Genomic DNA, 57,500 nt, shown 5'->3' with positions numbered 1-57,500 from the left:
TGGCCGCGTCGGCGGCCATGGCGTTCGAGGTGGAGGAACGAAGCTGGATCGGCCCGCAGGATGGCCGGGTGCTGCGCGTCATATCCACGACCGACACCAACATCCTCGCGCCGCTGATCGAAAGCTTCCTGCGGAACCGGGACGGCGTGGCGGTCGAATATGTCGTGGCCAACAGCGCCGAAGTGATGAAGGCCGTTCTGGAGGGCGAGGAACGGTTCGATGTCGCCCTGTCCTCGGCCATGGACCTGCAGACCAAGTTGGCCAATGACGGGCACACGCAGCTCTACGATTCCGCCGCGACGGCGATGATTCCCGACTGGGGCCGCTGGCGGGACAGCGTGTTTTCCTTTTCGCTCGAACCGGCCTCGATCATCGTGTCCGCGACGGCGCTGACCGCTGACGAGGTGCCGCGCACCCGCCAGGATCTGATTGCGCTGCTGCGCGCCCAGCCCGAGCGGTTCCGCGGCCGGATCGGAACCTATGATGCCGCGCAAAGCGGGCTGGGCTATCTGTTCGCGACCCAGGATGCGCGCACGTCCGAAACCTTCTGGCGCCTGATGGAGGTGTTCGGCAGCCTCGACCCGAAGCTGTTCTGCTGTTCGGGCGAAATGATCGAGCGGGTTGCCGACGGCGACATCCTGGTGGCGTACAACGTCCTGGGCAGTTATGCGCGGGCGCGCACCGATCTGGCCGGGCGCATCGTCGTGATCGAGCCCGAGGACTATACCCACCTGATGATGCGCTCGGCGGTTCTTCTGAAGGATGCCGAACAGCCCGAGCTTGCCGGGGCCTTCATCGACCATCTGATCACCGCCGCATGGTCGCAAACGCCCCCCGCCGAATACCCGTTCCAACAGCCTGGAAAGGCGCATGGCGATTCCACCGGCCCCAAGCGGCCCATCCAGTTGGGTCCGGGCCTGCTGGTCTATCTGGATGCGGAAAAGCGCCGGCGGTTTCTGGACGAATGGCAAAGCGCGCTCAGGCAACGGTAGGCGGCGGTGCCTATCCGGCGGCCGCGGGCCCATCCTCGGCGACGAGCCGCTGCAACTCTTCCTTCACGAGGTTGGGCACGAAGATGAACCGCCCCGCCTTGAGGTATTTTTGCGACAACAGGTCATAGACCTCCCGCGACAGCAGAACCGGCAGGTATTCCGAGCGGCGTTTCGCCACGATCTGATGTTCCGTTTCCATGTCGGACAGATCGTATCCGACGGTCAGGCAGGCACTGTCGGTGGGTTCATAGCCCAACAAGGACAGCCGGTGGTAGAAGGCGGTGCTGTACTTGGCCGCGCCCTGGTCCGACGCGCGGAACAGGATGCGCCGTCCGTCCGCGAACTCGATGATCTTCCGCAGCGTGACATCGGTCGGATCGACCACGATCACGTCTTCATATTCCGCGGCAATGCTGCGCAGGCTCACATCGTCCTCCTGCGCTTCGATCCATCCGGTGTCCGAGGATGTCACGAATCTGCTCTTCTGCTCCTTGTCGCCGACGATGATGATCCGTTTTCTGTCCCACCCCCGGTCGGCTTCGTATTCGCGGATGCGCCGCACGGCGATTTCGACGCGGTGCGGCGGCAGGTCGTATTCATGCTCCGAAGGAAGAAAGAGCTGGTCGTCGACGACCGGAAACAACACGAACTCTCCTGCGTCCTCGGAGTTGTACTGCTCCAGCACGCGCTCGAACCCCGAGTCCCCCTCGCGGGTCGAGAACCGGCCCCAGAGGTTCGTGTAGGCGGGCTGAACCGAGGAAATGGTCGGACCGATCAGGGGGTCGTCGATGACCAGGCTCTTGGCCATCTGGTCGCCGTCCCCCACGAACAGCAGCGAGAATCCCGGCTTGAACCGGAACCGCCCGGTGCCCTTGGACACCATGTCCCGCAACTGGTCCTGCGCCCCGAGCACGAGGTCTTTCCAGTTGTTCTTGTAGACCTTCCGCCACAGCATCCGGATCCCCGCCACGCCGAAGGCGTAAACGATGATGTTCGGAAGATGATACATGAGATGCTGTTTCTTGACCGGACTGCCCACCAATCCCCAGAGATAGTCCAGGGCCTTGGCCAGACGCTCGGGCAGCAGGAAGAAGTCCGGCAGGATCTCGATCAGCTTTTCGCCCACCTCGGGAAAGATGACGAGGACCGAGGCAAAGAACAATGACAGCCACGCGGCGATCCGCAGCATGACCTTGCCCAAGGCCGAGGTCTCCTGAAACGCGTGCTCAAGAAACGGGTCCACCTGTTCGGCCTCGATCCGCGCACCGTCCTTGACGGAACGCGCCAGCCGGATCAGGAGATTTTTGGAAAGAGCCTGTTTCATTCAAACCGGAATTCGGACATGGGCCGGCACCGCGCCGCGCGAAAGGTGCGAGCATTAACGCAAAAAACCCCGATCTTGGCTACCTCGCCGAACCCACGGCCCGAATGCGGCCCTGGTGCGGTTCGGGCTCGGGCGCCGTATCGGGGAGATCTCCCTGGCAAATTCGGCCCGCGGCAGACTATCGGCGCAGCCGTTCGAGGTTGACCACGGTGGACAGCATCAGCCGGTCATGGCTCCAATCCTTCGGAGAATGCAGCGAGGCCGAGGCCAGCGCCATGACGACACCCACCAGACAGGCCAGCAGCACGGCCTGTTTCCGCCCGAACCTGATCTGCCGGTCCGCCGACTTGAGCGACAGCAGACGGCTTGCCAGTTCCTGCCGCGCGCTGGCGTGACCCGCCGCAACCAGCGCCACCTTCAGCTGCCGTGGCGACCGGGCGGTGATCGACCGTTCGCAGAAATTCAGCAGGCAGCGGGCATAGTCCAGGGGGTGGAAACGGTATCGGACGACCACGGACTGGTCGCAGGCCAATTCGCGCAGCTGGTCGAACTGACGCTTGAGCAGCAGGAAGGCCGGGTTCCAGAAGAGGAACGGGCGCATCACCTCGAGGAAGATTTCCCATTCGATGTCCGCGTGGCGAAAATGCTGCAACTCGTGCGCGATGGCCATACGGCGGCCCTCGCTGTTGGCAAGAAGGTGGCTCGGCAGCACGACGTGGCGGCGGGTGAGGCCGCGCGCGGCGAGCGGAACCGAGATGGTGTCGGACAAGCGGATATCGACCGGTCCGACCCGTTTCCAAAGAAAGCTGTCGTTCAGCATCCGGCGAACATGCAGCACCGCGCGCAACAGATGTGCCAACAGACAGACCATGGCCAGTGCCAGCGCCCCGGCCAGAACCATCACCGGTACCGACTCCATCGCCATGACCCGTTCGGTCCAGTTCGACCGCGCGCTCAGCATTTCTTCGAACCGGACCGCGTCCATCGCGATGTCGCCGCGCAGATAGGCGGCCACAACCAGATCGCTGAGCACCACGGTCCGACCGGGACTCACGGCGTCGATCGCCGCTGTTGCGAGCACCGCCAGCAGCGGGCTGACAAAGACGAGCGCGATCAGGGTCTTCAGGCCCGTGTACTGAAGCACGAAAGCGTGCCGAAGCGGAGTTTTGGCCAACACCGCCCGCAGCGTCAGCCAGAGGATGCAGGCGAAGACCAGGATGATGTTCAGGTTGATGAATACCTCGATGAACTGTTTAGCCGCCGTCATTCTGGAGCCTCCTCTCCACCAGCGCCCGAATTTCCTCAAGGTCGGCCTCGCTCAGGCCCGCGTCATCCACCAGGCGGGCCACCAGGGTGGCCGGCGTGTTGTCGAACAGGGTCTGAGACAGGTTCTTCAGCGAACGCGTCTGATAGGCGTCCTTGGACAGAAGCGGCGTGTAGATCAGCGACTTGTTCCGCTTGCGGCTGACGACGAATCCCTTCTCTTCGAGGATACGCAGCACCGTCGCGCCCGATGTATAGGCCAGCCCCCGTTCCGGCGGCAACTGTTCCAGCACGTCGCGAACGGTGCCTTCGCCCAGGGCCCAGAGCTCGTTCATGAACTCCAGTTCGACATCCGTCAGCAGATTTCCCGCTTTTCTTTTCCTCATGGCTCCACTGCTACCAGTTCGACCTTCCGCTTCCGCCCCAAGCAAACCAGTTCGGGGCCGTTCCGCAAAGCCTAAACTTTCCAGAACACGAAAATTCCCCACCCGATGGCGATGAAAAGCGGGGTCCAGATTGGCTGACCGACAAACCCGAGCCAGGCCAGAAAGATATAGACCGAGCCCAGCAGCGTGATGAACAGCCGGTCCCCCAGAGTCGTGGTCAGACCCAGGACGCCGCGCCGTTCCAGCCCGTCGCGGAACCGGAAGATCTCCAGCAGCCCGATCACGGCGATGGCGCTGAAGATGCCGATGAACACCGCAAGCGTCGCGGGTGTCCAGGCCATCCAGAAATCGGGCCAGAGCGGATCGGTCCAGGAAAACCCCTTGTCCTCCTGCTGGCCGACATTGCCCCAGCCGGCCTGGGCCTGGGCCTGCACCTGCATCGGCGCCAGTGCGGCAAGAAGCAGCGTCACACGTCCCGGCATCAGACCCTCCCCAGCGCGAAGCCGCGCGCGATGTAGTTGCGGACGAACCAGATGACGATGGCGCCCGGAATGATGGTCAGCGTCCCGGCCGCCGCCAGCAGGCCCAGCTCATAGCCGGCGCTGGATGCGGTGCGGGTCATCACGGCCGCGATCGGTTTCGCCTCGACCGCGGTCAGGGTCTTGGCCAGCAGCATTTCCACCCAAGAGAACATGAAGCAGAAGAACGCGGTCACGCCGACGCCCGCCTTGATGTTGGGCAGAAAGATCTTCAAGAAGAAGGCCGGGAAGGAATAGCCGTCCACATAGGCGGTCTCGTCCAGCTCCTTGGGCACGCCCCGCATGAACCCTTCCAGGATCCAGACCGCCAGCGGCACGTTGAACAGGGTGTGGGCCAGGGCCACCGCCAGGTAGGTGTCGAACAGGTGGATCGAGGAATAGAGCTGGAAGAAGGGCAGGGCAAAGACCGCCGCCGGCGCCATTCGGTTGGTCAAGAGCCAGAAGAACAGCTGCTTGTCGCCCAGAAACCGGTAGCGCGAGAACGCATAGGCCGCCGGCAGGGCGACCGCCACCGACAGGACCGTGTTCATCGTCACGTAGATGATCGAGTTGATGTAGCCCCAGTACCAGGTCGGATCGGTGAAGATCGCCGTATAGTTGGCGAGCGTGAAGGTCTGCGGGAACAGCGAAAAGCCCGACAGGATCTCGTTCGTCGTCTTGAAGCTCATCGCCACCAGCCAGTAGATCGGCAACAGCAGGAAGGCGATGTAGAGGATCGGGATGAGGGAGCGTTTTCTCATTTCTGATCATCCTTTGTCATCAGGACGTAGAAGACCCAGCTGACCAGCAGCGTGATCGCGAAATAGATCAGGCTCATCGCCGCGGCCGGTCCGAGGTCGAACTGCCCCAGGGCGATCTTGACCAGATCGATCGACAGCAGCGTGGTCGAGTTGCCGGGTCCGCCGCCGGTTAGGACGAAGGGTTCGGTGTAGATGTTGAAGCTGTCCATGAACCGCAGCAGGATCGCGATGGTCAGCACCGTCTTCATCTTGGGCAGCTGGATGTACCGGAACACCGACCAGGCGCTGGCGCCGTCGATCTTGGCGGCCTGGTAGTAGGCGTCGGGGATCGACACGAGGCCCGCATAGCACAGCAGCACCACCAGCGAGGTCCAGTGCCAGACATCCATCACGATCACCGTGATCCAGGCCGAAACCGGCTGTTGCGTCATGTCATAGTTGATGCCCAGAACGTCATTCAGGAAATAGCCCAGCAGTCCGATCTTGGGCAGGGTGAAGATGTTCCACATCGAGCCCACCACGTTCCACGGGATCAGCATGGGCAGGGCCATCAGGACCAGGCAGACCGGCACCCAGAACCCCTTCCGCGGCATCGAAAGCGCAACGATGATGCCCAGCGGCACCTCGATGGCCAGGATGACGATGGTAAAGAAGAACTGCCGCCCCAGGGCGGCCTGAAACCGGTCCGAGCGCAGGATCTGCTCGAACCAGCCCAGCCCCTCCCAGAAGAACTGGTTGTTGCCGAAGGTTTCCTGAACCGAATAGTTAACGACCGTCATCATCGGGATGAGGGCGTTGAACGCGACCAGCGCCAGAACCGGCAGCACAAAGAACCACGCCCTCTGGTTTTCCGTTCTCATGCCATGCGCTCCTCTGTCGCGATCCATCCGTCGCGGTAGACACGGGTCTTATTCGGGTCAAAGGCCAGATGCACCGTGCTGCCCTGTTGCGGCGCGTCATGCTCCAGCACCGCCTTGACCAGAGTTTCGCCCACCATCGCGTCCACGATGAAATGCCGCCCGACATCGGAAACCTTGGCGACATGCGCAGGCACGCCCTGCTCGGCAATCGCCACATGTTCGGGCCGTATGCCCAGCGTCAGGTTCCCGCCCTGTCCGGTGATCGGACCCTCCAGCGCCACCTCGTGGCCCTCGAACCTGGCCCTGTCGCCGGTTGCCTCGCAGGGCAGGACGTTCATGCCGGGCGAGCCGATGAAATGGCCCACGAAGGTGTGCTGCGGGCGTTCGAACAGATCGACCGGAGTGCCGATCTGCACTACTTCGCCGTCCTGCATGACCACCACCTCGTCGGCAAAGGTCAGCGCCTCGGTCTGGTCATGGGTCACATAGATCATCGTGGCCCGCACCCGCTGGTGCAGTTCCTTGAGCTTCGAGCGCAGCTTCCACTTCAGGTGCGGGTCGATCACGGTCAGCGGCTCGTCGAACATCACCACGTTCACGTCATCGCGCACCAGGCCGCGTCCCATCGAGATCTTCTGCTTGTTGTCGGGGCTCAGTCCCGAGGCGCGGGTGTCGAGCATCTCGACCACGTCCAGCATCTCGGCGATCTCCTGCACCCGCTGGGCGATCCGGGCCGGGTCGGCGCCGCGGTTCTTGAGCGGAAAGGCCAGGTTCTGGCGCACGGTCATGGTGTCGTAGATCACCGGAAACTGGAACACCTGCGCGATGTTGCGCTGGTCCGGCGGCAACCCGGTCATGTCGCGGTCGTCGAACAGGATCCGGCCTTCGGACGGGGTCAGCAGGCCCGAAATGATGTTCAGCAGGGTGGATTTCCCGCAGCCCGACGGCCCCAGAAGCGCATAGGCCCCGCCATCGCGCCAGGTCACGTCGATGTTCTTCAGCGCGTAGTCCTCGGGGCCTTTGGGATCGGGGAAATAGCTGTGCTTGAGGTTCGAAAGCGTGATCCGCGCCATGTCAGGCCACCAGTGCCCCGTCCTGCCCGAAATACCGGCAGTGACGCGGGTCCATGAAAAAGACGTGCTCTTCGCCCACCTGATAGGGATGCACCCCGGCCGAGAGCGACACCCAGGCCTCCGCGCCGAGCTGGAAATGCGCGCTGGAGTCCGATCCCGACAGTTCGGTGACGATGACGCGGCCCCTGAGTTCGACCTCGCTGGCGTTGCTGCGCATCGGCAGCACCCGGTGGGGGCGGACGGCAACGATGTAGTCCCCGTCCGGCAGGTCGGCGGCGGCCCCGGTCAGCGGCCACGAAGCGCCCCCGCCCAAACGCGCGACGGCCCCGGACTTGGTTACAGGGGCGGAATTGATCGGCGGATCGGAAAAGACCCGGGCAGCGGTCAGGTTGCGGGGGTGGCGGTAGATTTCCGAGGTCGGCCCGAACTGCGTGACCGAGCCGTTGTCCATCAGCGCGGTCTTGCCGCCCAGCAGCAACGCCTCTTCCGGTTCCGAGGTGGCATAGACCACGACCGCGCCGCGCCCGGCGAACAGGTCGGGGAGTTGCTCGCGCAACTCCTCGCGCAGCTTGTAGTCGAGATTCGCCAGGGGTTCGTCCAGAAACACGGCACGGCTGTCCTTGGCGATGGCGCGCGCCAGCGCCGTGCGCTGCTGCTGTCCCCCCGAAAGCTCCTGCGGGCGCCGGTCCAGCATCGGCCTGAGCTGCAGCAGATCGGCGGCTTCCTCGACGCGGCCCTGGATTTCGCTCTCGGCCATGCCCGCCACCCGCAGGGGCGAGGCGATGTTTTCGAACACGGACATGTGCGGGTAGTTGACGAAGAACTGATGCACCAGGCTGATGCGGCGCTTTTGCGGCGTCAGTCCGGTGACATCCTCGCCGTCCATCAGGATGCGGCCGCCAGCCAGGGGATCGAGTCCCGCCATCATCTTGATCAGGGAAGTCTTGCCCGAACCGGTGGCGCCCAGCAGCACGTTGAAATGTCCGGTTTCGAGCGTCAGCGTGGTCGGCTTGATATGTGTCACCTGACCTACACGCTTCGTCACGTCGTGAAGTTCGATCATTTTCCGAAGGTTCCAAGACAGGCCCAAAGGCAGGCCATGGGTTCCGTCCCCGACCGGGCCGCCGCGACAGGGCGGCGACCCGGATGTTCATCGGCCGTTACTGCTGCCAGCGGGCAACCAGCTCGTCATAGTTGACGGTTTCGCCCTGCGGCTTCTCGTTCTCCAGCTTGGCCTTGGGCGCGCCCGGCTTCTCCAGCCAGAAGGCCGGATCCTGCGGCTCGTTCAGGCGCGGACCGCAGCCGCCATAGACGCCGGCGCTTTCATCCGCGGCCTGCATCCGGGCCATGGTGATGTCCATCTCTTCGGCCAGACGGTCCATCGCCTCTTGCGGGGTGAAGGCGCCCGAGTTCACGTCGCCGATCTGCTGCCACCAGATCTGGGCCAGCTTGGGATAGTCGGGGACGTTGATGCCCGTGGGCGACCATGCCACGCGGTCGGGCGAGCGGTAGAACTCGACCAGGCCACCCAGCTTGGGTGCGCGTTCGGTGAAGGACTCGTGGTTGACCGAGCTGTCGCGGATGAAGGTCAGCCCCACATGCGACTTCTTCACGTCAACCGTCTTGGACGTCACGAACTGGGCATAGAGCCAGGCCGCCTGCGCGCGGTCGGGTGGCGTGGATTTCAGGAAGGTCCACGATCCCACGTCCTGATAGCCGACCTTCTGGCCTTCTTCCCAATAGGGGCCATGCGGGCTGGGCGCCATCCGCCACAGCGGGTTGCCCTCGTCGTCCACGGTATTGTTGCCTTCGGACTTGGGTTTGACCATGTCTGCCGTAAAGGCCGTGTACCAGAAGATCTGCTGGGCCACGTTGCCTTGGGACAGCGCCGGCAGCGACTGGTAGAAGTCATAGGACGCCGCACCGGGAGGCGCATAGTTGCGCAGCCATTCGTCCCACTTGCGGATCGCATAGACCGCGGCTGGGCCGTTTGCCGCGCCACCGCGCGACACCGATGCGCCAACCGGGTTGCAGGTGCCCGCTTCCATGCGGATGCCCCATTCGTCCACCGGTATGCCGTTCGGCTCGCCCTTGTCGCCGGCGCCGGCCATCGACAGCCAGGCGTCGGTCATGCGCCAGCCGAGATCGGGCGCGCGCTTGCCATAGTCCATGTGGCCATAGATGCGAACGCCGTCGATTTCCTTGACGTCGTTGGTGAAGAAATCGGCGATGTCCTCATAGGCCGACCAGTTGACCGGAACGCCCAGGTCGTAGCCGTATTTCTCCTTGAACGCGGCCTTGTACTCTTCGTTGTCGAACCAGTCCTTGCGGAACCAGTAGAGGTTCGCGAATTGCTGGTCCGGCAACTGGTACAGCTTGCCGTCCGGACCGGTGGTGAACTGGATGCCCATGAAGTCGTCCAGGTCGAGCGTCGGCGATGTCGTCGCCGCCCAGTCGCCCGCCATCATGTCCGACAGAGGATAGGCCAGCTGCAGACGCGAATGGGTGCCGATCAGGTCGCTGTCGTTGACATAGCCGTCATACAGGTTCCGGCCGGTCTGCATCTGGGTCTGAACCGCCTGCACCACCTCTCCTTCGCCCAGGATCTGGTGGTTGACCTTGATGCCGGTGATGTCCTCGAACGCCTTGGTCAGAACCTCGGATTCGTAGCTGTGGGTCGGAATGCCCTCGGACAGCACGTTGATCTCCATGCCGGCATAGGGCTTCGCGGCCTCGATGAACCACTTCATCTCTTCCAGCTGCTCTTCTTTGGTCAGGGTCGAGGGCTGGAATTCCTCGTCGATCCAGCGCTGTGCTGCGGCCTCGTCGGCCCAGGCGGCGCTTCCTCCGGCAATAACGGCAGACACCGCCACAGCGGATAGCAAATAGGTCCGCATATTTCTCCTCCCTAGAGATATTCTTGTCGGTTTTTCCCAACGCAATCAGCATTGGGAGGAGTTCGGCTTTTGTCAAACTAAAAAATTAGTAACGATGGGGAAATCTTGTAAGCCACTGATCGACAAACATGAATCGCCTATCGTCGCAACTTGTCGATTGTGCGCCTGGTGGTGCCCGACCGGCCGGATCGGCAGGGTCGGCGCTCTCCGCAGGGCAGGCCGGGAAACTCGCTCACGGACCGCCCCAATGGCTTTGCGCCAGGAGCGCGGCCTCGGTGCGGTTGCGGACCTGGAGCTTCTGCAGGATCGCGGTCATGTAGTGCTTGACGGTCTTTTCCTGAAGGTCGAGCGCCCGGCCGACCTCCTTGTTGCTCTTGCCCTGCGAAACCAGACGCAGGATGTCCTCCTCGCGTTTGGACAGGGTCTCGATCGGGTGGGTCTTGGCGGCCGCGGGGCGGGGGCTGTTCATCCGGGTCAGCACCTTGGCCGCCAGCGACGGCGCGACATAGCTGCGCCCGGCGACGAGATCGGACAGGATCCGGATCAGTTCCCGCGATCCCACGCCCTTGAGCACATAGCCCGCGGCGCCGGCCGAGAGCGCGTCGAGGATGCTGTCGTCATCCTCGGAGACGGTCAGCATCGCCACCAGCGGCTTGTGATCACCGGCCAGAATCTGCGTCAGCGCCCATTGCCCGCCATCCGGCATCGACAGATCCAGAAGCACCAGGTCGGGTTGCAGCCGAACCGTCAGGTCCACGGCCTCGCGCCCGGTGGTGCCTTGGCCGACCACGTCGAACCGGCCGCTTTCCGACAGCGTGCGGGCCACGCCTTCGCGGAACAGCGGATGGTCGTCGGCCAGAACGACGCGGGTCTTGGTCATCTTTGGTCTCCCGTTTCCAGCGCCATGACGATTTCGCCGCCGCCGCCCGCGCGGTTGCCGGCCAAGAACGTGCCGCCCAGGCTTTCGACGCGATCGCGCAGCCCGCTCAGGCCAAGGCCCAGCTGCGGCCCGTCGGGGCCGAACCCCTCGCCCCGGTCCCGAACGGCCAGGGACAGGGACTGGGCGTCGCAGGTCAAGTCCACCGTCAGACCGGCCCCGCCGCCATGGCGGGTGGCGTTGTTCAGCCCTTCCTGCACGAAGCGATAGATGCAGATGCGGGCGGCCGGCGAGGCGGCGAAGGCATCGCAGTCGCACTCCAGCGCAACCTCCCGATCGGACCGGTCCCGATGCGCTTCGACCGCCTTGCGCACGATGTCGCACAGCGGAATGTCGGCGATGTCGGGCAGGGACAGGCCCTGCGAGATGAAGCGCACCTCGTCCATCGCCTGTTTCAGCGCGTCGTTCACGCCGTCGAGTTCCGCCCGGGCCGCGTCGTCGGTCTGTTTTTCGCGCAGATCGTCAAGCCGCAGTGCCGCGAAGGCCAGGTATTGCGCCGGGCCGTCATGCAGGTCGGCGCCGATCCGGCGCAGCGCGTGTTCGGTGCTGGCCGCCGAGCGTGCGGCCGCCTCCTGCACCCGGCGTCGCAGATCGAGGTTGCGCGCCGAGAGCGCGCGCAGGTCGCGGAACTGGGTGTCGAGATCGGCGCGCTGGCGCTCGATGGTGCGGCTGCCCCGCCGCACGATCAGATAGAGCGCCGCGCCGATGAGCGTCATGACGCCCGCGACCGTGGCCCAGGCGGTGCGGCGCGCGGCGATCAGATCGTTGCGCAGCTGCGGATTGGCCTCGTAGAGCTCGGCCACCGCGATCACCTCGCCGGTCCAGACCTCCCGAATGGGCGAATAGATCTCCAACAGCGGCACCCCGAGGGCGCTCTCGCCCCTGGCTTCTTCGTCGCCGACCTCTTCGAACTCGGCGCTGACCTGTCCCTGCCAGGCGGCCTTGAGCGGCGCGCTGACCTCGAATACGCGGTTGATCAGGTTCGGGTCCGAGGCTTCGACGATGCGCCCGCCCTTCTTCCAGATCTTGTAGGACATGACCCGTTCGCCCAGGGGCGTATTGGTGAAGATCTCTGCGAGCGCTCGGCGGGCGGTATCGGAAAGCTGATCGCTCTTGGCCAGTTGCTGGGAGATGGGCGAAATGAAGCTCTCCATGTAAAGCGCGGTCGAATTGGCGGTGTTGCGCACCACGCTTTCCTCGATCCTTCGGGTGACGATGGCGCCGACGATCAGCGCGGCGATCACCAGCACGACGCCGCCGGCCAGGCCGAACTGGGTGGCCAGCGACATCCGGCTCCACCAGGTCGTGAGTCGTCCCAAGGAAGTCATGCTTCCATAATCGCCAGCAAGTCCCGGTTGGAAAGAGACTTTGGTCTGAATCGCCAGCCGCGACACCCGGTGCGGCGCGTGGCTGCCGCGGTTCCCCTTCAGACAGGCGTGGCGTGTTCGGCGGCCTCGCCGGCCTTGGCGGCGTCCTGAATCAGGTCTTCACCGGTCTCCGCCTCGGCGGCGGCGACGTAGCCCGCACAGTTGAGGCACAGCGCGTACCAGTCACGCACGTCCTCGCCCATGCGCTTGGCCGAGGCGAACTGCCAGTCGGCCAGCGACTGGCTGATATCCCCGGGTTGCCAGCGCCCGGACTGCTGCATCGCCTGGGCTGAGTCGAGCGCCGTCTGAACCGCGGTGTGGCGGCGGGTGTACCAGCCGGACCAGAAGGATTCCATTTCGGTCAGGAACCGGTCCTGCATGGCCCAGAAATGCACCATGGGCGCAAGGGCCGAATGCATTTGCGGCAGCGCGGGCGTAGGGTCGGCGCGGCGCGGCCGCGGCTTTGTCGATTGCGTCTTGCGTGGCATGGGGCATCTCCTTCGTGGCCGGTGAGTCGCCCGAGTCTCCATCTTCGGGCGCGCCCCGCGCAATGACCCGAATCAAATCGGCGGGAATTGGCCCGAAGGCATTGCGTCGCGGCGCGCGGAAAACCTTCCCTTTGCCTGCGCCAATGTGAACTGTGCTACAGTACGCGCATTGCTTTTCAGCCATAGTGCGTGCGGGACAGGATTTCCGAAGGTAACAGATTTCAGACAGGGACGCGGTGCATGCCAGATTGCAAAGATCATCACTATTCGCTCAGACCGCTGGAGCGGGACGACCTCGCCGTTGTCGCGCGCTGGTATCGCGATGTCGAAGACCTGGCGTTGTTCGACCGCGGCAACCGCCTTCCGCTGAGCCTTGCGGCCACGGAAAAGGAATGGGAGCCGGCCCTCGGCACCGTGGCCGAGACCGGCAAATGCTGGTTCGCCATCGAGGCCGCCGATGGCGAGGTGGTCGGGGTCGTCGGGCTTCAGGACGTGTCGCTGATCAACCGCGACGCCGTGATCGCCATGTTCATCGACAGGGCCGCGCGCCAGAAAGGTGTCGGCCTGCGGGCTGTCGCGATGGTCCTGGACCTTGCCTTCCGGCAACTGGGCCTGAACCGGGTCACGACTTTCTTCCGTTCCGACAACGAGCGAAGCCAGGCCCTGACCGCGCGGGCCGGTTTCCAGATCGAAGGCACCCTGCGACAGGCCTGGTACTCGGACGGCGGCTTCATCGACGTGATCGCGGTCGGCATTTTGCGCGGCGACTGGGACGCCCGGCGAAAAACCCTGCCCGGCGAGATGAAACCCGACACGACCATGGTTCTGGGCGGCACGCATTCGTCAAATTGGATGTGGCCGCCCCCGAGTCGTGATATAGAGTAGCGAGTTCAACGAGATGTTCGATCAGACCGCCGATATCCGACTGAAAACCCGTTGAGTTGAATGTCTGCGGCTTGTGGAGTGTAAAGGTTTGATTGCCCATCCAGATAACCCCACGATTCAGCACCGGCTGGGCGCCATCCTGTTTGCGGATGTGGTGGGTTACGCCCGGTTGATGAGCGAAAACGAAATCGATACCTACAGCGCGATGCGGGCGCTGCTGGAACAACTCGAAGACGCCTGCAATGCGTTCGAGGGTCAGGTGGTCGAAGTGCGCGGGGATGGGGTGCTGGCGCTGTTCGACACCGCCACCAACGCGGTACGCTTCGGGGTCGAGCTGCACCGGATCGCCGAGCGCGCCAATGCCGAGCGGCGCGAGGATCAGCATATCCGCTTCCGCGCCGGCATTCACATGGGCGAGGTTCTGTTGGACGAACGCGGCATTCACGGCGACAACGTCAACATCGCCGCGCGCCTGCAGGAGATCTCGGAACCGGGGCGGGTCTATATCAGCGCGTCTGTCTATGAACAGATCCGCAACCGGTTGCGGTTCGGCTACGAGTTCCTCGGGCAGAAGACGCTCAAGAACATCATGGACCCGGTCGGCACCTATTGCGTGCGCCGCGAGGTCGAAGGCGTGACGCTCGCGGCGACGGTCCGGCCGCCCTCGGACCGGTTCGACCGCGCGCGTCCCGACGTGCCATCGGTCGCGGTCCTGCCCTTTCTGAGCATCGGCGGCGACCAGACCGACAGCTGGTTCGCCGACGGTCTGACCGACGACATCATCCGCAACCTGTCGAAATTCAAGAACCTGTTCGTGATCGCCCGCAATTCGGCCTTCTTCTTCAAGGCCCAGGCGATGAGCCCGCAGACCGCCGCGCGCGAGCTCGGGGTGCAGTACATCGCCCGCGGCACCGTCCGCCGGGCCGGAACCCGGCTTCGCATCGCGGTCGAGCTGATCGACGCCGACAACGCGCAGACGATCTGGGGCGAGCAGTACGACCGCGATTTCGAGGACATCTTCGACATCCAGGACGAAGTGACCCAATCCATCGTCGCCGCCACCGCCGTTCTGATCGAGGCGCAGGAGCGGCAGCGCCTGATCCAGTCGGTGCCTTCGGACCTGGCGGCCTATGGCTATGTGCTGCGCGGTCAGCAGCACATCTTCAAATACACCCGCCGCGACAACCACCGGGCGCAGGTTCTCTATGAACAGGCGCTGGAACGCGACGGCCGCTATGCGCGGGCCTGCGCCGCGCTGTCGCGGACCCTGAACATCGACTGGCGCTATTCCTGGACGCCCGACACCGATCATGCGCTGGACAACGCCCTGTCCTTCGCCCAGCGGGCCGTGGAGCTCGACCCGACCGATGCGCGCGGTTTCGGCGAGCTGGGGTTCGTGCATCTCTACCGCAAAGAGCATGACGCGGCGCTCAACGCCTATCAGCGCGCCCTGACGCTCAACCCCAACGACGCCGATCTGATGTCGGACTATGCCGATGCGCTGCACCACTGCGGCGAGAACGAGGCGGCCATCGAGCATCTGCACAAGGCGATGCGCCTGAACCCCTATTTCCCGGACCAGTATCTCTGGCACCTCGGAGGGGCGTATTACAACCTCAAGCAATACGACAAGGTGATCGAGGCCGTCGCCAAGATGAACAACCCGACCGAGGGGCAAAGGATGCTGGCGGCGAGCTATGCGCAGCTGGGCCAGATGGATATGGCAAAGTCCATCGCCCAGAAGCACAAGCAGGCGCATCCGAACTTTTCGCTCGATCACTGGGCGCAGGTGGTGCCCGACCGATTCGCCGACGACACGCAGCACTTCTTCGAAGGGCTGCGCAAGGCCGGGTTCTGATCGGCGGCCTCAGTCGCCGGAGCCGCGTGCCTTGACCCCGCTGACCTTCACGCCACTGACCTTGACGCCGCTGACCCGCGATCCGCCAACCTTGACCCCGCTGACCTTGACGCCGCTGACGGCCGGATCCTGGGCGCCGAAGTAGATGTCGAGCAGAACCTGTTCGAACATCCCGGTCATCATGTCCATGCGGATCGTGTAATCGGCCTTGTCGTAGCTCCAGTACTGGACATCGTCGGCAAACTGATAGTCGGCCGCCGCGACGCCGGATTGCGACGGATCCAAAGGCGCCCGCGCCGCATGTTCGGGCTCGGTCGGCGCGTTGCCGTCCGTGGCGCTTTTCCCCTCGCCATGCACCAGAAAGATCGTGGGTTCGGGCAGTTCGAAATACGTGCCCTCGTAGGCGAATCCGTAGATCCGCGCCAGTTTTGGAAAGTCGGCTTTGAGCTGCTTTTCGAGTTGACCATTGTTGCCCAACGTACCCGAGCGATCAATTTTCTTTATCTCCAAATCTTTCACAACCCGGCCAAAAAGCAGAACTTCCGAAAAACTTAGCAATGACTCCGTCAAAACACTTTCTCCTTCCAATTTCGGCGGCACCGAAGGTGGCTCCGCCGGTTCCCCCTGCTCCGGACTCTTGCAGTAACGGGCCGGAAACAATGCACATAATTTGTTTCGCCAAAATGCCACAAATTGCCTGAAAGACAAAGACATTTGCAATCACCTCAATCCGGCACGCGCGTCCGGACCGAAACCGCATGGCTGGACTCGTCCGGATCGGCCAGGCGCGGGCCTGCGTTGACGACCCCGATATCGCGCATCCGAAAGTTGCCCTCGATGATCCGGCGAAAGGCGCCGCCGGTGATTTCCTGATCGACCATCAACAGGGCCTTTTCGACCCCGAAGTAACTCAGCATGTCCGCATCCAGCAGGCTCCAGGCGTCGGCCAGGTAGGTGCCCAGAAAATCGCGCGCTTCCAGCAGCGCCAGCCGGAACCCTTCGCGGTCCGCCGCGTAGCGGGCATCGAAGATCGCCTGCATCACGCCGCCATATTCCGGCGTGCCTTCCAGCCGGTCGGACAGGTCTTCGTCCTCGGGCGAAATCAGACCCCGGGCCAGCAGGCGTTCGTGAAAGATGTCCACCAGAATGTCGAACATGGCGCCGGTCAGCGGCTCCGACAGGGCGTGCTCGCTGGTCCAGCCCTGCGCGAATTCCGAAAGCACCCGGTCATTGGCCGCCATTCGGATCTGGGCATTGTCGGACAGTTCGGCGAACCGGTTCAGCCGGTTGAGCGTGTAGAGATTGCCGCGGGTGTTTTCCAGCAGCGCCTCGACCACCGAGCCGAAATGCAGCGACGCGATCAGCGCCACCAGATCCGCCGCGGACTCGTGAAACCCATAGTATTCGCCGGGCGCGTTGCCGTCCGAGGGCATTCCGATGGTGCTGTAGATGATGGCATGCCCGATTTCATGGGCCACGACATCGAAATTGAGGCTGTAGGGCCGGTATTCGCCGCCATGTTCCCGGCTGCCGCCGGTTTCCAGAAACCCCCAGCCGATATGCGCGTTGTCGAGGCTCGGCAGCAGCGACAGTTCCAGCCGGTCGAAGTCGCGGGCGAAATGCCAGGGGATGGGCTGGCCGAAATAGCCCTCCCAAACGTCCATGGTGAAATGCGCGGATCCGAACAGGTGCGCAGCCTCGAAAGCCGGGTCGGTCGGGTCGATATGGGTGAAGTTCCCGTCCGCGTCCGGAGTTGCGGGCGGCCGCTCGAACCCGTCCCAGGGCGGCAGATACATGCGCTGGCCTTGCGGGCCGGGAACCATGGCGCCATAGGGCGTCGTCTTGCCCACCGGATTGACGACATACATGCGCGGGTCGGACGGGCCGGGACCGACCGTTCCGGGCGGGGCCGAAATCTCGACCAGTTCCAGATGCGCCGGGCCGCCGAGAAACGGCGATTGCGGAAACAGCAGAAACCGGGTACCCGGGGCCTCTTCGGCGGATGCGTCAGGCATGGCCATGCGGTCCTCCGTTTCCGTCGTCATTCCGCTTTTGCGCACCGACCGGCGCGCTCCTGGTCGGATTGGCGAAAGCGGAACTCGCGTGCGATCATATCATGGAACTGCTGCCGGTCGCTGAGGTTGAGCGACTGCACGAAGGCATCCATGTCCTCGGGCACCGGTCGGTTCAGCACCGTTTCGAAATACCAAACCAGAAGGCCCAGCCGGGCCGGAGAGGCCGAGCTTTCCGCCGGCCGCGGCAGCGCCGCCTTGGCCTGCGCGCGCGCCTTGAGTTTCGCATAGTCGCCGGACCAGCGCAGTTCGGCCAGAAGATGCGGTTCGATCCGGTCGGATTTTTCGGCGGCCAGATCCTCCACCAGCGTGGCGCCGGTCAGCAGCGCCTCGTACCCGGCCTCGTCCAGATCGTTGTCGCGCAGCCATTTCGTCACCTCGTCGCGCCGGACCAGCCCCGCGCGGGTGCGGTGTCCGGACATCTGCGCGATCAGGGCGGCGCGCTGAGGTTTCTTGCCGCTGCGGCGCGCGTCTTCGAGCGCCAGCAGGCGCAGCATCGCCCTGTCGCGCAGCGCGGCGTAGCGCTGCGGGTCCAGACGCAGCTCGTCGATCACGTCCCGGGTCAGCCCGTCGCCACCGTTTTCGCCTTCGATCCGGCGCACCAGCTCCTGCCAGACAAGCGTGCGTTCCAGCCGTTGGGCAGGGGCCGGGGCAGGGGCCTTGCGGGCCAGGTGGCCGGCCATCTGGGCCAGCATCTCGCGCGCGTCCTCGGCCTTGGCGTCGACCCGTCCGCGCGGCAGCCACGCGGCAAGCCCGTTCACCTGCGCGGCGTCGGTTTCGCTCAGGATGCGCGGCCAGTCGCGGTCGCGATAGTGCAGCCCCTTGGCCACGGCCAGAACGGTGTCGGCGGCCTCCGGCGTCAAAACACCCTCCTCGAGCGCCCGCGCCACCGTGGCCCGGATCGAAACCATCGGCTCGCTGAGTGGCCGGAACCCCAGTTCGGCAGGGCTGTGCAGCACCGCCACCTCGTCGTCGTCGCGCAACGTCCCGTCGCGATACCCTTCGAAGATCCGGCCCACGCCGATCATGCCGAATCCGTCCAGCTCGGCCGCGCGCAACGCGCCCATGCTGGCGCTGCCGAAGACGGCGATGCCCTGCTCCATGGCCCAGAGGATCTCCTTGTGCCAGACCGAGGGAACCCCCTCGAAATAGCCGTCGATGATCCCGATCGCCATCGGCTTGCGGCGCGCGACGCGATAGACATCGCCCTGTCCGACCGGCGGCAGGATGTCCGCGTCGATCAGCTCCCGCACCGCCTCGGGCCCGAGGGTCGGTCCGACAAAGACGGCGGCGCGCATCACAAGGCCCTCCGGGCGCGGCGGGCGCGGGGGCCGGGAACGAAGTCGGGATCGTCATGCGGCGCTTCCAGCCCCGGGATGACCGCGCGCACGACCGAGATCCCGAATTCGGGCCGCGACAGATCGACGGTCAGAACCTGATCCAGGCCGGCCGTGGCCAGGCGGTCGAGCAGCCAGGCAAGATCCTCCTCGAACGAAGGCGCATCGTGCGTCGGGCAGTCGGTGAACCGCGCCGAAGGGGCCGCGCGCTGAAACGCCTTGCGGACAAAGCGCGCCTTGGCCGCCAGCGCGTCGTCGGTGTATTCGGACGGTTCCAGATCGTCGCGGGCGCCCGAGATGTAGGTCAGCCGGGTCTGCGCCGCCTCGGTCATGGCCCGGAGCAGGGCGATGTTGCGGTCCGGGTGGCAGCCGTCGCCGATGCCGATATGTCCGGGCGTGTCGCCCGCCTCGCACAGGACGCACCGGAAGCAGGCCACACCCACGTCCGAGGTGCTCTGCCAGATCCCGGCCTCAAGGCCCGCCGCATCGAACCGGTCCAGCGCTTCCCGGCAGCGCGGGTCGTCCACCGTCGCGGGGTCCAGGCGTTGATCCTGCCGCCCGTGGTGCCACAGGGTCGAGGCGTCCCGCTCGATCAGCTCGCAGATCGCGTGGCAGGTGGCTTCGAGCCGGTTGTTGCCCGAAGCCAGCCCGTTGGTCGAACGCGGGAACATGCCGGGGCCGCCATTGGGCGGCCCGGTATAGTCGGTGTCCACCATCTCGTAGGGCACCCAGCGGCGGGTGGCGTTCCGCAGGTCGTCCGCCTCGATCCAGAGGATCGGACGATGCGGGTCAAAGGCCGCGCCGGTGACTTTCGGCAGGCGGGCCACGTCGGCCACGTCGGCCTCCTGACTCAGGTCGGCATAGGTCGCACGACGCACCGGCAGGGCGACCCGCTCGGCATGCCAGGTCTCGATCGCCTCCATCACGCCCGAGGCTTCGGCGGCCTCCAGCGACAATCCCTTCCCCAGCGCCACCGCGACCGAGCGCGAATTCGGCCGCGTGACCATGACCGTCGGCAACCCGATCCGGTCCAGCCCGGTCAGATTGGCGATGCGGGTGATGCCCATCTGCGCCAGAAACGGTCTGACCCGTTCCAGCGTTTGCGCCGGGTCGCGCAGACGATGCGTATCGACAAGGTATCGCTTGCGCGACAATGGGGTCATCAACAAGGCCTGGTTTCAAAATGCGTCTTCGCGGGACAGGCGCCCGAAACCGGGCGGCACGATCCCTAAACCATTGCCAAGGATGGTTGATCCTTCGATCCGGGTCAACACGCTTGCCGCATGCCCTTGGGGCAGACGCACAAGAGGTGCCGATGGCGCAGCCGGTTCGGCGGCGTTTCAGGCATGGCGCCGGCGGGTTGCCGGCCCCTGATCCGTGATCGTGTCCAGAGACAGCGTGTGATCCATGTTCCGCATGCGGTGGCGCAGCATCTCGCGGGTCAGCCGGGCAAGATCCGCCGCGTATTCGGGCCGGTCTGCGACATTCTCCATCTCGCCCTTGCCCCGATGGTCGAAAAGCAGCGGCGGCAGGTCGGCCGCGAATTCGACCAGGGTGAACCTGTCGTCGCGCAGGATGCCCAGGCAGGAATCCGACGGGCCGGTTCCCAGCCTCTTTTCCCATTCGGTCGGCGCGGTGGGTTCCGAGAAATCCAGTTCGCTGAAGGTCCGGGTGCGCCAGCCGGCCGGAACATCGCCGGCCAGCAGCGGCAGCAGCGACCGCCCGTCCATCGAATTGGGCACTTCCTGATCGATCCAGTCGAGGATCGTGGGCGTGATGTCGATGGATTCGGTGGGAACCGACACCACGCTCCCGGCCCGGTCGGCATTGCCCGGCAGCCGGATGATGAGCGGCGTGTGATAGGCCGCGTCATGAACCGTCATCTTGCCCCAGCTGTGGTGATCGCCCAGCATCTCGCCGTGATCCGCGGTGACGATCAGCAGCGTGTTGTCGTATTGGCCGGAGTCCTTGAGGTGCCGGATGACCCGCCCGACATGGTGATCCACCTCGGTGGCCAGACCCAGATAGACGGCGCGCAGGGTCTGGACGGTCTCATCCGTGGGTTCCAGCCCGGCAAAGCCTTCGACGACCGACTCGACTTGGCTGACCTGCATCAGCGGGCCAAAGAAGGGATGCACCGCGGCCTCGTCTTCGGGTGTGGCCAGGCGGGCCGGCAGCGGCAGGCTGGCCGGGTCGTACATGGCGTTGTAGGGCGCCGGCGCGACCAGCGGCGGGTGCGGCCGGATATAGGTCAGATGCGCGAACCAGCCCTGCCCGTGATAGGCGCCGATCCGGCTCAGGAACGAGTCGGTGAGAAAGGCGGTGTCGCTGTCCTCGGCCGCGTACAGGGCCGGATCGTTCAGACGCGGCGCGCCACCGTCCGGCGCGACGGGTTTGTAGATGTCCCAGTAGTTGTCGAACCCGTAGCCGCGCTGCATCAGATGCGCCCGCCAGGGATAGGACATCTCCTGCCGCATTTCCGTCATCTCGTGGAATCCCGGCATCGGGTATTCGTAGGTCTGCACCGCCGGATCCTTCGGGTGATGCACGCGCGGGTCCGAGGAGGTGTCGGTATAGCCGAACAGCATCGGCAACAGCCCCGCCTTGCGGGTTTCCGACGCCAGGTTGGGGGTGTCATGGCGCAGCGGCGTGCCGTTGCGGACCGAGCGGTGGTTCATCGCGTATTGCCCGGTCAGGATCGACGCGCGCGACGGGCCGCAGGGATTGGCGACCGAGTAATGGCGGTCGAAACGGACCGCATCCTGCATCAACTCGCGCAGGTTCGGCAACGCGACATGCGCGGCCAGCGCGCCGTCCAGGCAATCCGCCCGCAACTGGTCGATGATGATGAACAGGACATTGCGCGTGGTCGTCATCGGGCACCTCGTCAGAATCCGCCGAGACGGAGTGTTAGGAGCCCGCCGGCACCCCGTCCAGCCCCGATCTGCATCGGTGCGCGGATCGGGCGGCGCGGCCGTGCCGGCGTGAAGCAGGAATAAGAAAAAGTTATCGAAGCGATTTGGAAATGCAACTTATGTTGATGGCTGTCCTCTGCTAGCATCCCGTCGAGACGCGCAGCCCGGCTCGGGCCATTTCATTCAACCTTACAATGATGGAGAGAATTATGGACGGTAACGACATCGGCAAATGCCCGGTCATGCATGCCGGCACGACGTTCGGGACCCGGTCGAACAGGGACTGGTGGCCGAACCAGTTGAATCTGAAAATCCTGCACCAGAATTCCTCCCTTTCCAATCCGATGGGCGAGGCGTTCAACTATGCGGAAGAATTCAAGAAACTCGACCTCAAGGCGCTGAAACAGGATCTTTATGACTTGATGACCGACAGTCAGGACTGGTGGCCCGCCGATTACGGCCATTACGGCGGTCTGTTCATCCGCATGGCGTGGCACAGCGCGGGCACCTACCGCACCGCCGACGGGCGCGGCGGCGGCGGCACCGGGCAGCAGCGATTCGCGCCGCTCAACAGCTGGCCGGACAACGGCAACCTCGACAAGGCCCGCCGCCTGCTCTGGCCGATCAAGCAGAAATACGGCGACAGGATTTCCTGGGCCGACCTGATGATCCTCGCCGGGAACTGCGCCCTGGAATCGATGGGCTTCAAGACCTTCGGATTCGGCGGCGGCCGCGCCGATGTGTGGGAGCCCGAAGAGGATGTCTATTGGGGCGCCGAATCCGAATGGCTGGCCACCAGCGACGCCGAGGGCAGCCGCTATTCCGGCGAGCGCGACCTGGAAAATCCGCTGGCGGCGGTGCAGATGGGGCTGATCTACGTGAACCCCGAAGGTCCGGACGGCAATCCCGACCCGGTCGCGCTGGCCAAGGACATCCGCGTGACCTTTGCCCGCATGGCGATGAACGATGAGGAGACCGTGGCGCTGACCGCGGGCGGCCACACCTTCGGCAAGATGCACGGTGCGGGAGATGCCTCGCACGTCGGTCCCGAACCCGAGGCCGCGCCGATCGAGGCGATGGGCCTGGGCTGGCTGTCCTCCTATGGCAGCGGCAAGGGCCGTGACGCGATCACCTCGGGTCTCGAGGGTGCGTGGACGCCGAACCCGACCCAATGGGACAACGGCTATTTCGACGTGCTGTTCAAGTATGAGTGGGAGCGGGTCAAAAGCCCGGCCGGCGCCTGGGTCTGGACCCCCAAGGACATTCAGGAAGAAGACATGGCGCCCGACCCCGAGGATCCGTCCAGGAAGGTGCCGATCTTCATGTCCACCGCCGACATCGCGATGCGCATGGACCCGGATTACGAGAAGATCTCGCGCCGGTTCCACGCCAATCCGGACGAATTCGCGGATGCCTTCGCGCGCGCCTGGTTCAAGCTGACCCACCGCGACATGGGCCCCAAGGCGCGCTATCTGGGTGACGAGGTGCCCGCCGAAGACCTGATCTGGCAGGATCCGATCCCGGCCGGAACGCCGCTGTCGGATGCGGATGTGGCCGATCTCAAGTCCAGGATCCTGGACACCGGTCTGTCGGTTCAGGAACTGGTTTACACCGCCTGGTCCTCGGCCTCGACCTTCCGCGGCTCCGACATGCGCGGCGGCGCCAACGGCGCGCGCATCCGGCTGGCGCCGCAGAAGGACTGGGAGGTGAACCAGCCCGATCAACTGGCCAAGGTGCTGGCGGCGCTGGAAGGCGTGCAGGCGGCGTCCGGCAAGCCGGTCTCGATGGCCGACCTGATCGTTCTGGGCGGTGCGGCGGCGATCGAAAAGGCCGCCAAGGCCGCGGGCCACGACATCACCGTTCCGGTCTCGACCGGGCGCGGCGATGCCAGCCAGGAGCAGACCGATGCCGAGAGCTTCGAAGTGCTCGAACCCATCGCCGACGGCTTCCGCAACTATCAAAAGGGCGACTATACCCTGTCGGCCGAGGAACTGCTGGTGGACAAGGCGCAACTGCTGACCCTGACCGCGCCGGAAATGACGGCGCTTGTCGGCGGAATGCGCGTTCTGGGCGCGAATTTCGGCGGCTCGGACCACGGCGTTCTGACCGACAGGCCCGGCACGCTGACCAACGATTTCTTCGTCAACCTGCTGGACATGGGCACCGAATGGAAACCGGTTTCCGAGGACGGCAAGGCGTTCGAAGGGCGCGACCGGGCCAGCGGCGCGGTAAAGTGGACCGGCACGCGCGTGGACCTGATATTCGGCTCGAACTCTCAACTCCGGGCCATCGCCGAGGTCTATGGCCAGAGCGACGGTGAGGCGCGTTTCGTCAGGGATTTCGTCGCCGCCTGGACCAAGGTGATGGACGCCGACCGGTTCGACCTGCAGTAAGGAGAACCGTCAGAAACACGAGGGCGCGGCCGGTCCCGGCCGCGCCCTTTCGCATTGGGGTCTCAGCCCTCGACCTCAGCCGATGATCGCGTTCAGCGTGGCGCTGGGGCGCATCACCGCCGCGGTCTTGGCGCGGTCGGGGTGGTAGTAGCCCCCAAGATCCGCCGGTTTGCCCTGCGCCGCGGCGAGTTCCGACAGGATCTGCTGTTCCTTGTCGGCCAGCTCCTTGGCGACCGGGGCGAAATGCGCCGCCAGTTCGGCATCGTCGGACTGCGCGGCCAGGGCCTCGGCCCAGTAGCGGGCGAACCAATAGTGGCTGTCGCGGTTGTCCGGCTCGCCGACCTTGCGGCTGGGCGAACGGTCATGGTCCAGGATGCCCTGCGTCGCGGCCTCGGCCGCGGCGCCCAGCACGGCGGCCTTGGCGTTGCCGCGGCTGTCGGCCAGGAAGTTCAGCGACTCCCCCAGCGCGCAGAATTCACCCATCGAGTCCCAACGCAGGTGGTTTTCCTCGACCAGCTGCTGAACGTGCTTGGGCGCCGAGCCGCCCGCACCGGTTTCGAACAGGCCGCCGCCATTCATCAGCTTGACGATCGACAGCATCTTGGCCGAGGTGCCCAGTTCGAGGATCGGGAACAGGTCGGTCAGATAGTCACGCAGCACGTTGCCGGTGATGGCGATGCTGTCCTTGCCGGCGGTGATGGTTTCCAGCGACTGGCGGGTCGCCTCGCGCGGGGCCAGGATCATGAACTTGTCGGCCACGCCCGCGGCCTCCAGTGCCGGTTGGACGTATTTGATCAGCTCGGCGTCATGGGCGCGGTTCGCGTCCAGCCAGAAGATCGCCTCGGAGCCGGTCAGGCGCTGACGGTCCATCGCCAGCTGGATCCAGTTCTCGATCGGGGCCTTCTTGACGGTGCAGGAGCGCCAGATGTCGCCTTTCTCCACCGCATGCTCGTGCAGGGTCTCGCCATTGGCCAGAACGATGCGGATGGTGCCGTCGGCGGGCGCCTCGAAGGTGGTCGGGTGGCTGCCGTATTCCTCGGCCTTCTGCGCCATCAGGCCCACATTGGCCACCGAACCGGCGGTAGCCGGGTTCAGCGCGCCGTTGGCCTTGAAGAACTTGATGGTCTCGTCATAGACCGGCGCATAGCAGCGGTCGGGGATCACGCAGTTGGTGTCGCCCTTGGCGCCGGTCTCATCCCAGCCCTTGCCGCCCGCGCGGATCACGGCGGGCATCGAGGCGTCGATGATCACGTCCGAGGGCACGTGCAGGTTGGTGATGCCCTTGTCGCTGTCCACCATGTACATCGACGGACGCTCGGCCTTGACCGCCTCGATCGCGGCCATGATCTCGGCATCGTCCTTGACGCGGTTCAGCAGATCGCCCAGGCCCGAATTCGGGTTGACGCCCAGCTGCGCCATGCGATCGCCGAATTTCTCGAACACCGGCGCAAGCCACGCCTTGACGGCATAGCCGAAGATGATCGGGTCGCTGACCTTCATCATCGTCGCCTTCATGTGCAGCGAGAACATCGTGCCGTCTTTCTTCGTGTCCTCGATCGCGGCATCCAGGAAGGCCGACAGCGCCTTGACCGACATGAAGGTGGCGTCCGCAACGGTGCCTTCCTCCAGCGTCCAGCCGTCCTTCAGGACGGCCACGCCGCCATCCTTGCCCACGAATTCGATCCGCGCGTCACCGGCCTGATCGGCGGTGATGGTGGCCGATTTTTCGTTGGCATAGAAATCATTGCCCGGCATCGACGACACCTTGGTCTTGCTGTCGGCCGACCACGTGCCCATCGAATGCGGATGCTGCTGGGCATAGCGTTTGACCGCCTTGGCCGAGCGCCGGTCGCTGTTGCCCTCGCGCAGAACCGGGTTCACGGCCGAGCCCTTGATCGCGTCATAGCGGGCGCGGATATCCTTCTCGGCATCGGTCTTGGGGTCTTCGGGATAGTTCGGGATGTCATAGCCCTGCCCCTGCAACTCGGTGATCGCGGCCACCAGCTGCGGCACCGAGGCCGAGATGTTGGGCAGCTTGATCACGTTGGCCTCGGGGGTTTTCACCAGTTCGCCCAGGGCGGCCAGGTCATCGGTCTGGCGCTGCGCTTCGGTCAGGTTCTCGGGGAAGGTCGCGATGATGCGCCCGGCCAGCGAAATGTCCTTGGTGCCGACGCTGACGCCCGCGGCCGCGGCGAACTTGCGGATGATGGGCAGGAACGAGGCGCTCGCCAGCTCCGGCGCTTCGTCTACAATGGTATACAATATGTCGAAGTTCGATTTATCTGCCATGTTCCCTTACCTTTTTTAGCCTTTCAGGGGCGTGCGATCCGAGAGTGTAATGCCACGAGAGACGCGGCGCGGGGGGAGCGGGACACGGGTCGCGCTCCGGGGTGACTCTGATTTGACAGGCTCCCCTTACAACCCAATGCGTGCCGGATCAATCGGCCAGACCGGCGCATTTTGACCCAGGTTGCGGAAAACTCGTGAAACCGCGCCGTGACCTCAGCCCGATTTGCCCTCGGCCGCGGCCAGTTCGACAAGGCCCAGGAACAGGCGGGTGGCCACCGCCATGTCCTGTACCGACACCCATTCGAGCGGCCCGTGAATGTTCTGCATTCCCGTGAACAGATTGGGCGTCGGCACACCGAGTTCGGTCAGCCGCGACCCGTCGGTGCCGCCGCGGATCGGGATCGACACCGGTTCGATTCCCAGGCGGCGGCAGGCTTCGCAGGCCAGATCGACCGGCGTCATGTCCCTTTCCAGCCAGTAGCGCATGTTGCGGTATTGCGGCGTGATCTCGCAGGTGATCCTGGCACGCGGTTCGGTGGCCTGCACGGCGGCGCAGACCTGCCGCAGCAACTGGCCCTTGGCCAGCAGCCCGTCCAGTTCGAAATCGCGCAGGATCAGCTTGACTTTCATCTCCGAAGATCCGCCGGTCATCTCGGTGGCGTGGATGAACCCGTCGCGGTTGTCGGTGACTTCCGGCGTCATCGTGGCCTGCGGCAGGGTGGCGATGATCTTGGCGGCCAGGTGGATCGCATTGACCATCTTGCCCTTGGCCCAACCGGGATGGATGCTCACGCCGGTGACGGTGATTTCGGCACTGTCGGCCGAAAAACTCTCGAACTCGATCTCGCCGACCTTGCTGCCATCGAAGGTATAGGCGAAATCGGCGGCCAGATCGCCGGGCAGCCGCGCGTCCACGCCGCGCCCGATCTCTTCGTCCGGGGTAAAGGCGATGCGGATCGGGCCGCGCCGGATATCCGGGTTCCGCAGCAGGTGATGCGCCGCGGTCATGATGATCGCGACGCCCGCCTTGTCATCCGCGCCCAACAGGGTCGTGCCGGACGCGGTGACGATGTCATGACCGGTCTTTTCGGCCAGATAGGGGTGGTCATCGGGCGACAGGACCAGGTCGGGATCGTCAGGGAACCGGATCTCGCCGCCGTTGTAGCCCTTGACGACGCGCGGCTTGACACCGGTGGCGTTGAATTGGGGCGCGGTATCTACATGGGCCAGAAACCCGACGGTCGGCCCCGGCGCGGTGCCGGGAATGGTGGCCAGAACCACGCCATAGTCGGTCAGTTTCACATCCTCTGCACCCATCCCGGCCAGTTCCGATTCCAGCAGGCGCAGCATGTCGAACTGCCGCTCGGTGCTGGGGCTTGTCGCCGACTCGGCATCGCTCTGGCTGTCGATGGCGGTGTAGCGGACCAGACGTTCCTCGAGTTCCTCATCGAATGGGTGCTGCATGCTGCCTCCTGCGCTCATGCCGGGCAGAAGGCGCGCGGCCCGTCGCGAAGTCAAGCCTCGGCCGCGGCCCAACAAACCGTTTGACTGGTTTTGTGTATTCCTAATATTCATTTGGACACGCAAAAAAATGCGGCGATATGGGGAGGAATCAATGAAGCGCAGAGAGTTCATCCAGGCCGGCGCGGCCGGCGTCACCGCCACCACCCTGGCCAGCCCGGCCATTGCCCAGGACATCCGCGAATGGAAGATGGTCACGGCCTGGCCCAAGAACCTGCCGGGGCCGGGGGTCGCGGCGCAGATGCTGGCCGACCGGATCACCAACCTGTCCGGCGGGCGGATCGAGGTGAAACTGTTCGCGGCCGGCGAACTGGTGCCCGGCCGCGGCGTGTTCGATGCGGTCTCGGAAGGCACGGCCGAGCTCTATCACGCGGTGCCGGCCTATTGGGGGTCCAAGTCCAAGGGCATCCTGCTGTTCGGGTCGCAGCCGTTCGGGCTGCGCGCGGACGAACAGTTCGGCTGGCTCTACCACGGCGGCGGCCAGGCGCTCTATGACGAGATGTATGCGCGCTTCAACCTCAAACCGTTCCTGTGCGGCAATTCCGGCCCGCAATGGCAGGGCTGGTTCCGCGACGAGATCACCTCGGTGGACGACCTCAAGGGGCTCAAGTTCCGCACCACCGGGCTCGCCTCCGAGATGTGTTCCAAAATCGGCATGGCGGTGCAGGCCATGGGCGGGCGCGACATGTTCCAGGCGTTGCAGACCGGCGCCCTGGACGCGGGCGAGTTCATCGGGCCGTGGACCGACAGCGCGCTCGGCTTCTTCCAGGTGGCCAAGAACTACTACTGGCCGGGCGTGGGCGAGCCGTCCTCGGCCGAGGAATGCGCGGTCAACGCCGATGCCTATGCCGAGCTGCCGGACGATCTGAAACAGGCCGTGAGTTTCGCCTGCGAAAGCCTCTACAACCCGGTCTGGACGGAATACACCACCAAACACGCCCAGGCGCTCGCCGCGCTGGTGGCGGACGAAGGCGTGCAGGTCCGGCAACTTCCGGATGACGTGGTCGCGGCGATGGGCGTCGCCGCCGCCGAAGTCATGGAGGAGCTTGCCAATGACGATGACGAGCTGGTGCGCCGCATCACCGAAAGCTTCCTGGCCTACCGCGACTCGGTCGGGTCGTACATGACCTATGCCGACAACGGTCAGATGAATGCCCGCGCCGGTGTATTGGGATTCTGACGCCGGGTTGACGAAACGGGTCCGGTGCGCGCACAAGCGCACCGGATTTCATTGAGGCAGGCATGGCGCGGGTCATCGAAACCCTGGACGGCATCAATCGCGTGACCGGCGAGACCGTGCGCTGGTTCGCGCTGGCCATGCTGCTGATCCAGTTCGCGATCGTGGTGGCGCGCTATGCCTTCGGGGTCAGCACCATCGCGACGCAGGAATCCGTTCTCTACCTGCACTCGGCGCTGTTCATGCTCGGGGCCGGGTACACGTTGCTGGTCGATGGCCATGTGCGGGTGGACATCTTCTATGCCAGGCTGGGGCCGGCCGGGCGCCGCCGGATCGACCTGGCGGGGCACCTGCTGCTTTTGATGCCGGCCATGCTGATGATCCTCTACTGGTCGTGGCCCGCGGTCCGGAACTCGTGGAAGATCCTCGAAGGGCCGATCTCGGTCGGCGGGATCAAGGCGGTGTTCCTGCTCAAGACCCTCATCCCCCTGTTCTGCATCCTGGTGCTGGTGCAATCCGTCGCCTGCGTGCTGCGGCTTCTGCTGGAAAGACCGCAAACCGATGGCTGAACATCTCGACCTGATCATGTTCGCGGCGCTGATGGCGGTGATCCTGTCGGGGTTCCCCGTCGCCTTCAGCATCGCCGGAACCGGGATCCTGTTCGCGGTTCTGGGCTGGGCGCTCGGCGCGATGGACCTGTCGCTGCTTGGGGCGATGTCGCAGCGCATCTACGGCCTGCTGACCAACAACGTCCTGATCGCGATCCCGCTCTTCGTGCTGATGGGCGCGATCCTGGAAAAGAGCCGGATCGCCGAGGCCATGCTGGACACGATGGGGCGGTCGTTCGGCCAGCTTCGAGGCGGGCTCGGCATTTCGGTGATCCTGGTGGGCATGCTGCTCGCCGCCTCCACCGGCATCGTCGGCGCGACCGTGGTGGCGATGGGGCTGATCGCGCTGCCGTCGATGCTGCGGGCGGGCTACGATCCACGGGTGGCCGCCGGCATCGTCTGTTCCGCCGGCACGCTGGGCCAGATCATCCCGCCCTCTACCCTGCTGATCATCCTCTCCGACGTGGTGTCGAATTCCTATCAGCAGGCGCAGTACGAGCTCGGCAAGTTCTCGATCGAAACGATCTCGGTCGGCCAGGTCTTTGCCTCGGCGCTCCTTCCGGGCCTGACCATGGTGGGGTTGTACTGCCTCTACGTTCTGCTGCGCGGGGCGCTCCGGCCCGGTGACATGCCGCCGTCGCCGGACACCGAGCCCCGTCCCGACCTGCGCGCGGTTTCGCGCGCCATCCTGCCCGCCATCCTGCTGATCCTGGCGGTGCTGGGGGCGATCCTCAGCGGCATCGCCTCACCGACCGAGGCCGCTTCGGTCGGCGGCATCGGCGCGGCGCTGCTGGCCGCCGAACGGCTGGGCGACCGCCGGAGGCTCTTGCTGACCGGCGTCGCGGCGCTCGGCCTGCTGGCGCTCGCCTCGGGCCTGTATCCGGTGCGGTTCCAGCGCAGCGACCTGACCGGGATCGAGGCGGGCATCGGCATCGCCTATCTGGTCCTCACCCTGATCGGGGGCGCGGCGATCCTGTCGGCCATCCGCGCGCTCGCCGCGCACAGGATCATCCAGCCCGCCCTCACCTCGACCCTGACGATGACCTCGATGATCTTCGCCACCATCCTGGCGGCGGGGGTCTTTTCGCTGGTCTTCATCGGCCTCGGCGGCGAAGACCGGGTGGCCGCCATCCTTGCCGAGCTGCCGGGCGGCGCCAACGGCGCGCTGATCTTCTGCATGCTGTTCATCTTCGTGCTGGGCTTCTTCCTGGATTTCGTCGAGATCTCGGTGATCGTCCTGCCGCTGGTGCTGCCCTCGCTGATCGTGATGGGCCACGATCCGATCTGGCTGTCGGTCCTGATCGCCATCAACCTGCAAACCTCGTTCCTGACGCCGCCCTTCGGGTTCTCGCTGTTCTACCTGCGCGGGGCCGCGCCGCCCGAGGTGACGACGGGCCATATCTACGCGGGAGTCGCGCCCTTCATCCTGTTGCAGGTGGCGGCGGTCGCGATCATCTGGTTCGTGCCCCAGATCGCCACGCTGCTGCCCGCGCTGCTGTTCTGAACGCCCCGCACGGCGCGGCGGAATGATTTGCAACCGGCGTTCGATCTGGCGTTAAACTACCCGCATGAAGACCCGTGGACCCGGCCAGAAAACCAGACCCGAAAACGAGGACGATTGGGAGGGCGGCCTGTACGATCCCGATCCCGTCGCCGAAGAAGACCTGTGGTTCCTGCCGGGCGGCCCAAACGACCCGGACGAGGACGACCTCGCGCCGCCCGGTCCCCGTGCCGACCGGCGGCTTTTGTTCGACCCCGCCGATTGGCGCGCGGCGCAGAACGATCTGTCGGCGGAGCTGGCCGATCTGGCGGTGGGTTTCGGCGCGCTGGACGAACGGCTGCGCGCCGGGCCCGAGGGCTGGGTGCAGCGGCTCGCGCTGCTGGAAGTGGCCGATCTCGGCTGGTGGACCGGCGACCGCATCCCGGCCGACCGGCTGGCCTTGTGGACCGGGCTGCGGCTGGGGGCGACCGGCGACGACGCGCAGGCGCTGGCGCGGGCGGGCTGGGCGGTTCGGCGGCTGACTGCGGGGCCGGCGCCCCGCGACGGCGGCTGGCCCGAGGGTCTGGCCGCGTTTCTGGGCCGGTCCGCACCGGATGGCGACACCGTTCCCGACGCGGTGCTGGACCTGGCGGAAGTGATGACGGCGGCGCAGGGCCTGCACCCGGCGACCCAGGCGGCGATGCTGTTTCGCGCCTGGCGGATGCTGGGGCAGGGGGCCGCGCAGGATGCCGAGGCGGCGGTGCTGGCGGCACGCCATGCCGCCGCGATGGGCCGGGGCGGGAGCCCGTTTCTGCCGCTGGCCCTGTCGGGTCCGGGGGCGCTGCGGGCGGGCGGCGATCCGGCGGACCGGCTGTCGGCCTGGTACCGGGGCGCGGCGCAGGCGGTTCTGGCCGCGCTGCTGCACCTGGACCGGATCGGCGCATGGCAGGCCCGAGCCACGGCGGCGACCCGCGACCTGTCGGGGCGCACCCCGCCGGCCCTGATCGCGGTCTTCACCGCCTGGCCGATGGTCACGGCACCGCTGGCCGAAGAGAAGACCGGCGCTTCCCGCGCCGCGGTCCAGCGCAATCTGGACAAGTTCACGGATCGCGGCCTGATCCGCGAGGTCACGGGGCAGGGGCGCTACCGGGTCTGGACGGCGACCGTCTGACCGCGCCGCGCCGCCCGATGCCCGGTCAAAGCGCCGCGTTCCCCGCCAGACCCCGCTCTTGCGCAAGCCGCGCCGCGACCGAGGCGACCGCAAGATCCTGCAGGCCGACGCCGGTGCCGTCGAACAGGGTGATCTGGTCCTCGCTGCCGCGTCCGGGATGATCGCCGTTGATCACCGCGCCGATGGGCGTGATGTCCTCGGGCCGGATCAGGCCCTGGGCGACGGCGTGCTGCGCCTCGCCGATGGAGACCGACTGCGCGATCTCGTCGGTGAAGACGCCGGCCCGCGCCAGCAGGGCCGGATCGACCTCCTGCTTGCCCTTGGTATCCGTGCCCATGCAGGCGACATGGGTGCCGGGTTTGATCCAGTCCGCCATCAGCAGCGGCTCGAAGGCCGAGGTGATGGTGATGATCACATCCGCCTGCGCGCCCAGTTCCTCGGGCGTCACCGCCGCAAAGGCAAGTCCCAGCTCCTCGGCGACCGCGGCCAGCCGCGGCAGCATCTCGGGATGCGGGTTCCAGGCCACGACCTTGTCGAAGGCCCGCTGCTCTGCCGCCGCGCGCAATTGGAACGCCGACTGGTGCCCGGCGCCGACCATGCCCAGCACCCTGGCGTCCGGCCGCGCCAGATGCGCGATCGAGACCGAGGAACTGGCCGCCGTGCGCAAGGCCGTCAGATAGTTGCCGCCGACCAGCGCCGACAGCCGCCCGGTGTCGGGATCGAACAGGAAGACGGTGGATTGATGGTTGGTCAGCCCCTTGTCCATGTTGCCCGGCCAATAGCCGCCGGACTTGACGCCCAGCACCTGACCGGCCCGGTCGAAGCCCGACTTGAAGCCGTAGAGCGCATCGGCATGGCCGATGGCCTCGCGCACCACCGGAAAGTTCCACGCTTCGCCGCGCGCCATCGCTCCGAACACCGCCTCGACCGCCTGGAACGCCTCGGCCCGGCCGACGACCTGTTCACAGACCGCCTCGCCGACGATCAGCACATTCGCTGTCTGCATCGACCCGTCCATCGTCAATAGGCCTTGCCGCGGGCCGAGACCGGCCAGATCGCCTCGACCTTTCCATCCCGCACGCCGACATACCAGTCGTGCACGTTGCAGGTCGGGTCGCAATGACCCGGCACCAGCCGCAGCTTGTCGTTGACCTTCAGCACCCCGTCCGGATCGTCGATCACCCCATGCTCGTCCGAGCATTTGACATAGGTCACGTCGTCACGGCCGAAGACCACCGGCAGGCCGCTGTCCACCGACTGCGCCTTGAGACCGGCGTCGCAGATCGCCTTGTCCGGCTTGGCGTGGCTCATGACCGAGGTCAGGATGAACAGCGCGTTCTCCCATTCGCCGCGGTCGATCCGGTTGCCGTTCTTGTCCAGAATGCGCCCGTAATCGGCATCCATGAAGGCGTAGGAACCGCATTGCAGCTCGTTGTAGACGCCCGAGTTGCTCTCGAAGTAATACGACCCGGTGCCGCCGCCCGACACCAGTTCCGGCTCCAGCCCCTCGGCCTTCAGCCCCTCGACCGCGTCGCGCACCATGGCGATGGCCACGTCCAGCTTGGCCTTGCGGTCCTCGTAGGAGTCCAGGTGCTGCATCGCGCCCTGATAGGCCTGGATGCCGCTGAACTTCAGGCCCGGTGCCGCATCGATGGCCTTGGCGATCGTCACCACATCCTCGGTGGTGGTCACGCCGCAGCGCCCCGCGCCGCAATCGATCTCGACGAAGCATTCCAGCTCGGTGCCATGTTTCTGCGCCGCCGCCGACAGATCCGCCACGTTGTCGATGTCATCGACGCAGACGATGGTGCGCGCGCCGGTCTTGGGGATCTGCGCCAGCCGGTCGATCTTGAGCGGGTCGCGCACCTGGTTCGACACCAGCACGTCCTTGATGCCGCCGCGGGCAAAGACCTCGGCCTCCGACACCTTCTGGCAGCAGACGCCGACCGCGCCGCCCAGCTCTTCCTGCAGCTTCGCCACATCGACCGACTTGTGCATCTTGCCATGCACCCGGTGCCGCATCCCGTGCGCCCTGGCATAGTCGCCCATCTTCTTGATGTTGCGCTCCAGCGCGTCCAGATCCAGCACCAGGCACGGGGTCTGGATTTCCGATTCATCCATGCCGATGGCCGCGGGAACGTCGAAACCCACTTCCAGATCTTCCAGTTTCACTTGTGCGTTCATCCTCTTGCCTCCTCAACCGGCATTCCAGGGCAGCTTGCCCAGATCCACATTACCACCCGTCACGATGACTCCGACCCGCTTGCCGCGATAGATCTCGGGATTGCGCAGGATCACCGCCAGGGGCACCGCGCTGCTGGGTTCCATCACGATCTTCATGCGCTGCCAGATCAGCCGCATCGCATCAACGATCTCCTGCTCCGACGCCGTCTGCACGTCGCGCACGAAGTGCGACACGAAATGCCAGGTGTTCTCCTTGAGCGGCACCTTCAGCCCGTCCGCCACCGTCACCGGCGCGTCGTCGGCGATGATGTGGCCGGCGCGGAACGACCGGGCCGCATCATCGGCCTGATCCGGCTCGGCGGCATAGATCTCCACGTCCGGCGCGAGATTGGACAGGGTCAGACAGGTGCCCGACACCATGCCTCCGCCGCCGATCGGCGCCACCACCGCCTCCAGCCCCTCGACCTGTTCCAGCAGTTCCAGCGAACAGGTGCCCTGACCGCAGATCACCCGCGGGTCGTTGTAGGGATGCACGAATTCCGACCCGGTTTCGGCCTGGACCCGGGCAAACACCTCTTCGCGGCTGGTGGTGGACGGCTCGCATTCGGTGATGAGCCCGCCATACCCCCGCACCGCGTCCTTCTTGGCCTGCGGCGCCGTGCGCGGCATCACCACGTGGCAGGGGATGCCCCGCCGCCCGGCCGCATAGCTGAGGCTGAGCGCATGGTTGCCCGAGGAATGCGTGGCCACCCCGTGCCGCGCTGCCTCGTCATTCAGGCCGAAGACCGCGTTCGACGCGCCCCGCACCTTGAAGGCGCCGGCCTTCTGGAAGTTCTCGCACTTGAAGAACAGCTTCGCCCCGGTCAGTTCGTCGAGATAGCTCGACGTCAGCACCGGCGTGCGATGGATATGGGGTTTGATCCGCTCATGCGCCTTGCGCACGTCGTCGATGGTCAGGCTTGCCGCCGCTGTCAATGCGTCCAACACGGTGTCCTCCTCATGCCGCCGATTTCACGGTCTTGCCGGATGGCCGGCGGAAATAGTCCTGCGCCGCGGCCACGCCGCTGCCCAGGGTGATGGGATAGTCCAGATCGGCCATCGCCATTTCGATGGTCGCCAGGCCGCTCAGCACCATGACATCCGTCAGGCTGCCCAGATGCCCGATGCGGAAGGCGCGGCCGTTCATCTCGCCCAGCCCGATGCCAAAGCTGACGCCGTAGGCGTTGAAGGCATGGTCGGTCAGCGCGTTGCTGTCGAACCCGTCGGGCACGTAGATCGCGCTGACGGTGTCGGAATAAAGATCCGGCGACTGCGCCACCAGCTTCAGCCCCCAGGCATCGACCGCGCGGCGCACGCCTTCGGCCAGCCGGAAATGTCGGGCATAGACGTTGTCCAGCCCCTCCTCGAACAGCATCTTGAGGCTTTCGCGCATCCCGTAGATCAGCTGCAGCGGCGGTGTATAGGGAAACCCGCCCGAGGCGTTCGCCTTCATCATGTCGCGAAAGTCGAAGAAGGTGCGCGGCAGTTGCGCGGATTCCACCGCCGCCAGCGCCTTGGGGCTGACCCCCAGGATCGCCATGCCGGTGGCCAGCATGAATCCCTTTTGCGAACCGGACACGACGATATCGACGCCCCAGTCGTCCATGCGGAACTCCATCGACGCCAGCGAACTGACCGCATCCACGAACAGCATCGCCGGGTGGCTGGCGGCATCCATCGCCGCCCGCACCGCCGCGATGTCGCTGCGCACGCCGGTGGCGGTTTCGTTGTGGGTCACCAGAACCGCCTTGATCCGGTGTTCCGTGTCGGCGCTCAGCGCCGCCTCGAACTTGTCCGCCGGCGCCCCGGCGCCCCATGGTGTCTCGATGATCTGCACATCCAGCCCGTGACGCTGGCACAGGTCGATCCAGCGATGCGAGAACATGCCGTAGCGCGCCACCAGCACCCGGTCGCCGGGGCTGAGCGTGTTGGTGACGGCGGCTTCCCACCCGCCGGTGCCGCTGGCCGGAAAGGTGATGACCGTCCCCTCGCGGGTCTTCATGACCTTCTTGGCGTCCTCCAGTACCGGCGCGAAGGTTTCGACGAAATCGGGCGCGCGGTGATCGCGGGTCTGGACCTGCATGGCCAGCCGCAGCCGGTCCGGGATGTTGGTCGGGCCGGGAATGAAGACGGGATTCTGATCGGACATGGAAATGGCCTCCGTTACTTGCCCGACAGAATGACCGCTTGAAACGCCGCGCGCAATTTTTCTGAAAAACGTTTCCGAAACCGGAATGAAAATGCTAAGCTGTTGCAATCCAAATGGTTTGCATTTTCCAGATCCCATTGCCAAAAGAATCCGGAAAATGTTTTTTGCCCCTCGGAACGGCAGGGCCGGACCGGATCGTGCACAGGAGGCATGGCTCATGACGACTCAGAAACGTCCGCGCGGCCGCCCGAAATCGCCGTTTTCCGAGACCGGCCCGGCGACGATGCAATCGCTGGACCGGGCGCTTGCGCTGCTGGTCGCGGTGGCCCGGTCGGGGCGCTCGACCCTGACCGACCTGTCGCTGCAGACTGATATTCCGGCGGCAACGACGCACCGGATTCTGGCGACGCTGCAAAAGAACGATTTCGTCGCCTTCAACGAGGAAACGCAGGAATGGATGGTCGGGATCGAAGCCTACCGCACCGGTTCCGCCTATCTGCGCCGCTCCAGCCTGACCGAGATCGGCCAGCCGGTGATGCGGGCGCTGATGGAACGGACGGGCGAAACCGCCAACCTCGCCGTGCCGGACGGGGCCGAGGTGGTGTTCATCGGGCAGGTCGAAACCCGCAACCCGATCCGCGCCTTCTTTCCGCCCGGCACCCGCACGCCGATGCATGCCTCGGGCACCGGCAAGGCGATCCTGGCCGTGCTGGCCCCGGATCGGGTCCGCGCCCTGATCGGGGGGCCGGACTTGACCGCCTTCACCGCCCACACACGCGCCACCGCCGACGCCCTGCTGGCGGATCTGGCCGAGACTCGTGCGCGCGGATGGTCGTTCGATGCCGAGGAACGCTATGACGGCATGTCCTGCATCGGCAGCGCCATCTTCAACGAGAACGGCCAGCCCTGCGCCGGTATCTCGATCTCGGGCCCCAGCAGCCGGTTCGGCGCCGACACCATCGCCGGCTTCGGCGCGGCGGTGCGCGCGGCAGCCGAAGAGATCACGCGGAAACTGGGCGGGGCCGTGCCGCCGCGGGACTGACGCCGCGCCGGCGATCCGGTCAGACCGGATAGCCCAGCTTGGAGATCAGGCGCCAGATATCCTGGTTTGCGGCGGTGAGCTTGGCCACCGCCTCTTCGATCTGCGACATCGCGGCCTCGTCCACGATATCCGCCCGCCCCAGCTTGATGTCGGTCTTGCGGTCGGCGATCCGCATCAGGATGGTCCGCGGATTGCCGCTGTCGGGATCGAAGGAATAGATGCAGTGGTTGTACTTGTTGCGGATCGCCGAAAGCTTCATCAGGCGCTGGGTCTGCTCCAGAATGGCGTCCCGCACGGTTTCGTCCGCCCCTTCCATCTTGGCCAGCCGCTCGACCAGATCGATCCGCGCCCGCGTCGTGTTGAGCGTGAGAAACACGATGACCGCAATGTCCTTGTCGGTCTTGCAGAGCCCCGCGATCAGGTGAATCAGCAGGCTTTCGGTGTTGGTCCAGATATAGTTGAGCCGCCCGATCAGCAGGATCAGGCGGTCGAAGCGGGTCTGGGCGTCGTCACTCACCGGCGTGCAGCCGCGCCTCGGCCGGGGCGGCCTCGAAAAAGAAATTGGCGGCCGCGGTCCGGTTGCTCACTCCGATCTTCTTGACCACGTGATGCATGTGCAGCTTGACGGTGTGTTCGGTGATCCCCAGCCGCGCGGCGACGGCCTTGTTGCTTTCGCCGTGCGAAACCAGGCGCAGCACCTCCTTTTCCCGGCGTGTCAGCTGCTCGTAGAGCGTGCGGCCCGGCGCGGCCGACCGGTTCGCCAGCAGCACCGGCTCCGACTCGACCTTGGGGCGCTCGGTTCCCGGAGGCGCCAGAACATCGGCCAGGAAGGACGGCAGAAACAGCTCGTAGTGCAACAGCAGCCGCAGCACCGACCGCCACACGTCCGGCGTCACGTTCATCGGCAGAAACCCGATGTCGCCGCGATGGCACCTGTCCCAGCCCCGAAACAGCGCCTGCGCCGCCTGTTCCTTGCGATAGGCGAATACCAGACACCCCGACCCGGCAGCTTCCAGGAATCGCTCGGGCTGTTCCAGCAGGTCCGCGGACAGCATCTGGTCCACCACCAGCATCCGCAGCGCCGGCAACCGCCCGCCCGCCTCGTCCACCGCTTGGTCCAGCGAGTCGCAGCGATAGGCCGCGACCCCGAATTCCGCGTGCACGCTGCTCAACGTCTGGTCGGAAAAGAACAATTCCTTTCCCAGGAACAGGACGGACAGCTCGTTTTTCGGATTTGCACCACGCTCGCGCGAATTTCGAGATTCGGCAACACTCGAATGACTCATATTTACCCCCACATCAAACTCGTACAGAGAATGCTATTCAAACGATATCAAATGAAATGCCGGCGAAACGCCGACCTTAATACTTTGAGCCTTACTTTACGTCATTAGTGTAACGCGAACCGCCTTTTGCATCAACAGACAGTTGAAAGGCACGGTTCCGAATAGAACTTTGGTTCTATGCTTCCGGGCAAACCCCCGACATTCCAGCGAAAATGCCGGTAACCCAAGCGATTGGCATAGTCCAAGTATTAATCTTCCGAAAAAAATTACCCTAACCTGTTAATCAAATCGCGAAAATCATCAGGAAATTCAGGGAATTCGCGCAACCAAATCATTTGTTTGGCTGGTCAGCTTTTTTTGTTCTTGCAACTATCGGTAGGCCCTTCCGAGTGGCACTAACGTCGATTTTGACTTTCAACGCGAATGAATTGTTCCGAGATATCAAAAACATAAGTCTCCGGATTTCAAAAGGAGGTGGTGCGAAAAAGACAAGACAGATGGCGATGCTGACTCGGGATTTCACCTGAATCGGCCAATTTTCATGACTTAACCGCGCTTGTAACTGCCTTTGAGATGAATGGCAGTCCGGCGCTCATAGATGGATGGAAATCTGATATGAAACGGAATGCAGGAAACACCAACAACACCAACGTCACGACGGTTGACGAAGTGCATGTCGAAGATCTGGACGCGAATTTCGACATCGATGTCGAAGACGCCAAGATCAAGGCGGACGTGAACGCGCAGCAGCAGCAGCAGGACACCTCGGTCGATACGTCCGACGCTCAGGACCAGGAACAGGCCCAGAAGCAGAAGACGGATGTCGACAACGACGTGGACAACCGTGACAGCCAGGACCAGGATCAGGGCCAGGACCAGGATCAGGGCCAGGACCAGGGTCAAAACCAGCAGCAGCAGAACACCAACGGCGGTGACGACAGCAACGACAACTCCAACCACAACGCCATCAACATCGACTTCGGCGAAGGCGAGTGGATTCCGCGCGACGACGACCAGGTGGACATCGACGGCGGCAGCGGCGACATCGGTGACGTGATCACCGCCGGCGGCGATCTGAACTACGATCCGGGCGATGACATCAACCTCAAGATCGACCTCAGCGGCGAGGGCAACGACCTGTCGTCCATCAACAACCAGGTCGCCAACCTGTATGACGACGACATGCTTGAATCCGCCTCTGTCCAAAACATCGGCGAGTTCAACCAGTCCGGCAACGCAACCGGCGGCACCGCGCATTCCGATGAAGGCATCGATGCCGACGCGGATGGCGGCGATTCCGGTGACGGCGGCACCAGCTATGGCGGCGAGGCCGATGGCGGCAAGACCTATGGCGGCGATGCCCGCGCCAAGGGCGGCGACACCGGCGACGCGGATGCGGATGCCAGTGGCGGCGAAGGCGGCGCAGGTGGTGGCGCACTGAATGCCAGCATCGGTGTGGGCCTGTCCGGCGCGCATGCCGACGGCGACAGCACCGGCGGTGACGGCGGCGACGCCGACAGCAGCGCCGACAGCGACAACACCAACAAGGTCAAGCAGGATCCTGACGGAACCGGCGGCGACGGCGGCAGCGCCGACTCGCACGGCCTGGCGGTCGGTCTGGGCTCGTCCCGTTCCAAGGCCGAAGGTGATGCGGACGGTGGTGACACCGACGCCAATTCCGATGTCGACAGCAGCGGCTATGCCGACAACGACACCGACTCCTCGGGTGCCAATGGCGGTGATGCCGGCGCGATCGGCGTTGGCCTGGCCAAGAACGAGAGCGACAGCGACACCGAAGCCAACGACGCGCAGGGCGGCGACAATACCGCAATGGGCGGCGCCATGGGTGAATCGGGCGCGGCGGCTGACGGTGACGGCGGCGACGGCGGCAGCGGCGGTTTCTCGGAACTGGTCGAAGCGGCAATCGCGGCGCTTTATCAGGAAGTGTCCGGTGACGACGGCCGCAACCGCAATGACGGCGACCAGGATGCCGATACCGGCGACGGCGACTCGACCGGCGGCGACGCCGACGGCGGCGACGGCACCGGCGGAATGGCCGACAGCGACAACCACGCGCAAGGCGTTGGCGATCAGTCCACCGGCGACGGTCCGGACATCGATCAGGACACCGGCGATGTGGACGGCGTAGCCAAGAGCAAGCAGGACACCGACGCCGATGGCGGCGACGGCGGAACCAACACCGCCAACGGCGCGGCGGACGGATCGTCCAGCGGCAACTCGGCGGCGGACGGCACCGGCGGGGCCGGCGGCTCGAACACGTCTGACTCGGCTTCGGCCGCGGATGGCGCGGGTTCGGCCGATGCAGCCAACACTGCCGGATACGGCGGCGCGGCGGACGTGTTCGCCCAGGCCGACACGGATGGCAGCGCGGACAGCCTCGCCGAAGCGATTGCCGGCTATGGCGGCGATGCGGACTCCGACAACGACGCCAATTCGGCAGGGTCGGGCGATGCGCATGGCGCGGCCAGCGGCGGCGGCGGCGGCGGCTCGATGGGCGGCACCGCATACGGCGGCACCACCGGCTATTCGATGGCCGATGCCGACAGCGGCGACACCTATGGCGGCGCCACCACCGGCGGCAGCGCGGCTGGCGCGTATTCCGGTGACGGCGGCGCTGGCGGCAATGCCGGGAACTGGGGCTCCAACAACGGTGGCGACGGCATCGTGACCGGCGAGTCCTATGCGTCGGCAGCGGCAGTCGTCGATACGTCGGCCTTCAACCAGCAGATCGTCATGGGTGCGAACGTGCTGGGCAACTCGGTCGACACGACCATGGTCGGCGGCGCGATGTCGTCGTCCTACGCCAGCGACGACACCGACGTCTGAAACGTCACGTGAAACCGATCGGGGCCGCGATGCGGCCCCGGTCTTCGGAAAGCCATTCGGCCTTTCCTTCCAGAACGAGCGATAGGGAAAAACAACATGGCGCTCGACGGTATTACAGAAGTTATTTCACATTTTGCCGGTCTATTTGACCTGACCATCGAAAAGGCCCGCCTTCGGGACCAGTACGAAGAATTCACCGCGCTTCGCCGCAAGGCGGAGCTCGACGAGCTTCCGGACGCCACGAGGATCACGGTCAAGGCCGAACTCGAACTCGACCCCGGACAGTACCAGGTGGCCACCCTCCGCATCGAGGTGCCCGAGCCGGAAAACGCCGAGGCGCTGCCCGAGTTCTTCGCGCCGCTGCCCGCGACCGTCACCAGCGCGATCATCGACCTCGCGCCGCCGGTGCAGGATGGCCCGTATGCCGGGTCTCCCGATGATGCCGGGCGCCCGAAAATCCCCGAGCCCGACGAGGCCGAAGTGGAATTCACCTTCCCCGGCTCGGCCTTCACCTTCACGGTGCAGGTTCTGTCGCTGTTCGACAACGACACGCTGGGCGAGGGACCGTTCCGCGATGTCGCGGCCAAGCTGGCCGAGGCCGAAACCGCGATGGACCTGGCGATGGCGCTGCACGCCCTGCCGGCGCTCGCTTTCGGAGCGGCAGAGTTTCTGACCATCGAAACCGTCAAGGCGTTTGCCGAGGCGATGCTCGACCCCAACATCGTCACGGTGGCCGGGGCCGAGGTGCACACCTTCACCGACGAGGACGGAATCCACATCATCGTCAACGGCGAGGCCGCCGACGAACTGCCGACCTGGAGCGAGCTTCTGCCCGCGTTCCACAAGGCCGACGGCGAGGCCGAGATCGAACTCGCCAAATACCTGCCGGACGAATACGAACCCAATGACGACTACGACGCGGGCGACGGCCACAAGGTGGTGACTGGCGGCAACCTCGCCATCAACGAGGCGAACGTGGATGTCGCCTGGCTCGACGCGCCCTATATCGCGGTCGGCGGCTCGGTGATCAACCTTGCCTATCTCAGCCAGGTTGCGCTGGTGTACGACTTCGACGAGACCGACTTCGGCGACGCGGGGTCGGGCACCGCGGTGTTCCAGACCGCCCAGATCGAATTGCAGCCCAACGCGGCGCCCTGGCTTGCCGGGGTCGCGGGCAACACGGGCCAGCCGGTTTCCGTGACCATCGATCACATCACCGGCGATCTGACGATCGCGAACTTCATCCACCAGAACATCATCGCGGCGGATATCGACAACATCCGCACCGAAATCACCGCGTCCTCCACCCACTACCTGCTGGGCGGCAACGAGCTGACCAATGCCAACGAGATCCTTCAGCTCGGCCAGTATTACGATCTGATCCTCATCGGCGAGAACGCGATTTCGGTGGACGTGATCGAACAGACGCAGGTTCTGCTCGACAATGACATCCTGTCGTTGGGCGCGGGCGCATCGCTGGGCCATGCCAAGACCGGCGACGCGGATCACTCCGACGAAAACCTGGTGATGAACACGGCCAGGCTGACCACCATCGGCGAGGACGTGCACGACAGCTTGTCGTCCTCGCTCTCCGACGTGCTCAACATCGAGGACATGACACACGAGGCGATGGAACAGGCGCTGCTGAGCGATCCGCATTTCGCCGGCATGGAACAGCTGCGCGTGCTCAAGATCGACGGAAGCCTGAAGCAGGTGAACGTGATCAAGCAGAAGAACGCGCTGGCCGATCAGGACGACGTGTATCTCAGCGGTGCGGGGGCGCTCAACGCGGTCGCCGGCAGCAACGCAATGCTGAACGCCGCCAACATCACCAAGCACGGTGTCGATTCCCTGATCATGTCCAACAACGAGGCGTATTCGGATCTGCTCCTGCATCAGGCCAGCCTGGTCGAATCGCCGGATACGCCCGACGCCGGGGAAATCACCGATCTGGTGAACGAGGCAGTGGCCTTCCTGATGGAGGACGGCTTCGCGGAAGATGCCCTCCAGAACGGGGGATCCGGGGCCGGAAGCCCGAACTCGGACAACCCGGCCCTGACCGCCGACGGAATGCACAGCATGCTCGCCTGAAGTTCTTTGATTTGAGTTCACCTGGTTTTGGAAAGTTGAAATATGTCGAACGGTACTTCGACGCGGTTCCTTCGCACCCCACCCGACACGGGCGGCGTGCGTCAGATCGCGGAATGTCTGGGTAACGGTGTCAGCGGCAAGAGCCTGAGCTCATCCCTTCAGAAACCGGCCGAACCGGCCAACGCCCCGCGCGCGGTGCCCCTGCGGTTGTCGCCCGAATTGCGGCTGGATACGGCCCCTGCGCCCGAGACCCCACCGGCCCGCGAGGCGCCCCAGGCCGAAGCCAAGGCGGAAGACACCGTGAAGGACAAACCCGAACCCAGCGGATTCACCAACGTACCGCCCGGGCGGAACGCCCCGGCCCGGGCGGGCAAGGACCATCTGGGCACCACGATCGATGCCAAGGCCAATCAGCCGTTGCCGGCGCGCGGCGGACAGGGCGGCGGGGGCGGCGGTCCCATCGATCCGTTCCACAAGCGCACCCCGCCCGAGGATTTCCAGAAGATCCTGCGCACCGCGCTGGCCGCGATCCGCCGGAATCTGGGCTTCGTGCTGATCCTGACCTGCGCGACCAATCTGCTGATCCTCGCCATCCCGATCTACCTCTTCCAGATCAGCGACCGGGTGCTCACCAGCCGGTCGCTCGACACGCTGATCATGCTGACCGTGATCGTGGCGGGCGCGGTGATCTTCCAGGCCGCCTTCGACGCCATCCGCCGGTTCATGCTGATGCGGACATCGGTCGAAGTTGCGGCCCGCATGGGCGCGCCGATCCTCAGCGCGGCGGCCCATGCCTCGCTGCACGGGACCGGGCGCGAATACCAGACGCTGGGCGATCTGCAGCAGGTGCGCGGCTTTCTGGTCTCCGGCACGCTCATCGCCTTTCTCGATGTTCCCTTCGCCCCGCTCTTCATCCTGATGATCTTCCTGGTCCATCCCGATCTGGGAATGATCGTGGTGGTCACTGCGCTGATCCTCATGACCATCGCCTTCATCAACCAGAAGACCACCGCCAAGCCCTTTGCCGAGGCCAACAAGGCGCAGTCCTTGGCCAATCAGCATCTCGACTCGATGTCCCGCAACAGCCAGATCATCAACGCCCTGGCGATGATCCCCGAGGCGGTGCGCATCTGGGGTCGCGACACGGCGGCCTCGATGACGTGGCAGGTGCGCGCGCAGGACCGGAACGTGATCTTCGCGGCGATCTCGCGCGCGGTGCGGCTGCTGACCCAGATCGGCATCCTGGGCTGGGGCGCGTTCCTGGCGCTGAACGGCGAGATCACCGGCGGCATGGTCATCGCCGCCTCGATCATCGCGGGCCGCGCCTTTGCCCCCATCGAAGGCTCCATCGAGGGTTGGAACAGCTTCCTGCTGACGCGCGGCGCGTTCGAGCGCATCCGCGCGCTGTTGGCCAGCTCGGCCCTGCAATACGAGAAACTGCGCCTGCCGCGCCCCGAAGGCCGGCTGGATGTCGAGCGGCTGCTCTACGTGCCGGGCGGCACCAAGCGGGTGGTGCTGAACGGTATCACCTTCTCGCTGAGTCCCGGCGAAACCCTGGCGATCATCGGCAACTCCGGCGCCGGCAAGACCACGCTCGGCAAGACGCTGGTCGGGTCGGTCCTGCCGACCTCGGGAAGCGTGCGCCTGGACCTGATGGACATCCGCAACTGGGATCCGCGCCAGTTCGGCGAAAGCATCGGGTATCTGCCGCAGGACGTGCAGCTGTTTCCCGGCACGATCAAGGACAATATCGGCCGGATGCGCGCGGATGCGACCGACGAACAGATCCACGACGCCGCGGTTCTGGCCGATGTGCACAACATGATCGCCACGTTGCCGCAAGGCTATGAAACCGTCGTGGCGGCGGACGGCTCGCCCCTTTCGGGCGGTCAGAAGCAGCGGATCGCCCTGGCCCGCGCCTTCTTCGGCAATCCCCGCATGGTGGTGCTGGACGAACCCAACTCGAACCTCGACGTGGCCGGGGACAAGGCGCTGGCCAATGCCATCGAACACGCGCGGCGCAACAAGATCACGGTGATCGTGATCACGCAGAAGCCGACGCTGCTGGGCGTGGTGGACAAGATCATGCTCCTGACCGACGGGCGCGTGGCCCTGTTCGGCCAGCGGGATCAGGTTCTGGCCCAGCTCAAGGGCGGAGGCGCGGGCGCGCGCCCGGTTGAAATCCAGGGCGATCAGGGGGGTTGATCCAGATGTCGGACATGACTCATTCGGCGGATGTCACCTATTGGTACGATCAGGTTCCGCGGTCGATCACGCACCTGGTGGTGATCGGAATGACCCTGCTGGTGGTCTGTTTCGGCGGCTTCGGCCTGTGGGCGTTCCGCGCCCCGCTCGCCGCGGCCGTCATCGCGCAGGGCAGTTTCGTGGCCACCGGGCGCAACAAGATCGTGCAGCACCTCGAAGGCGGCATCATCGAAGAGATCCGGGTGTCCGAGGGGCAGGCGGTCGAGGCCGGCGACATCCTGATGACTCTCGACCAGACCTCGGCGGAATCGACCGAGCGCGAACTCTTCATCCGCAAGTACCGGCTTCAGGCCACCGCCGAACGGCTCGCGGCCGAGAACCGCGAACAGAAGACGCTGGTGTTCTCGCAGGAACTGCAGGACGCCGCGGCCCAGGACAGCGAGGTTGCCACGATCCTGGACGGCCAGAAGCTGACCTTCGACGTGTCCCGCAAGACGCTGCTGAACGACATCGCGCTGCTGGAACGCAACATCGAGGCGCTCAAGGTGCGCGAAAGCGGCTACCAGGCGCAGCTCGCGTCGATGGTGCAGCGGTCCGACATTCTGCGGGAAGAATTCGAGACCAAGAACGCGCTGTTCAAAAAGGGGCTGGTGCGCAAGGGCGAACTGAATGCCATTCGCCGCATTCAGGCCGAGGCGGAAGGTCAATTGGCGCGGCTGCGCGCCGAAGCCTCGGAAATCAGCCAGATGCTGCTGAAATACGAGGAACAGATCCAGAGAACCCGATCCGCCTACCGCCAGACCGCTCTGGACGAGCTTGGCGCGATCGAGGCCGATCTCGAAAGCGTCCGCGAAAAGTCGCGGCAGGCCCGCAGCGTCCTGGCCCGCGCGGTGGTGCGCGCGCCGGTCTCGGGCACGGTGGTGCGCCTGCACTACCACACCTCGGGCGGCGTGATCGAGACCGGCGAGCCGATCGCGGAAATCCTTCCCGCCGACGCGCCGCTGATCATCGAGGCGCAGATTCCGCGCACCGAGATCGACAGCGTCGTGACCGGCCAGAACGCCACGGTCCGGCTCATCGCACTGAACCAGCGCACGACGCCGGTTCTGGAGGGCGAAGTGTTCTATGTCTCGGCCGACGCCCTGATGGACGACAAGAACGGCACCCCGCAAGAGGTCTATCTGGCGCGGATCTCTCTTTCGACCGAGGAAATGAACCGCGTGCGCGGGTTCGTCCCGACACCGGGCATGCCGGCGGAAATCATGATCCAGACCGAGGAACGCACCTTCGCGTCCTACATCGTCAAACCGATCACCGACAGCATGTCGCGCGCCTTCCGGGAAAACTGATCCGGCCGCGCCGGGCGCGATCACCCGCCGCCGGGTCCGGCGTCGCGGGGTTCGGGGCGCGGCGACATATCCCGTTCCAGGATTTCCGCGAATCGTTCGATCATCCGCCGGATGTAGTCCTCGGACTCCACGAACTGCCGGTGGATGATCAGGCCGCGGAAAAAGCTGCGCGCGATCGCCCACAGCAGCGCGGCGTCGTCCGGTTCCGGGCTTCGGCCCTGGAACTCGCGGTTCATCTGCTCGCCCACCTGCCGGTCCCAGCTCTTCAGCCGGTCCGCCAGCAGGGTGCGCAGCGCGGCGTCGGTGCGGCAGGCGACCAGGATCTCGACAAAGGCGCGCCCCTCGCGGCTGGCCACCATGATCTGCCAGCCGGACATCACCCGGTCATGCACCGGCCGTCCGGTATCCCCTGTGCTGCGGCGGCGCGGCCGCAGCAGACGGTTCAGCAGGGTCATCGCGGTTTCCGCCACCAGCGTCTGCTTGGTCGGGAAATGATGCGTGATCGCGCCGCGCGACAGACCGGACATGGCCTGCACCTTGGCAAAGGTGGTTTCGGAATAGCCGTACCGGTCCAGACAGGCGATCGCCGCCGCAAAGACCTGCTTGCGGGTTTCGGCAGACCGCTTGTCCTGCAGCGAAGGTTTTTTGCCCATGAGTCCAACCCGTTCCGGCGCTGTCGGGACGGCGGCCCGACGCTTTCGCCAATATCACTTGACGCCGCGCGCTTCAAATCCTTAGAAACAGAACAGACGGTCTGTAACCCGCAGGCCGCACCGGACGGGGAGCCTCACATGGACACGGCGATCATCTGCTGCGCGCTGAACGGCGTCCTGACCGATCCGAAACAGCACAACGTGCCGGTGACACCCCGCGAAATGGCCGACGAGGCGCGGCGCGCCTATGACGCCGGCGCCTCGGTCGTGCACATCCACCTGCGTCAGCAGGGCGAGGGCAGGGGCCACCTGCCAAGCTGGGACATCGCCCTGTCGCACGAGGTTCAGGCCGCCATCCGCGACGCCTGCCCGGGGATCGTCATCAATCACACCTCGGGCGTGGTCGGACCCGATTATCAGGCGGCGCTGGACGTGATCCGCGCGACCCGGCCGGAAATGGCGGCCTGCAATGCCGGATCGCTGAACTATCTGAAGCTCCGCAAGGACGGCTCCTGGGCCTGGCCGCCGATGCTGTTCGACAACCCGGTGTCCAAGATCCAGGACTATCTGGACGCCATTGCCGAGGCCGGCGCGATTCCGGAATTCGAATGTTTCGACACCGGCATCGTGCGCAGCGTGGGCATGTACCGCGCGGCGGGGATGTTCCGGGGCACCGCGCAGGTGAATTTCGTCATGGGCGTCGCCTCGGGCCAGCCCGCACGCGCCGACCTGCTGCCGATCCTGCGCGATCTCGCGCCGCCGGAGTCGCGCTGGCAGGTCACGGCGATCGGCCGGGCCGAGATCTGGCCGCTGCATCGCGCCACCGCCGAATTGGGCGGCCATCTGCGCACGGGGCTCGAGGACACGTTCTATCTGCCCGACGGCGACAAGGCGACCTCGAACGGCCAGCTGATCGAGGCCATGGCCAGCCTCGTGCGCGACACCGGGCGCGCGGTGGCGACGCCGCAGGAGGCCCGCGCCCTGCTGGGTGTCTGACCGCCGTCGCGCGGAACATTGTCATGCGCCCCGTTTGCGGCGATAACTCGGACATGCAGACTTCTGACGCCAAGCCGGTGCTCCGCGATACCTCCCGTGCCCTTCCCATCGCCCTTCTGCGCGCGCGCGAACGGATCATGCTGCCCATCCGCGAGATGCTGCTGCAATCCGGCCTGACCGAGCAGAAATGGCGCATCCTGCGCACCCTGGACGAACTGGGCGAGGTCGAGCAATCGACCATCGCGCGCGAAGCCTGCCTGCTGCTGCCCAGCCTCACGCGCATCCTGCGCGCGATGGAAGAGGCCGGGCACATCCAGCGCCGGCCCGCGCCCGCCGACAAACGCTGCACGCTGGTGTCGATCTCCGAGGCCGGGCGGCAGGTGCTGCTGGACAACATGGCAGCCTCGACCGCCATCCATCAGGCGGTCGAGGCGGAATACGGCGCGGACAAGCTCGAACTGCTGCTCGATCTCCTGAACGATCTCGAAAACCTGCGGATCTGAGCGCCGGACCTCGTGTCGCCAGCCACGGCCCGGCCCGCGCGTCACGCGGACCGGTCCCGCATCGGCATGCCGCCGCCTATTCCCGGAACGCCTTCACGAAATAGTCGGTCAGCGGTTTGGTCAGATAGGACAGCGGCGTGCGCTCGTCGGTCTTGATCAGGGTCTCCACCGGCATCCCCGGAACCAGGGCCTGCCCTTCCAGACGCGCAAGCTGGCCCTCGTCCATGTAAAGCTCGGCCCGGTAGAAGCTGAAACCTGTCTTTTCATCCGTGAACACGTCCGCCGAAACCGTCACCACGCTGCCTTCCAGCTCTGGCGTCTGGCGCTGGTTGAACGCCGGAAAGCGCAGGGTGGCGGGCTGGCCGACGAAAAGCTGGTCCACGTGGATGGCATCCACCCGCGCCGTCACCTTCAGCGGGGTGTCCTGCGGCACCACGTACATCATCGGTTCGGCCGGCTGCACCACCGACTGCAGGGCAAAGATCGTGCTGCCATAGACCACGCCCGAGACCGGCGCGCGAATGTCCATCCGCGACAGCTGTTCGGTCAGCGACAGGCGGCGCTCGACCAGTTCGATCTCGCGGAACTGCAGATCGCGCAGCGTGGTGATCGCCTCTTCGCGCCGGGTTGCGGTCAGCCGCAGGATCTCGATCTCGGTCGAGGCGATCTCGCCCTTCAGCCGCGCGATGTTGGCCTCGAGCTGGCCGATCTGGCCGTTCAGACTGGCCTCTTCCCGGCGCAGGGCCGACACCCGGCTGGTCTGGGTCAGCCCGCGCGTCAGAAGGCTCTGCTGATCGTTCAACTCGTCCACGATCAGCTCGACCTGCTTGCGCAGCGCGACCAGCTGCGCCTCGGTGCCCTTGATCTCGCTTTCGATCTGGATCTTCTGTTCGCGCAGCTGCTCGCTCTGTTTCGCCAGCGTCTCCTTGCGGGCGATGAACAGCCGGCGCTGCCCGTCGATCAGGTCGGGCGGCGCCTTCTCCTTCTGCACCAGCGCGTCGAATTTCGCATCCAGTTCCCCGATGTCCGCGCCGTCCCGCTCGGCTTCCAGCCGCGCCTTGCGCGCCAGCAGTTCGAACAGCTGGCCCTGAACGACCGAAAGCTCGGATTTCAGAAACGTGTCATCGAACCGGATCAGCAGATCGCCGGCTTCGACCTTGTCGCCGTCGCGCACATAGATTTCGCCGACGACGCCGCCGTCCGGGTGCTGCACCACCTGCCGGTTGGTCTGCACCTCGACCGTGCCCGGCGAGACGATGGCGCCCGCCAGTTCCGTCTGCGTGCTCCACACGCCAAGACCGCCGACCAGAATGAACAGGGCCGCGAATCCCACCGTGGCGGGAAAGCGGATCCGCCAGACGTCCTTTTTCGGGGGTTGAGAATTCAGGTCCATCACTCACCCGCCTTTCCGAATTGCCGCTTGATGACGCCGGCATTCTGCACCATCGCGCTCAGCACCTCGTCCCGCGACCCGATCTTGACGATCTGGCCCCGTTCGACCACGGCCAGACGGTCGCATTCCGAAATCGCCTGCGGCCGGTGGGTCATGATCAGCACCGCCTTGCCTGCGGCCTTGAACTCGCGCACCGCGGCGTTGAGCGCCTCGGTCCCCTCCGCGTCCAGCGCCGAGTTCGGCTCGTCCAAAATCAGCATCACCGGATCGCCATACAGCGCCCGCGCCATCGCGATCCGCTGTTTCTGCCCGCCCGAAAGCTGGCTGTCATTGCCTTCCAGAAAGGTGTCGTACCCGTCCTGCAGGGTCAGGATCAGATCGTGCGCCTTGGCCTTCTTGGCCGCCTCGATCACCGCCTCGGGATCGGGGTTGAGCGACAGCCGCGCGATGTTCTCGGCCACGGTGCCGTTGAACAGCGTCACCTGCTGCGGCAGGTATCCGATATGCTTGCCCAGATCGATGGGATCGTACTGGTCCAGCGTCGCGCCGCCCAGGCGGATCTCGCCGGTTGCCGGCGGCCACAATCCCAGCAGCGCCTTGGCCAGGGTCGTCTTGCCCGATCCGCTCTTGCCGATGATGCCGATCGCCTCGCCGGGGTCCACCTTCATGCTCACGTTGCGCAGCGTCGCCACCTTGGCGCCCGGCGGCACCACCGTGAGCGACTGGACCGACAGCAGCGCCTTGGGCACCGGCAGCTTGGTCCGCTGGGTCTCGGGCGGGGTGAGGTCGAGGAACCGGCTCAGCGAGAACCAGGCCGTGCGCGCCCGCTCGACCAGCGACCATTGCCCGATCGCCTGCTCGATCGGGGCCAGCGCCCGGCCCAGCAGGATCGACGCGGCGATCATGGCGCCGGCGGTCAACTCGTTCTGCAGCACCAGATAGGCGCCAAGCGCCAGCATCGCCGATTGCAGGAACAGCCGCAGCGACTTGGTGAAGGATGAAAAGCTGCCGGTCCAGTCGCTGGCGGCGACGGTCTGGGCCAGCGCGTTGGCGCGCTGCCGCATCCAGCGCGCGGTCACGTCCTTCTGCATCCCCTGCGACCGGACCACTTCCGAGGCCTGCCGCGCGCTTTCGGAAAACGCGTTGGCCTGGGCCGAGGCGCTCTGGGCCTCGGCCACGCGCCGCTTGGTCAGGATCTGGTTGAGCAGGGCGATCACCACCAGAAGCCCGCCGCCGACCACGGCCAGCCAGCCCAGCATCGGGTGGAAGATGAAGATGGCGGCCACGAAGACCGGCGTCCAGGGAATGTCCATCACCGCCAGCAGGACCGGCGAGGTGCACAGGGTCTGGATCGTCTCAAGGTCGCGCAGCGCGGTGGCCGGGGCCGAGCGGATCTGCGGGTGGATGGATTGCCGCAGCGTCGCCTCGAACACCCGTTCGTCCAGTTCCGACTGCATCTTGGCGCCGAACCGGGCGACGATCCGGCCGCGGGCGTAATCCAGCAGCGCCATCAGGCCGAACAGCATCGCCACCAGCAGGAACAGCGCCGCCAGCGTTTCCTCGGACCGCGAACTCAGCACCCGGTCATAGACCTGCAGCATGAACAGAGGGCCGGTCAGCATCAGCAGGTTCACGAAGATGCTGAACAGAAAGGCCAGGCCGAGATAGCGAAGCCCCCGGTTGCGCGCCTTCGGAAGCTCACGGCGCGGTTGGGGCATCTGGGTTGGACGTTTCATCGATCAAAGCCCGACTTTCAAAGGGAACACCCACCGCATACGTGCGGCTGGCCGTCCCGGATTGCATTTCATTCTGACATTAACTGTTTTATCAGCCGCTTAACAGCATCGGATCACATGTGACAGGCCGGGTTGCGGCATTTGGTTGTTTTGCGCAACGGCGATTCAGCCTGTGCCTGTCCCCCGGAAACGGGGCACGGGCAGAGCCGCTAAATACAGTCGAAATCTTGGGGTTCAACTCCTCTGGCCGGAAAGTGATGCCGGAACCGTCGGAATCGCGGATTCCCGCCGGTGCCATTGCGGCAACCGGCACAAAATCGCGGGCGGCAGGCCAGATCGGGCCGGTCAGCCGACGATCATCTGCTTCATCCGCAGCGCCTCGTATTCCAGTTCCTTCAGCCGGAACTGCACCACATCCCCGATGGTGATGATCCCGCACAACAGGCCGTCCTTCAGAACCGGCATGTGCCGGAACCGGCCCTCGGTCATGTGTTTCAGAACATCCATCAGGTAGTCGTCGGGCGTGCAGCACTGCACGTTCGCCGTCATCAGATCCGACACCGATTGCGGCAGGGTCTGGCCCGGCGTTTCCGCCATCCGGCGCACGATGTCGCGTTCCGACAGGATGCCCTGCAGCGCGCCGTTCTGGTCCGTCACCACCACCGCGCCGATTCGCTTTTCCTTCAGCAGCTTGACCACATCGTGAATCGTGTCCCCCGGACGTACCGAAAACACCGCGTCGCCCTTGCCTTCCAGCAGCTTCGCGACGGTCGATTGGCTGTGCGACAGATTCGACTCGGCGGTCTGGCTATAGGTGGTCTTCTCCTCCTTGTCGCCGCGCGTGGGGGCTTGGTAAGAGGTTGGGGCCATGGGCAGGTTTCCTCCTGTGCCGGTGATTGCGTCTCGGTCCCACCTTACCGCAGGGGCCGGGCCTGTATAGTGCGCAAATGCGTCACGGGCGCGTTTGACGCTGCAAGAACAAGGGATTCGGCACGGTGCACGGCCTTCATCTGACCCCCCTGATCGGTGTGCTGATCGTCTTTGTCGTGGTCGTGTGCGGCCACCGCTTCCGCCGCGCCTGGAAGGACCAGCCGCCCGGCTGGCAGAGGCGCGCCTGGATCTACGGCCTGCTGGCGGCGCTGGGGCTGCTGACGCTGGCCTTCGTCCCGCTGCGGGTCTGAGCCCGGTTTGACACCGCGCCGGGGCGCTGGCATACGCCGGTTGCGATTTTCAGGAGACCGCCCAATGCGCCACTGGTCCGTTCTGGCCCTGTTCCTTCTCGTTCCCGCATGTCTCTTCGACAAGGAACCCGACGTGGTCCGCCTGTCGGGCGAAACCATGGGAACGACCTACACCATCACCGCCATCGGGCCGGATCTGGACGCGGACGCCCTGGCGCAATCGGTCGAGGCGACCCTGGCCGAGGTCAACGCCAAGATGTCGAACTGGGATCCGAACTCCGAGGTTTCGACCTTCTCCGCGCTGGACAGCACCGCGCCGGTCCCGGTCTCGGCGGAATTCGCCACGGTGATCGCAGCGGCCAACGACGTGCACGCCAAAAGCGGCGGCAAGTTCGACGTGACGCTGGGTCCGCTGATCGAACTGTGGGGCTTCGGCCCCCGCAAACCCGAGGATCCGGTGCCCTCCGACGCCGAGATTGCCGCCGCGCTCGACCGGGTGGGGCAGGGGACGTTGCTGGCCCTCGATGAAACCGCGCTGACCCTGGCCAAGGCGGATGGCGGCGTCGGGATCAACCTGTCGGCCATCGCCAAGGGCTACGGTATCGACGCCGTGGCCGAAACCCTGCAAGAGGCCGGCGTCGAAAGCTACATGGTCGAGATCGGCGGCGATCTGGTGACGCGCGGCGAGAACGATCAGGGCGAGGCGTGGCGCATCGGGATCGAGAAACCGGAACCGGGCGCGCAATCGGTGCAGCTCGTCGTGCAGGTCAGCGACCGGGGCCTTGCGACCTCGGGCGACTACCGGAACTTCTTCGAACAGGACGGGGTGCGCTATTCGCATATCCTCGACCCCACCACCGGCCGGCCGATCACGCACCGCACCACCTCGGTCACGGTGGTGGCCGAGACTGCGATGCTGGCCGACGCCTGGGCCACCGCGATGCTGGCGCTGGGTCAGGAGGAAGGTCTGAAAGTGGCCGAGGCGCACGATCTCGCCGTGTTCTTCATCTCCAGGGATGTGACAGGCGGCGAAGAAGCCTATATCACGGTACACAGCAGCGCGTTCAAGGACGTGCTGGGACGCAACTGAACGGGCGAGGCGACGATGACCACCTTTCTTCTGGCCTTCATTCTGCTGCTGATCGTGGTGGTCGGCATGTCGCTCGGCGTCCTGCTGATGGGCAAGACCATCAAGGGCAGCTGCGGCGGCCTGAACGCGATCTCGGGGGCCGACAAATGCGTGGTCTGCCAAAAGGACATCGATCCCGACAGCCCGCTACGCGACCGCCTGCAATGCCCGCGCGCCCGCAAGATGGCGGAACGTGCGGACGGCTGACGGACCGGAACGCCCGCCGGAAAATCGGGCTTTCGCCCGCGCCGCCATTCCGGGTAACTTAGCATGTGAAGGAATTCACCGGGACACGCGCGCGCCATGGCCAAAGCCAGGAACATCCTGTTCATCATGTTCGACCAGCTTCGCTGGGATTACCTGAGCTGCTACGGCCACCCGCACCTGCACACGCCCAACATCGACCGCCTCGCCGCCATGGGGGTGCGGTTCGACCGGGCCTATGTCCAGTCCCCGATCTGCGGCAGTTCGCGCATGTCCACCTATACCGGCCGCTACGTGCATTCGCACGGCGCGTCGTGGAACGGCATCCCGCCCAAGGTGGGCGAGATGACCCTGGGCGACCACCTGCGCAAGGCCGGCATGGGCTGCTGGCTCGTCGGCAAGACCCACATGCGGGCCGATGCCGAGGGCATGGCCCGGCTGGGGCTGGAGCCCGACAGCCTGATCGGCGCCCGCGTCGCCGAATGCGGCTTCGACGTGTTCGAACGCGACGACGGGATGCGGCCCGAAGGCCCGGACGGCTTTTACGACCCCGACGGCGCCAGGAACTACAACGATTACCTCCGCTCGCTCGGGTACGAGAGCGACAATCCCTGGCACGACTTCGCCAATTCCGGCCTGGATGCGGACGGCAACGTGCTCTCGGGCTGGTTCCTGAAACACGCCCCGCAAGCCGCCAACATCGCCGAAGAGCACAGCGAAACCCCCTATCTCACCACCCGCGGCATCGAGTTCATGCAAGCCCATGACGACCCGTGGTGCTGCCACCTGAGCTACATCAAGCCGCACTGGCCCTATATCGTGCCCGACCCCTACGCCGCGATGTACGGCCCCGAACATGTCCTGCCGGTCAACCGGTCCGAAGCCGAGCGGCAGAATGCCCATCCCGTGCTCAAGGCGTTCATGGACACGAAAGTGGGACAGGCGTTCTCGCGGCAGGAGGTGCGCGAGGCGGTGATCCCCGCCTATATGGGCCTGATCAAGCAGGCCGACGACCAGATGGGCCGGCTGTTCGACTGGATGGAGGCGACCGGTCGGATGCAGGACACGATGATCGTCCTGACCTCGGATCACGGCGATTTCCTGGGCGATCACTGGATGGGGGAAAAGACCTTCTTCCACGACGCGTCGATCCGCGTGCCCCTGATCGTCTACGACCCGTCGCCCCAGGCCGACGCCACGCGCGGCACCGCCAGCGATGCGCTGGTGGAATCCATCGACCTCGCCCCCACCTTCGTCGAGGCGGCGGGCGGCACGGTGGCCGATCACATCCTCGAAGGCGAAAGCCTGCTGCCGATCCTGCACGGCGCCCGCGCCGAGACCCGCCGCCGATACGTGATCTGCGAATACGACTATTCCGCCTCGCCGGTCGCCGACATGCTGAACGCCGAGGTGCGCGACGCGGTGATGTTCATGGTGGCGACCGAAAGATGGAAACTGATCCATTGCGAGGGGGGGCATCGCCCAATCCTGTTCGACCTTGAAAACGACCCGGACGAGCTGACCGACCTGGGCGACAGCGCCGCCCATGCCGAGGTCGTCTCCGAGATGTACGACCTGCTGTTCGAATGGGCCCGCCGCCCGTCGCAACGCACCACCCGCTCCAGCGAGCAGCTGGTGGAGATGCGCACCAAAAGCCGCGGGCGCGGCGTCGTCGTGGGCGTCTATGACGAAAACGACCTGCCGCTGACCCTCACGGTGAAATACCGGGGCCGCAAGGCGAAACCGTACAAGAACTATCTGGACCGGCGGCGGCGTGATCGGGATTCAGAGTCAACATAAGACGGATTACACGTTCTCTAACCCATCACGGGAGCGCGCTACCCTGAAGTGCGACTCCTATTAGAAACCAATGGGTTATCTAATAGGAGATCATGGCATGGGAGCCGTTTACACGCAACTGAGCTTGAGCGAACGCCGTAG

Annotated in this window: 48 protein-coding genes (1 of these 48 running past the window's edge); 19 read left to right on the top strand and 29 right to left on the bottom strand. The window is 65.3% G+C overall.

Annotated features, from left to right (window positions below):
- A protein-coding gene (locus AC2FNJ_RS05030; protein ID WP_496762944.1) for an ABC transporter substrate-binding protein crosses the window boundary here: on the top strand, window positions 1-992 show its 3' portion. It extends 43 nt beyond the left edge of the window; only the last 992 of its 1,035 coding nucleotides appear in the window; its start codon lies off the left edge, out of view; the stop codon is at window positions 990-992.
- A 10-nt stretch (window positions 993-1,002) separates the two neighbouring features.
- Here AC2FNJ_RS05030 and AC2FNJ_RS05025 read toward each other — a convergent pair whose 3' ends face one another.
- The 12 genes from AC2FNJ_RS05025 to AC2FNJ_RS04970 form a co-directional block, all read right to left on the bottom strand.
- A complete protein-coding gene (locus tag AC2FNJ_RS05025) occupies window positions 1,003-2,316 on the bottom strand; it encodes a hypothetical protein (RefSeq protein ID WP_496762943.1) in 1,314 nt (437 codons plus the stop codon).
- 178 nt (window positions 2,317-2,494) lie between these two features.
- Window positions 2,495-3,583, bottom strand: coding sequence for a M56 family metallopeptidase (locus AC2FNJ_RS05020; protein WP_496762942.1), 1,089 nt, complete (start codon window positions 3,581-3,583; stop codon window positions 2,495-2,497).
- Entirely contained in the window at window positions 3,570-3,965 is a 396-nt protein-coding gene (locus AC2FNJ_RS05015; protein WP_496762940.1) for a BlaI/MecI/CopY family transcriptional regulator, read from the bottom strand. Before AC2FNJ_RS05015 ends, AC2FNJ_RS05020 begins: the two co-directional genes overlap by 14 nt.
- Before the next feature lie 71 nt (window positions 3,966-4,036).
- Complete coding sequence (locus AC2FNJ_RS05010) at window positions 4,037-4,447, bottom strand: DUF2160 domain-containing protein (RefSeq protein ID WP_496762938.1); 411 nt, start codon at window positions 4,445-4,447, stop codon at window positions 4,037-4,039.
- A complete protein-coding gene (locus AC2FNJ_RS05005; RefSeq protein WP_496762936.1) occupies window positions 4,447-5,244 on the bottom strand; it encodes a carbohydrate ABC transporter permease in 798 nt (265 codons plus the stop codon). The genes AC2FNJ_RS05010 and AC2FNJ_RS05005 overlap by 1 nt, the downstream gene beginning before the upstream one ends.
- The gene (locus AC2FNJ_RS05000) at window positions 5,241-6,104 is read right to left on the bottom strand and encodes a carbohydrate ABC transporter permease (protein ID WP_496762934.1); all 864 of its coding nucleotides are present in this window, start codon (window positions 6,102-6,104) and stop codon (window positions 5,241-5,243) included. The genes AC2FNJ_RS05005 and AC2FNJ_RS05000 overlap by 4 nt, the downstream gene beginning before the upstream one ends.
- Window positions 6,101-7,177, bottom strand: a complete 1,077-nt coding sequence (locus AC2FNJ_RS04995) for an ABC transporter ATP-binding protein (RefSeq protein ID WP_496762932.1) — start codon at window positions 7,175-7,177, stop codon at window positions 6,101-6,103. Before AC2FNJ_RS04995 ends, AC2FNJ_RS05000 begins: the two co-directional genes overlap by 4 nt.
- 1 nt (window position 7,178) lies before the next feature.
- Window positions 7,179-8,240, bottom strand: a complete 1,062-nt coding sequence (locus AC2FNJ_RS04990) for an ABC transporter ATP-binding protein (protein WP_496762930.1) — start codon at window positions 8,238-8,240, stop codon at window positions 7,179-7,181.
- A 97-nt stretch (window positions 8,241-8,337) separates the two neighbouring features.
- Entirely contained in the window at window positions 8,338-10,074 is a 1,737-nt protein-coding gene (locus AC2FNJ_RS04985; RefSeq protein WP_496762929.1) for an ABC transporter substrate-binding protein, read from the bottom strand.
- Window positions 10,075-10,306: 232 nt separating this feature from the next.
- Window positions 10,307-10,954 (bottom strand): LuxR C-terminal-related transcriptional regulator, encoded by a 648-nt coding sequence (locus AC2FNJ_RS04980; protein WP_496762928.1) that lies wholly within the window; start codon window positions 10,952-10,954, stop codon window positions 10,307-10,309.
- The gene (locus AC2FNJ_RS04975) at window positions 10,951-12,339 is read right to left on the bottom strand and encodes a histidine kinase (protein WP_496762926.1); all 1,389 of its coding nucleotides are present in this window, start codon (window positions 12,337-12,339) and stop codon (window positions 10,951-10,953) included. Before AC2FNJ_RS04975 ends, AC2FNJ_RS04980 begins: the two co-directional genes overlap by 4 nt.
- A 98-nt stretch (window positions 12,340-12,437) precedes the next feature.
- Entirely contained in the window at window positions 12,438-12,866 is a 429-nt protein-coding gene (locus AC2FNJ_RS04970; protein WP_496762925.1) for a hypothetical protein, read from the bottom strand.
- Between the two features lie 240 nt (window positions 12,867-13,106).
- Between AC2FNJ_RS04970 and AC2FNJ_RS04965 the strand changes: the two genes are divergently transcribed.
- Together AC2FNJ_RS04965 and AC2FNJ_RS04960 are read left to right on the top strand one after the other, a co-directional pair.
- Window positions 13,107-13,751 carry a GNAT family N-acetyltransferase gene (locus tag AC2FNJ_RS04965; RefSeq protein WP_496762923.1) on the top strand — a complete coding sequence of 215 codons (645 nt, stop codon included), beginning with the start codon at window positions 13,107-13,109 and terminating at the stop codon, window positions 13,749-13,751.
- An 88-nt stretch (window positions 13,752-13,839) separates the two neighbouring features.
- Window positions 13,840-15,609 (top strand): adenylate/guanylate cyclase domain-containing protein, encoded by a 1,770-nt coding sequence (locus AC2FNJ_RS04960; protein WP_496762921.1) that lies wholly within the window; start codon window positions 13,840-13,842, stop codon window positions 15,607-15,609.
- Window positions 15,610-15,618: 9 nt separating this feature from the next.
- On the opposite strand, the gene AC2FNJ_RS04955 is transcribed toward AC2FNJ_RS04960, so the two are convergent.
- The 5 genes from AC2FNJ_RS04955 to AC2FNJ_RS04935 form a co-directional block, all read right to left on the bottom strand.
- Window positions 15,619-16,323 carry a hypothetical protein gene (locus AC2FNJ_RS04955; protein ID WP_496762919.1) on the bottom strand — a complete coding sequence of 235 codons (705 nt, stop codon included), beginning with the start codon at window positions 16,321-16,323 and terminating at the stop codon, window positions 15,619-15,621.
- 11 nt (window positions 16,324-16,334) lie between these two features.
- Window positions 16,335-17,630 (bottom strand): gluzincin family metallopeptidase, encoded by a 1,296-nt coding sequence (locus tag AC2FNJ_RS04950; protein ID WP_496762918.1) that lies wholly within the window; start codon window positions 17,628-17,630, stop codon window positions 16,335-16,337.
- A gap of 20 nt (window positions 17,631-17,650) precedes the next feature.
- Window positions 17,651-18,979, bottom strand: coding sequence for a TfuA-like protein (locus AC2FNJ_RS04945; protein ID WP_496762916.1), 1,329 nt, complete (start codon window positions 18,977-18,979; stop codon window positions 17,651-17,653).
- On the bottom strand, window positions 18,979-20,181 hold the full coding sequence (locus tag AC2FNJ_RS04940; protein ID WP_496762914.1) for a YcaO-like family protein: 1,203 nt from the start codon (window positions 20,179-20,181) through the stop codon (window positions 18,979-18,981). Before AC2FNJ_RS04940 ends, AC2FNJ_RS04945 begins: the two co-directional genes overlap by 1 nt.
- Window positions 20,182-20,358: 177 nt before the next feature.
- Window positions 20,359-21,894 (bottom strand): alkaline phosphatase family protein, encoded by a 1,536-nt coding sequence (locus tag AC2FNJ_RS04935; protein WP_496762912.1) that lies wholly within the window; start codon window positions 21,892-21,894, stop codon window positions 20,359-20,361.
- Between the two features lie 248 nt (window positions 21,895-22,142).
- On the opposite strand from AC2FNJ_RS04935, the gene katG reads away from it, so the two are divergent.
- Window positions 22,143-24,326, top strand: a complete 2,184-nt coding sequence (gene katG / locus AC2FNJ_RS04930) for a catalase/peroxidase HPI (protein ID WP_496762910.1) — start codon at window positions 22,143-22,145, stop codon at window positions 24,324-24,326.
- A gap of 75 nt (window positions 24,327-24,401) precedes the next feature.
- Here katG and AC2FNJ_RS04925 read toward each other — a convergent pair whose 3' ends face one another.
- A complete protein-coding gene (locus AC2FNJ_RS04925) occupies window positions 24,402-26,615 on the bottom strand; it encodes an NADP-dependent isocitrate dehydrogenase (protein ID WP_496762908.1) in 2,214 nt (737 codons plus the stop codon).
- Between the two features lie 213 nt (window positions 26,616-26,828).
- Window positions 26,829-28,079, bottom strand: coding sequence for a peptidase T (gene pepT / locus AC2FNJ_RS04920; protein WP_496762907.1), 1,251 nt, complete (start codon window positions 28,077-28,079; stop codon window positions 26,829-26,831).
- Between the two features lie 151 nt (window positions 28,080-28,230).
- Between pepT and AC2FNJ_RS04915 the strand changes: the two genes are divergently transcribed.
- The 4 genes from AC2FNJ_RS04915 to AC2FNJ_RS04900 all read left to right on the top strand — a co-directional run bounded on the left by AC2FNJ_RS04915 (window position 28,231) and on the right by AC2FNJ_RS04900 (window position 32,572).
- The gene (locus AC2FNJ_RS04915; protein WP_496762906.1) at window positions 28,231-29,316 is read left to right on the top strand and encodes a TRAP transporter substrate-binding protein; all 1,086 of its coding nucleotides are present in this window, start codon (window positions 28,231-28,233) and stop codon (window positions 29,314-29,316) included.
- Between the two features lie 62 nt (window positions 29,317-29,378).
- Window positions 29,379-29,882, top strand: coding sequence for a TRAP transporter small permease subunit (locus tag AC2FNJ_RS04910; protein ID WP_496762904.1), 504 nt, complete (start codon window positions 29,379-29,381; stop codon window positions 29,880-29,882).
- The gene (locus AC2FNJ_RS04905) at window positions 29,875-31,425 is read left to right on the top strand and encodes a TRAP transporter large permease (RefSeq protein ID WP_496762903.1); all 1,551 of its coding nucleotides are present in this window, start codon (window positions 29,875-29,877) and stop codon (window positions 31,423-31,425) included. Before AC2FNJ_RS04910 ends, AC2FNJ_RS04905 begins: the two co-directional genes overlap by 8 nt.
- 64 nt (window positions 31,426-31,489) lie before the next feature.
- Window positions 31,490-32,572 carry a helix-turn-helix domain-containing protein gene (locus AC2FNJ_RS04900; protein ID WP_496762901.1) on the top strand — a complete coding sequence of 361 codons (1,083 nt, stop codon included), beginning with the start codon at window positions 31,490-31,492 and terminating at the stop codon, window positions 32,570-32,572.
- A gap of 25 nt (window positions 32,573-32,597) precedes the next feature.
- Here AC2FNJ_RS04900 and bhcD read toward each other — a convergent pair whose 3' ends face one another.
- The 4 genes from bhcD to bhcA are packed head-to-tail and all read right to left on the bottom strand — an operon-like array spanning window position 32,598 to window position 36,944.
- Window positions 32,598-33,563: an iminosuccinate reductase BhcD gene (bhcD, locus tag AC2FNJ_RS04895; protein WP_496763055.1), complete on the bottom strand. Its 966-nt coding sequence runs from the start codon at window positions 33,561-33,563 to the stop codon at window positions 32,598-32,600.
- Between the two features lie 29 nt (window positions 33,564-33,592).
- Complete coding sequence (gene bhcC, locus AC2FNJ_RS04890; RefSeq protein ID WP_496762900.1) at window positions 33,593-34,756, bottom strand: 3-hydroxy-D-aspartate aldolase BhcC; 1,164 nt, start codon at window positions 34,754-34,756, stop codon at window positions 33,593-33,595.
- Window positions 34,757-34,768: 12 nt separating this feature from the next.
- A complete protein-coding gene (bhcB, locus tag AC2FNJ_RS04885; protein ID WP_496762898.1) occupies window positions 34,769-35,743 on the bottom strand; it encodes a beta-hydroxyaspartate dehydratase BhcB in 975 nt (324 codons plus the stop codon).
- A 10-nt stretch (window positions 35,744-35,753) separates the two neighbouring features.
- A complete protein-coding gene (gene bhcA / locus AC2FNJ_RS04880; RefSeq protein WP_496762896.1) occupies window positions 35,754-36,944 on the bottom strand; it encodes an L-aspartate--glyoxylate aminotransferase BhcA in 1,191 nt (396 codons plus the stop codon).
- A 217-nt stretch (window positions 36,945-37,161) separates the two neighbouring features.
- On the opposite strand from bhcA, the gene AC2FNJ_RS04875 reads away from it, so the two are divergent.
- The gene (locus tag AC2FNJ_RS04875; protein WP_496762895.1) at window positions 37,162-37,986 is read left to right on the top strand and encodes an IclR family transcriptional regulator; all 825 of its coding nucleotides are present in this window, start codon (window positions 37,162-37,164) and stop codon (window positions 37,984-37,986) included.
- A gap of 19 nt (window positions 37,987-38,005) precedes the next feature.
- On the opposite strand, the gene AC2FNJ_RS04870 is transcribed toward AC2FNJ_RS04875, so the two are convergent.
- Together AC2FNJ_RS04870 and AC2FNJ_RS04865 are read right to left on the bottom strand one after the other, a co-directional pair.
- On the bottom strand, window positions 38,006-38,503 hold the full coding sequence (locus tag AC2FNJ_RS04870; RefSeq protein WP_496762893.1) for a hypothetical protein: 498 nt from the start codon (window positions 38,501-38,503) through the stop codon (window positions 38,006-38,008).
- Window positions 38,496-39,179, bottom strand: coding sequence for a helix-turn-helix transcriptional regulator (locus AC2FNJ_RS04865; protein WP_496762892.1), 684 nt, complete (start codon window positions 39,177-39,179; stop codon window positions 38,496-38,498). Before AC2FNJ_RS04865 ends, AC2FNJ_RS04870 begins: the two co-directional genes overlap by 8 nt.
- A 708-nt stretch (window positions 39,180-39,887) precedes the next feature.
- On the opposite strand from AC2FNJ_RS04865, the gene AC2FNJ_RS04860 reads away from it, so the two are divergent.
- The 4 genes from AC2FNJ_RS04860 to AC2FNJ_RS04845 all read left to right on the top strand — a co-directional run bounded on the left by AC2FNJ_RS04860 (window position 39,888) and on the right by AC2FNJ_RS04845 (window position 47,764).
- The gene (locus tag AC2FNJ_RS04860; RefSeq protein WP_496762891.1) at window positions 39,888-42,119 is read left to right on the top strand and encodes a hypothetical protein; all 2,232 of its coding nucleotides are present in this window, start codon (window positions 39,888-39,890) and stop codon (window positions 42,117-42,119) included.
- Between the two features lie 96 nt (window positions 42,120-42,215).
- The gene (locus AC2FNJ_RS04855; RefSeq protein WP_496762889.1) at window positions 42,216-44,210 is read left to right on the top strand and encodes a type I secretion protein; all 1,995 of its coding nucleotides are present in this window, start codon (window positions 42,216-42,218) and stop codon (window positions 44,208-44,210) included.
- 42 nt (window positions 44,211-44,252) lie between these two features.
- Entirely contained in the window at window positions 44,253-46,415 is a 2,163-nt protein-coding gene (locus tag AC2FNJ_RS04850) for a type I secretion system permease/ATPase (protein ID WP_496762888.1), read from the top strand.
- Between the two features lie 5 nt (window positions 46,416-46,420).
- Complete coding sequence (locus AC2FNJ_RS04845; RefSeq protein WP_496762887.1) at window positions 46,421-47,764, top strand: HlyD family type I secretion periplasmic adaptor subunit; 1,344 nt, start codon at window positions 46,421-46,423, stop codon at window positions 47,762-47,764.
- A 20-nt stretch (window positions 47,765-47,784) separates the two neighbouring features.
- Here AC2FNJ_RS04845 and AC2FNJ_RS04840 read toward each other — a convergent pair whose 3' ends face one another.
- A complete protein-coding gene (locus tag AC2FNJ_RS04840; protein ID WP_496762886.1) occupies window positions 47,785-48,417 on the bottom strand; it encodes a TetR/AcrR family transcriptional regulator in 633 nt (210 codons plus the stop codon).
- 138 nt (window positions 48,418-48,555) lie between these two features.
- Here AC2FNJ_RS04840 and AC2FNJ_RS04835 point away from each other — a divergent pair, with 138 nt between their 5' ends.
- Complete coding sequence (locus AC2FNJ_RS04835; protein ID WP_496762884.1) at window positions 48,556-49,413, top strand: beta-keto acid cleavage family enzyme; 858 nt, start codon at window positions 48,556-48,558, stop codon at window positions 49,411-49,413.
- A gap of 53 nt (window positions 49,414-49,466) precedes the next feature.
- Window positions 49,467-49,916 (top strand): homoprotocatechuate degradation operon regulator HpaR, encoded by a 450-nt coding sequence (gene hpaR, locus AC2FNJ_RS04830; RefSeq protein ID WP_496762882.1) that lies wholly within the window; start codon window positions 49,467-49,469, stop codon window positions 49,914-49,916.
- 76 nt (window positions 49,917-49,992) lie between these two features.
- On the opposite strand, the gene AC2FNJ_RS04825 is transcribed toward hpaR, so the two are convergent.
- The 3 genes from AC2FNJ_RS04825 to AC2FNJ_RS04815 all read right to left on the bottom strand — a co-directional run bounded on the left by AC2FNJ_RS04825 (window position 49,993) and on the right by AC2FNJ_RS04815 (window position 53,915).
- On the bottom strand, window positions 49,993-51,309 hold the full coding sequence (locus tag AC2FNJ_RS04825) for an HlyD family type I secretion periplasmic adaptor subunit (RefSeq protein ID WP_496762881.1): 1,317 nt from the start codon (window positions 51,307-51,309) through the stop codon (window positions 49,993-49,995).
- Entirely contained in the window at window positions 51,309-53,045 is a 1,737-nt protein-coding gene (locus AC2FNJ_RS04820; protein ID WP_496762880.1) for a type I secretion system permease/ATPase, read from the bottom strand. Before AC2FNJ_RS04820 ends, AC2FNJ_RS04825 begins: the two co-directional genes overlap by 1 nt.
- 345 nt (window positions 53,046-53,390) lie before the next feature.
- Window positions 53,391-53,915: a CBS domain-containing protein gene (locus tag AC2FNJ_RS04815; RefSeq protein ID WP_496762878.1), complete on the bottom strand. Its 525-nt coding sequence runs from the start codon at window positions 53,913-53,915 to the stop codon at window positions 53,391-53,393.
- Between the two features lie 125 nt (window positions 53,916-54,040).
- On the opposite strand from AC2FNJ_RS04815, the gene AC2FNJ_RS04810 reads away from it, so the two are divergent.
- From AC2FNJ_RS04810 to AC2FNJ_RS04795, 4 genes are all read left to right on the top strand, one after another.
- On the top strand, window positions 54,041-54,226 hold the full coding sequence (locus AC2FNJ_RS04810; RefSeq protein ID WP_496762877.1) for a hypothetical protein: 186 nt from the start codon (window positions 54,041-54,043) through the stop codon (window positions 54,224-54,226).
- Between the two features lie 64 nt (window positions 54,227-54,290).
- Window positions 54,291-55,316 carry an FAD:protein FMN transferase gene (locus AC2FNJ_RS04805; RefSeq protein WP_496762876.1) on the top strand — a complete coding sequence of 342 codons (1,026 nt, stop codon included), beginning with the start codon at window positions 54,291-54,293 and terminating at the stop codon, window positions 55,314-55,316.
- Window positions 55,317-55,331: 15 nt separating this feature from the next.
- Window positions 55,332-55,562, top strand: coding sequence for a (Na+)-NQR maturation NqrM (gene nqrM, locus AC2FNJ_RS04800; protein ID WP_496762875.1), 231 nt, complete (start codon window positions 55,332-55,334; stop codon window positions 55,560-55,562).
- 96 nt (window positions 55,563-55,658) lie between these two features.
- Entirely contained in the window at window positions 55,659-57,359 is a 1,701-nt protein-coding gene (locus tag AC2FNJ_RS04795) for a sulfatase-like hydrolase/transferase (protein WP_496762873.1), read from the top strand.
- Window positions 57,360-57,500 lie beyond the last annotated feature (141 nt).

Source organism: Ruegeria sp. BHSB196, from assembly GCF_059613135.1.
This window is presented reverse-complemented; position numbering and strand designations above follow the sequence as displayed.

Coding starts and splice junctions, on each gene's coding strand:
- AC2FNJ_RS05025 (WP_496762943.1), bottom strand. CDS start 2,316: ATGAAACAGGCTCTTTCCAAAAATCTCCTGATCCGGCTGGCGCGTTCC.
- AC2FNJ_RS05020 (WP_496762942.1), bottom strand. CDS start 3,583: ATGACGGCGGCTAAACAGTTCATCGAGGTATTCATCAACCTGAACATC.
- AC2FNJ_RS05015 (WP_496762940.1), bottom strand. CDS start 3,965: ATGAGGAAAAGAAAAGCGGGAAATCTGCTGACGGATGTCGAACTGGAG.
- AC2FNJ_RS05010 (WP_496762938.1), bottom strand. CDS start 4,447: ATGCCGGGACGTGTGACGCTGCTTCTTGCCGCACTGGCGCCGATGCAG.
- AC2FNJ_RS05005 (WP_496762936.1), bottom strand. CDS start 5,244: ATGAGAAAACGCTCCCTCATCCCGATCCTCTACATCGCCTTCCTGCTG.
- AC2FNJ_RS05000 (WP_496762934.1), bottom strand. CDS start 6,104: ATGAGAACGGAAAACCAGAGGGCGTGGTTCTTTGTGCTGCCGGTTCTG.
- AC2FNJ_RS04995 (WP_496762932.1), bottom strand. CDS start 7,177: ATGGCGCGGATCACGCTTTCGAACCTCAAGCACAGCTATTTCCCCGAT.
- AC2FNJ_RS04990 (WP_496762930.1), bottom strand. CDS start 8,240: ATGATCGAACTTCACGACGTGACGAAGCGTGTAGGTCAGGTGACACAT.
- AC2FNJ_RS04985 (WP_496762929.1), bottom strand. CDS start 10,074: ATGCGGACCTATTTGCTATCCGCTGTGGCGGTGTCTGCCGTTATTGCC.
- AC2FNJ_RS04980 (WP_496762928.1), bottom strand. CDS start 10,954: ATGACCAAGACCCGCGTCGTTCTGGCCGACGACCATCCGCTGTTCCGC.
- AC2FNJ_RS04975 (WP_496762926.1), bottom strand. CDS start 12,339: ATGACTTCCTTGGGACGACTCACGACCTGGTGGAGCCGGATGTCGCTG.
- AC2FNJ_RS04970 (WP_496762925.1), bottom strand. CDS start 12,866: ATGCCACGCAAGACGCAATCGACAAAGCCGCGGCCGCGCCGCGCCGAC.
- AC2FNJ_RS04965 (WP_496762923.1), top strand. CDS start 13,107: ATGCCAGATTGCAAAGATCATCACTATTCGCTCAGACCGCTGGAGCGG.
- AC2FNJ_RS04955 (WP_496762919.1), bottom strand. CDS start 16,323: ATGTCTTTGTCTTTCAGGCAATTTGTGGCATTTTGGCGAAACAAATTA.
- AC2FNJ_RS04950 (WP_496762918.1), bottom strand. CDS start 17,630: ATGGCCATGCCTGACGCATCCGCCGAAGAGGCCCCGGGTACCCGGTTT.
- AC2FNJ_RS04945 (WP_496762916.1), bottom strand. CDS start 18,979: ATGCGCGCCGCCGTCTTTGTCGGACCGACCCTCGGGCCCGAGGCGGTG.
- AC2FNJ_RS04940 (WP_496762914.1), bottom strand. CDS start 20,181: ATGACCCCATTGTCGCGCAAGCGATACCTTGTCGATACGCATCGTCTG.
- AC2FNJ_RS04935 (WP_496762912.1), bottom strand. CDS start 21,894: ATGACGACCACGCGCAATGTCCTGTTCATCATCATCGACCAGTTGCGG.
- katG (WP_496762910.1), top strand. CDS start 22,143: ATGGACGGTAACGACATCGGCAAATGCCCGGTCATGCATGCCGGCACG.
- AC2FNJ_RS04925 (WP_496762908.1), bottom strand. CDS start 26,615: ATGGCAGATAAATCGAACTTCGACATATTGTATACCATTGTAGACGAA.
- pepT (WP_496762907.1), bottom strand. CDS start 28,079: ATGCAGCACCCATTCGATGAGGAACTCGAGGAACGTCTGGTCCGCTAC.
- AC2FNJ_RS04915 (WP_496762906.1), top strand. CDS start 28,231: ATGAAGCGCAGAGAGTTCATCCAGGCCGGCGCGGCCGGCGTCACCGCC.
- AC2FNJ_RS04910 (WP_496762904.1), top strand. CDS start 29,379: ATGGCGCGGGTCATCGAAACCCTGGACGGCATCAATCGCGTGACCGGC.
- AC2FNJ_RS04905 (WP_496762903.1), top strand. CDS start 29,875: ATGGCTGAACATCTCGACCTGATCATGTTCGCGGCGCTGATGGCGGTG.
- AC2FNJ_RS04900 (WP_496762901.1), top strand. CDS start 31,490: ATGAAGACCCGTGGACCCGGCCAGAAAACCAGACCCGAAAACGAGGAC.
- bhcC (WP_496762900.1), bottom strand. CDS start 34,756: ATGAACGCACAAGTGAAACTGGAAGATCTGGAAGTGGGTTTCGACGTT.
- bhcA (WP_496762896.1), bottom strand. CDS start 36,944: ATGTCCGATCAGAATCCCGTCTTCATTCCCGGCCCGACCAACATCCCG.
- AC2FNJ_RS04875 (WP_496762895.1), top strand. CDS start 37,162: ATGACGACTCAGAAACGTCCGCGCGGCCGCCCGAAATCGCCGTTTTCC.
- AC2FNJ_RS04860 (WP_496762891.1), top strand. CDS start 39,888: ATGAAACGGAATGCAGGAAACACCAACAACACCAACGTCACGACGGTT.
- AC2FNJ_RS04855 (WP_496762889.1), top strand. CDS start 42,216: ATGGCGCTCGACGGTATTACAGAAGTTATTTCACATTTTGCCGGTCTA.
- AC2FNJ_RS04850 (WP_496762888.1), top strand. CDS start 44,253: ATGTCGAACGGTACTTCGACGCGGTTCCTTCGCACCCCACCCGACACG.
- AC2FNJ_RS04845 (WP_496762887.1), top strand. CDS start 46,421: ATGTCGGACATGACTCATTCGGCGGATGTCACCTATTGGTACGATCAG.
- AC2FNJ_RS04840 (WP_496762886.1), bottom strand. CDS start 48,417: ATGGGCAAAAAACCTTCGCTGCAGGACAAGCGGTCTGCCGAAACCCGC.
- AC2FNJ_RS04835 (WP_496762884.1), top strand. CDS start 48,556: ATGGACACGGCGATCATCTGCTGCGCGCTGAACGGCGTCCTGACCGAT.
- hpaR (WP_496762882.1), top strand. CDS start 49,467: ATGCAGACTTCTGACGCCAAGCCGGTGCTCCGCGATACCTCCCGTGCC.
- AC2FNJ_RS04825 (WP_496762881.1), bottom strand. CDS start 51,309: ATGGACCTGAATTCTCAACCCCCGAAAAAGGACGTCTGGCGGATCCGC.
- AC2FNJ_RS04820 (WP_496762880.1), bottom strand. CDS start 53,045: ATGAAACGTCCAACCCAGATGCCCCAACCGCGCCGTGAGCTTCCGAAG.
- AC2FNJ_RS04815 (WP_496762878.1), bottom strand. CDS start 53,915: ATGGCCCCAACCTCTTACCAAGCCCCCACGCGCGGCGACAAGGAGGAG.
- AC2FNJ_RS04805 (WP_496762876.1), top strand. CDS start 54,291: ATGCGCCACTGGTCCGTTCTGGCCCTGTTCCTTCTCGTTCCCGCATGT.
- nqrM (WP_496762875.1), top strand. CDS start 55,332: ATGACCACCTTTCTTCTGGCCTTCATTCTGCTGCTGATCGTGGTGGTC.
- AC2FNJ_RS04795 (WP_496762873.1), top strand. CDS start 55,659: ATGGCCAAAGCCAGGAACATCCTGTTCATCATGTTCGACCAGCTTCGC.